At 40.4% G+C, this 57671-nt stretch carries 52 protein-coding genes (1 of these 52 running past the window's edge); 18 read left to right on the top strand and 34 right to left on the bottom strand.

The annotated features are described in order from the left end of the window. Positions 1-1153, bottom strand: partial view of an FAD-dependent oxidoreductase gene (locus tag QZT73_RS01680; RefSeq protein WP_291781932.1) — the 5' portion only. It extends 653 nt beyond the left edge of the window; the window shows 1153 of its 1806 coding nt (coding positions 1-1153); it begins with the start codon at positions 1151-1153; its stop codon lies beyond the left edge, outside the window. A gap of 171 nt (positions 1154-1324) precedes the next feature. On the opposite strand from QZT73_RS01680, the gene QZT73_RS01675 reads away from it, so the two are divergent. Continuing rightward, complete coding sequence (locus QZT73_RS01675; protein WP_291781931.1) at positions 1325-2098, top strand: SDR family oxidoreductase; 774 nt, start codon at positions 1325-1327, stop codon at positions 2096-2098. 296 nt (positions 2099-2394) lie between these two features. Here the strand turns inward: QZT73_RS01675 and QZT73_RS01670 are convergent, their stop codons facing one another. Continuing rightward, positions 2395-3423 carry a serine hydrolase domain-containing protein gene (locus QZT73_RS01670; protein WP_291781930.1) on the bottom strand — a complete coding sequence of 343 codons (1029 nt, stop codon included), beginning with the start codon at positions 3421-3423 and terminating at the stop codon, positions 2395-2397. 260 nt (positions 3424-3683) lie between these two features. Between QZT73_RS01670 and fucP the strand changes: the two genes are divergently transcribed. Further along, positions 3684-4949 carry an L-fucose:H+ symporter permease gene (fucP, locus tag QZT73_RS01665; protein ID WP_291786269.1) on the top strand — a complete coding sequence of 422 codons (1266 nt, stop codon included), beginning with the start codon at positions 3684-3686 and terminating at the stop codon, positions 4947-4949. 20 nt (positions 4950-4969) lie between these two features. Here fucP and QZT73_RS01660 read toward each other — a convergent pair whose 3' ends face one another. The 12 genes from QZT73_RS01660 to QZT73_RS01605 form a co-directional block, all read right to left on the bottom strand. After that, positions 4970-5644, bottom strand: coding sequence for a 3'-5' exonuclease (locus QZT73_RS01660; RefSeq protein ID WP_291786267.1), 675 nt, complete (start codon positions 5642-5644; stop codon positions 4970-4972). Between the two features lies 1 nt (position 5645). Continuing rightward, the gene (locus tag QZT73_RS01655; protein WP_291781922.1) at positions 5646-7592 is read right to left on the bottom strand and encodes a DUF294 nucleotidyltransferase-like domain-containing protein; all 1947 of its coding nucleotides are present in this window, start codon (positions 7590-7592) and stop codon (positions 5646-5648) included. A 62-nt stretch (positions 7593-7654) separates the two neighbouring features. After that, positions 7655-9547: an acetate--CoA ligase gene (gene acs / locus QZT73_RS01650; RefSeq protein WP_291786264.1), complete on the bottom strand. Its 1893-nt coding sequence runs from the start codon at positions 9545-9547 to the stop codon at positions 7655-7657. Between the two features lie 34 nt (positions 9548-9581). Continuing rightward, entirely contained in the window at positions 9582-9938 is a 357-nt protein-coding gene (locus tag QZT73_RS01645; protein ID WP_291781916.1) for a response regulator, read from the bottom strand. After that, the gene (locus QZT73_RS01640; RefSeq protein WP_291781913.1) at positions 9931-12675 is read right to left on the bottom strand and encodes an ATP-binding protein; all 2745 of its coding nucleotides are present in this window, start codon (positions 12673-12675) and stop codon (positions 9931-9933) included. The genes QZT73_RS01645 and QZT73_RS01640 overlap by 8 nt, the downstream gene beginning before the upstream one ends. After that, positions 12665-12877: a hypothetical protein gene (locus tag QZT73_RS01635; protein WP_291781910.1), complete on the bottom strand. Its 213-nt coding sequence runs from the start codon at positions 12875-12877 to the stop codon at positions 12665-12667. Before QZT73_RS01635 ends, QZT73_RS01640 begins: the two co-directional genes overlap by 11 nt. Before the next feature lie 107 nt (positions 12878-12984). Next, positions 12985-14688 carry a sodium:solute symporter family protein gene (locus QZT73_RS01630; protein WP_291781907.1) on the bottom strand — a complete coding sequence of 568 codons (1704 nt, stop codon included), beginning with the start codon at positions 14686-14688 and terminating at the stop codon, positions 12985-12987. 20 nt (positions 14689-14708) lie between these two features. Beyond that, complete coding sequence (locus QZT73_RS01625) at positions 14709-14972, bottom strand: DUF4212 domain-containing protein (RefSeq protein ID WP_291781904.1); 264 nt, start codon at positions 14970-14972, stop codon at positions 14709-14711. A gap of 21 nt (positions 14973-14993) precedes the next feature. Continuing rightward, entirely contained in the window at positions 14994-16439 is a 1446-nt protein-coding gene (locus QZT73_RS01620; protein WP_291781902.1) for a porin, read from the bottom strand. Between the two features lie 139 nt (positions 16440-16578). Continuing rightward, the gene (locus QZT73_RS01615; RefSeq protein WP_291786261.1) at positions 16579-17001 is read right to left on the bottom strand and encodes a helix-turn-helix domain-containing protein; all 423 of its coding nucleotides are present in this window, start codon (positions 16999-17001) and stop codon (positions 16579-16581) included. A gap of 132 nt (positions 17002-17133) precedes the next feature. After that, a complete protein-coding gene (locus QZT73_RS01610) occupies positions 17134-17913 on the bottom strand; it encodes a zinc permease (protein ID WP_291781896.1) in 780 nt (259 codons plus the stop codon). Between the two features lie 20 nt (positions 17914-17933). Next, a complete protein-coding gene (locus tag QZT73_RS01605; RefSeq protein WP_291786259.1) occupies positions 17934-18995 on the bottom strand; it encodes an FAD:protein FMN transferase in 1062 nt (353 codons plus the stop codon). A gap of 156 nt (positions 18996-19151) precedes the next feature. Between QZT73_RS01605 and ruvB the strand changes: the two genes are divergently transcribed. Both ruvB and queG read left to right on the top strand, forming a co-directional pair. Beyond that, complete coding sequence (ruvB, locus tag QZT73_RS01600) at positions 19152-20186, top strand: Holliday junction branch migration DNA helicase RuvB (RefSeq protein WP_291786257.1); 1035 nt, start codon at positions 19152-19154, stop codon at positions 20184-20186. Positions 20187-20189: 3 nt separating this feature from the next. Next, positions 20190-21137 (top strand): tRNA epoxyqueuosine(34) reductase QueG, encoded by a 948-nt coding sequence (gene queG / locus QZT73_RS01595; RefSeq protein WP_291786255.1) that lies wholly within the window; start codon positions 20190-20192, stop codon positions 21135-21137. 20 nt (positions 21138-21157) lie between these two features. On the opposite strand, the gene QZT73_RS01590 is transcribed toward queG, so the two are convergent. After that, a complete protein-coding gene (locus QZT73_RS01590; protein ID WP_291786253.1) occupies positions 21158-22948 on the bottom strand; it encodes a hypothetical protein in 1791 nt (596 codons plus the stop codon). A gap of 5 nt (positions 22949-22953) precedes the next feature. Then, complete coding sequence (locus tag QZT73_RS01585; protein ID WP_291781884.1) at positions 22954-23916, bottom strand: outer membrane beta-barrel protein; 963 nt, start codon at positions 23914-23916, stop codon at positions 22954-22956. 343 nt (positions 23917-24259) lie between these two features. Here QZT73_RS01585 and QZT73_RS01580 point away from each other — a divergent pair, with 343 nt between their 5' ends. Then, the gene (locus QZT73_RS01580) at positions 24260-25429 is read left to right on the top strand and encodes a hypothetical protein (RefSeq protein WP_291786252.1); all 1170 of its coding nucleotides are present in this window, start codon (positions 24260-24262) and stop codon (positions 25427-25429) included. 32 nt (positions 25430-25461) lie between these two features. Here QZT73_RS01580 and QZT73_RS01575 read toward each other — a convergent pair whose 3' ends face one another. Beyond that, on the bottom strand, positions 25462-25653 hold the full coding sequence (locus QZT73_RS01575; RefSeq protein ID WP_291786250.1) for a hypothetical protein: 192 nt from the start codon (positions 25651-25653) through the stop codon (positions 25462-25464). A gap of 124 nt (positions 25654-25777) precedes the next feature. Between QZT73_RS01575 and QZT73_RS01570 the strand changes: the two genes are divergently transcribed. The 4 genes from QZT73_RS01570 (at position 25778) to QZT73_RS01555 (ending at position 30449) form a co-directional block, all read left to right on the top strand. Continuing rightward, positions 25778-27226 carry a BatD family protein gene (locus QZT73_RS01570; protein WP_291786249.1) on the top strand — a complete coding sequence of 483 codons (1449 nt, stop codon included), beginning with the start codon at positions 25778-25780 and terminating at the stop codon, positions 27224-27226. Continuing rightward, the gene (gene aroC, locus QZT73_RS01565) at positions 27219-28301 is read left to right on the top strand and encodes a chorismate synthase (protein ID WP_291786247.1); all 1083 of its coding nucleotides are present in this window, start codon (positions 27219-27221) and stop codon (positions 28299-28301) included. Before QZT73_RS01570 ends, aroC begins: the two co-directional genes overlap by 8 nt. Before the next feature lie 11 nt (positions 28302-28312). Continuing rightward, entirely contained in the window at positions 28313-29683 is a 1371-nt protein-coding gene (locus tag QZT73_RS01560; RefSeq protein WP_291784278.1) for a dicarboxylate/amino acid:cation symporter, read from the top strand. Between the two features lie 100 nt (positions 29684-29783). Beyond that, a complete protein-coding gene (locus QZT73_RS01555; protein ID WP_291784276.1) occupies positions 29784-30449 on the top strand; it encodes an FAD-binding oxidoreductase in 666 nt (221 codons plus the stop codon). A 2-nt stretch (positions 30450-30451) separates the two neighbouring features. Here QZT73_RS01555 and QZT73_RS01550 read toward each other — a convergent pair whose 3' ends face one another. From QZT73_RS01550 to tpiA, 3 genes are read right to left on the bottom strand one after another with little or no spacing between them, the layout of a single operon-like run. Beyond that, complete coding sequence (locus tag QZT73_RS01550; RefSeq protein WP_291786246.1) at positions 30452-30640, bottom strand: hypothetical protein; 189 nt, start codon at positions 30638-30640, stop codon at positions 30452-30454. Further along, positions 30637-31467 (bottom strand): 50S ribosomal protein L11 methyltransferase, encoded by an 831-nt coding sequence (prmA, locus tag QZT73_RS01545; RefSeq protein ID WP_291784273.1) that lies wholly within the window; start codon positions 31465-31467, stop codon positions 30637-30639. Before prmA ends, QZT73_RS01550 begins: the two co-directional genes overlap by 4 nt. A gap of 8 nt (positions 31468-31475) precedes the next feature. Then, the gene (gene tpiA, locus QZT73_RS01540; RefSeq protein ID WP_291784271.1) at positions 31476-32237 is read right to left on the bottom strand and encodes a triose-phosphate isomerase; all 762 of its coding nucleotides are present in this window, start codon (positions 32235-32237) and stop codon (positions 31476-31478) included. 74 nt (positions 32238-32311) lie between these two features. Here tpiA and QZT73_RS01535 point away from each other — a divergent pair, with 74 nt between their 5' ends. Beyond that, entirely contained in the window at positions 32312-32818 is a 507-nt protein-coding gene (locus QZT73_RS01535) for a regulatory protein RecX (RefSeq protein WP_291786245.1), read from the top strand. Between the two features lie 51 nt (positions 32819-32869). Further along, positions 32870-33376: a hypothetical protein gene (locus QZT73_RS01530; RefSeq protein WP_291784267.1), complete on the top strand. Its 507-nt coding sequence runs from the start codon at positions 32870-32872 to the stop codon at positions 33374-33376. Positions 33377-33407: 31 nt separating this feature from the next. On the opposite strand, the gene QZT73_RS01525 is transcribed toward QZT73_RS01530, so the two are convergent. The 4 genes from QZT73_RS01525 to pdhA form a co-directional block, all read right to left on the bottom strand. Continuing rightward, a complete protein-coding gene (locus QZT73_RS01525; protein ID WP_291784265.1) occupies positions 33408-34727 on the bottom strand; it encodes an aspartate kinase in 1320 nt (439 codons plus the stop codon). 33 nt (positions 34728-34760) lie between these two features. Continuing rightward, complete coding sequence (ribH, locus tag QZT73_RS01520; protein ID WP_291784263.1) at positions 34761-35237, bottom strand: 6,7-dimethyl-8-ribityllumazine synthase; 477 nt, start codon at positions 35235-35237, stop codon at positions 34761-34763. 82 nt (positions 35238-35319) lie between these two features. Next, complete coding sequence (locus QZT73_RS01515; protein ID WP_291784261.1) at positions 35320-36030, bottom strand: tetratricopeptide repeat protein; 711 nt, start codon at positions 36028-36030, stop codon at positions 35320-35322. Between the two features lie 118 nt (positions 36031-36148). Next, entirely contained in the window at positions 36149-37168 is a 1020-nt protein-coding gene (gene pdhA / locus QZT73_RS01510) for a pyruvate dehydrogenase (acetyl-transferring) E1 component subunit alpha (RefSeq protein ID WP_291784259.1), read from the bottom strand. Positions 37169-37273: 105 nt separating this feature from the next. Between pdhA and QZT73_RS01505 the strand changes: the two genes are divergently transcribed. After that, positions 37274-38383, top strand: a complete 1110-nt coding sequence (locus tag QZT73_RS01505) for a DNA replication/repair protein RecF (RefSeq protein WP_291784258.1) — start codon at positions 37274-37276, stop codon at positions 38381-38383. Here the strand turns inward: QZT73_RS01505 and QZT73_RS01500 are convergent. Further along, complete coding sequence (locus QZT73_RS01500) at positions 38377-38796, bottom strand: DoxX family protein (RefSeq protein WP_291784256.1); 420 nt, start codon at positions 38794-38796, stop codon at positions 38377-38379. The genes QZT73_RS01505 and QZT73_RS01500 overlap by 7 nt on opposite strands. A gap of 115 nt (positions 38797-38911) precedes the next feature. On the opposite strand from QZT73_RS01500, the gene QZT73_RS01495 reads away from it, so the two are divergent. Continuing rightward, positions 38912-40030 (top strand): TlpA disulfide reductase family protein, encoded by a 1119-nt coding sequence (locus QZT73_RS01495; protein ID WP_291784254.1) that lies wholly within the window; start codon positions 38912-38914, stop codon positions 40028-40030. A gap of 57 nt (positions 40031-40087) precedes the next feature. Here the strand turns inward: QZT73_RS01495 and QZT73_RS01490 are convergent, their stop codons facing one another. Beyond that, complete coding sequence (locus QZT73_RS01490; protein ID WP_291784251.1) at positions 40088-40993, bottom strand: NTP transferase domain-containing protein; 906 nt, start codon at positions 40991-40993, stop codon at positions 40088-40090. Between the two features lie 293 nt (positions 40994-41286). On the opposite strand from QZT73_RS01490, the gene QZT73_RS01485 reads away from it, so the two are divergent. Further along, complete coding sequence (locus QZT73_RS01485; protein ID WP_291784249.1) at positions 41287-41625, top strand: P-II family nitrogen regulator; 339 nt, start codon at positions 41287-41289, stop codon at positions 41623-41625. 79 nt (positions 41626-41704) lie between these two features. Beyond that, positions 41705-42937 (top strand): ammonium transporter, encoded by a 1233-nt coding sequence (gene amt / locus QZT73_RS01480; protein ID WP_291784247.1) that lies wholly within the window; start codon positions 41705-41707, stop codon positions 42935-42937. A gap of 81 nt (positions 42938-43018) precedes the next feature. Here the strand turns inward: amt and nadC are convergent, their stop codons facing one another. Further along, positions 43019-43879, bottom strand: a complete 861-nt coding sequence (gene nadC / locus QZT73_RS01475) for a carboxylating nicotinate-nucleotide diphosphorylase (protein ID WP_291784245.1) — start codon at positions 43877-43879, stop codon at positions 43019-43021. A gap of 27 nt (positions 43880-43906) precedes the next feature. Beyond that, positions 43907-44314, bottom strand: a complete 408-nt coding sequence (locus QZT73_RS01470) for a DUF4783 domain-containing protein (RefSeq protein WP_291784243.1) — start codon at positions 44312-44314, stop codon at positions 43907-43909. 181 nt (positions 44315-44495) lie between these two features. On the opposite strand from QZT73_RS01470, the gene gpmI reads away from it, so the two are divergent. After that, entirely contained in the window at positions 44496-46019 is a 1524-nt protein-coding gene (gene gpmI, locus QZT73_RS01465) for a 2,3-bisphosphoglycerate-independent phosphoglycerate mutase (protein ID WP_291784241.1), read from the top strand. A 96-nt stretch (positions 46020-46115) separates the two neighbouring features. Then, the gene (locus QZT73_RS01460) at positions 46116-46652 is read left to right on the top strand and encodes a hypothetical protein (protein WP_291786243.1); all 537 of its coding nucleotides are present in this window, start codon (positions 46116-46118) and stop codon (positions 46650-46652) included. 63 nt (positions 46653-46715) lie between these two features. Here the strand turns inward: QZT73_RS01460 and serS are convergent, their stop codons facing one another. From serS to QZT73_RS01440, 4 genes are all read right to left on the bottom strand, one after another. Then, positions 46716-47987 carry a serine--tRNA ligase gene (gene serS, locus QZT73_RS01455; RefSeq protein WP_291784238.1) on the bottom strand — a complete coding sequence of 424 codons (1272 nt, stop codon included), beginning with the start codon at positions 47985-47987 and terminating at the stop codon, positions 46716-46718. Positions 47988-48065: 78 nt separating this feature from the next. Next, positions 48066-50534 (bottom strand): bifunctional UDP-N-acetylmuramoyl-tripeptide:D-alanyl-D-alanine ligase/alanine racemase, encoded by a 2469-nt coding sequence (locus QZT73_RS01450; RefSeq protein ID WP_291786242.1) that lies wholly within the window; start codon positions 50532-50534, stop codon positions 48066-48068. Between the two features lie 26 nt (positions 50535-50560). Further along, complete coding sequence (locus tag QZT73_RS01445) at positions 50561-51613, bottom strand: lysylphosphatidylglycerol synthase transmembrane domain-containing protein (RefSeq protein WP_291786240.1); 1053 nt, start codon at positions 51611-51613, stop codon at positions 50561-50563. 3 nt (positions 51614-51616) lie between these two features. Next, positions 51617-52366, bottom strand: coding sequence for a segregation/condensation protein A (locus QZT73_RS01440; RefSeq protein WP_291784232.1), 750 nt, complete (start codon positions 52364-52366; stop codon positions 51617-51619). A gap of 185 nt (positions 52367-52551) precedes the next feature. Between QZT73_RS01440 and dxs the strand changes: the two genes are divergently transcribed. After that, positions 52552-54468, top strand: a complete 1917-nt coding sequence (dxs, locus tag QZT73_RS01435; RefSeq protein WP_291784231.1) for a 1-deoxy-D-xylulose-5-phosphate synthase — start codon at positions 52552-52554, stop codon at positions 54466-54468. A 240-nt stretch (positions 54469-54708) separates the two neighbouring features. Here the strand turns inward: dxs and QZT73_RS01430 are convergent, their stop codons facing one another. Both QZT73_RS01430 and QZT73_RS17015 read right to left on the bottom strand, forming a co-directional pair. Continuing rightward, positions 54709-57069, bottom strand: a complete 2361-nt coding sequence (locus tag QZT73_RS01430) for a family 20 glycosylhydrolase (RefSeq protein ID WP_291786278.1) — start codon at positions 57067-57069, stop codon at positions 54709-54711. Positions 57070-57561: 492 nt separating this feature from the next. Next, positions 57562-57671, bottom strand: a 110-nt coding sequence (locus tag QZT73_RS17015; protein WP_363331080.1) for an HNH endonuclease, incomplete at its 5' end; no start/stop codon positions are given.

Below are 57671 nucleotides of genomic sequence, written 5' to 3'. Positions count from 1 at the left end.
TGGGATGGGTGGATTGAAAGGTTAGCTTGTCCACTACAGGCATATTCCATTGATCGAATTCCAATCCCAAGTCTCTTTCAATCCAAGGGAAGCTATTTTCTTGGCCTATGGCTATCAATACCTCATCTGCTTCTATTAAAACATCGGATTCTCCTGTAGGCAATAAAGACCTTTTTCCATTTTCATCATACAAGGCCTTGACTTTTTGGAATTTCATTCCGATAAGTTTGCCATTCAGGACTTCAAAACTTAAAGGAACGTGATTATCAATGATCTGAATGTCTTCATGGAGCGCATCTTCTTTTTCCCAAGGTGAAGCTTTCATGTCTTCAAATGGACTTCTGACTACCACTTTGACTTCCTTTCCACCCAGTCTTCGGGAAGTTCGACAGCAGTCCATCGCCGTATTTCCCCCACCGAGTACAATGACCCTTTTGCCAATGGATTTGTTATGTTCAAAGGCTACACCGGCCAACCATTCTATGCCTATATGGATAAATTTATCCCCCTCTTTTCTCCCCGGTAATTTGGGAAGATCTCGGCCTTTTGGAGCACCGGTTCCCACAAAAACAGCATCATAATTTTTGGAAAGGATAGATTTTAGGCTATCTACATAGGTTAAAAACTGGGTTTGGATACCCATATCCAAAATATAGTTGACTTCCTCATTCAAAACTTCTTCGGGAAGTCTAAAAGAAGGAATCTGACTTCTCATCATACCCCCTCCGGCAATCTGTTCATCATAGAGATGGATTTCATAGCCTAAAGGTGCTAAATCCCGGGCTACAGTTAAAGAAGCAGGCCCTCCACCGATAAGACAAACTTTTTTGCCATTTGGAGTAAATGGTCCCTGAGGCATATATTGCTTGACATCGCCTTTGTTATCAGCGGCCACCCGCTTGAGCCTGCATATGGCCACAGGTTCTTCTTCTACCCTTACACGGCGGCATGCAGGTTCGCAGGGACGGTCACAGGTTCTTCCCAGTATGCCTGGGAAGACATTGGACTCCCAATTGACCATGTAGGCTTCTGTATATTTCTCAGCAGCAATCAGGCGAATATATTCCGGAACAGGTGTATGGGCTGGGCAGGCATATTGGCAATCCACCACTTTATGGTAATATTCCGGATTTTGGGTATTGGTAGGTTTCATAGGTACACTGGGTTAATTGAAATTGACCAAAAATCCTTTCACCAATAAATCTAATGAATTTCAGAATTTAATGTGCTTTTTAATCGAATTAAATGAGTGCAAGTTTTGAGAATAAATAAAATTGACAAATATTACCCTTGAAATTTTAGATATAGCTTATTTTGGTGATTAATGGGAACAGAAAAAAAGTTACAAGGGAAAACCTTTATCATCACTGGTGCTAGCAGTGGAATGGGGAAAGCCACAGCACTTCTTTTTGCCAAAGAAGGGGCTGAATTGGTGCTCAGTGGTAGAAATTTGGATAGGGGCAATAAAATGGTTTCCGAAATTGAAGCGATAGGAGGCAAGGCCATTTTTATTCCAGGAGATGTGGCAGAATTCAAATACAATCAAGCTTTGGTAGAAGCTGCTTTGCAGTATTTTGGCAAACTAGATGGTGTTGTTTTCCACGCCGGAATGCTTGGATTAGGGGCCATTACAGAATTAGAGCCTTCCCTATGGCGAAAAACCTTCGCAGTGAACGTGGATGCGGTATTTTTCTTGTTGAAGTTTGCCATCCCAGAATTACTTAAAAGGCCCTCAGCCAGTGTGGTGATCAATACCTCTATTGCTGCATACAAATCATTTCCCAACCATCCGGCTTATTGTTCTTCAAAGGCTGCTTTACTCGCATTCTCCAAACAGTCAGCTGTGGAATATGGGCCAAGTATACGTGTCAACAGCATTTGTCCGGGCCCTGTGGATACACCTTTCATCCATGCTTCTGCTTCTGCTTTTCCAGATCCTGCTAAAGCTGTGGAAAATGCCGGTAAAAATACCCTCCTGCAGCGTTTGGGCCAGCCTGAAGATGTTGCCAATCTTTGTTTGTTTCTTGTATCAGCCGATTCTTCCTGGATCACAGGTTCTGCGTTTACCATTGATGGGGGTGTTTTGGCTAAAAGTTAAACTTTTTTACCAGGAAGACATGAATGGATAAAAATCAGTGCTTTAGTGGGTGATACCGCAAGCCAAAAGGTATTTGTGTTCTGATTGTTCGATGTAAATTTTTTAAACACCGTTAAAAATAATTTAATTTATTCTTGAATAATTATAAAAAATTCAAAAAAGTGTATCTAAAAGTAGAATTAGTATATAAATTCGAATAAAGTGGAAAAATTTTAAATTTCCGAATATCTCCCTTAATTTCTTTTACTATGCCGGAAAAACGTATGGAGGCAGGTAGAAATTTTCAATTTTTGGAATCACCAATTCCCCAAAGCCTCCATGCAGCTCTTGATCAATTCGTCCATGGCTTCATGGGCATTGTTATTCAATATAATCAGGGTTTTATTTTGGTCAATAAACCGCACGATGATGGTTTTGTAGCCAGGATTGTCCCCAGTATGAGACACAATACTGCCCCATTCTGACGCTAAGTCTAAATCCCAGCCAAATCCATATTGGCTTAGACTGCCATCCTGCAAGGTCATTGGACTAAATGCTTCTTCCAGACTTGCCTTGCTAATCAACTTTTCTGTGTAAAGTGCCTGGTCCCATTTTAGCAGATCGCTCACTGTACTGCTTACTCTTCCGGGCCCTTTTCTGTTGCCCAGCCATACCGTATAATCAAATGCATGGAATTTGTTAGCATTGATATAGTTTCCCTGATCATCTTTCAGATGGCCAGCAGCAAAATGGCTTACCTGAGACTTTTCCTCCAAGGTCCGGATATCTGTGGAACTCATTCCCAATGGCTTAAATATCCATTCCCTTGATATTTCGATAAAATCCCTACCAGTTACCTTTTCCACTATACTGGCTAGAAAAACATAGGCAGTATTACTGTATTCGTATTGCTCTCCAGGTTGGGCCAATATAGGAGGTTGATAAATACTTAAATATTCCAAAATGGCTGCATTATCAGCAACTTTACTTTTATCCCAATGCTTGTCCATTACTTCCTGATAATCCGGTAGGCCATTGGTATGGGTAAGCAGTTGACGGATAGTAATGCCTGAGTAGGGCGTTTCCAGGTACTCTTGTAACAAATCATCATAGCCCAACAATCCTTTTTCAGCACAGATCATTACCATCATGGCTGTAAATTGTTTGGAGATGGAAGCCATTTCGAAAATGTCAGTAGGTTTTAAAGGGATCTCTTTTTCAAAAGAGCGGTATCCAGTAGCTTTTTCAAAAATCACCTCTCCATCTTTTGCCAAAAGCAAAACTCCGGAAAAACCCTTGGAACTTGCATTTTCTATGGCTTTGGCTGCTTTTTCTTCTTGAGCCATTGTATTTGGAATAAACCAAATTCCAAGTAGAATGAACAGTGAGAAATACTTGCCGATACGTTTTGTTTTGAAGGGTTGTTGTGCGTGAAATTTTAATGCTGCTGTCATTGCTAAAAAGGTTTTCCCTTAAATATAAACAATATGGGAATAATCTTACCGATACATTTCTCTGTTTTAGCAAAATGCCTGATCTATAGAAAGTGTTTTGAGGGAATGATATTTTGGTATAACTTAAGCTGGTCTTAACACCTAAACACGCTGTGAAGAAAATAATCCCTTCCCAAAGATTGGCTTTTGTCCTGATTACTTCCCTCTTTTTCCTCTGGGGATTGGCCAATAACATGACGGATACGCTATTGGCGGCCTTTAAAAAAATCATGAGTATGTCTGATTTTCAGACATCTTGGATTCAAATAGCCTTTTATGGCTCATATTTTTGCCTTGCCATTCCTTCTGCCATTTTGATCAAGAAGTATTCGTATAAGTCTGGGATTCTCATTGGATTGGGTCTGGCGGTAATGGGTGCCTTATTGTTTTATCCGGCCAGTATCAGTATGGTATACGGGCATTTTCTTTTTGCCCTTTTCATTTTTGCAGGGGGCTTGGCAGTCCTTGAAACTACGGCTAACCCCTATATTTTTGAATTGGGTCCCCTGAACTCTGCGGTTAGGAGGCTTAATTTGGCCCAGTCTTTTAATCCTATCGGTTCCATTATGGGGGTATTGTTGAGTAAATATTTTATACTATCCCATTTGAACCAGGCATCTGCCGAAGAACGGGCTTCCATGGATAGTGCAGCACTATTTGAAATACAAAAGGCAGAATTATCGGCTGTTATGGGGCCTTACGTAGGTATTGCCTTGGTCATGCTACTTATTTGGCTGATTATTTATTATTTGAAAATGCCCGATGGGAAGGATACCGGAAAAGAACTTCAATTGAAAAGTGGGTTTCGTAGATTGATGGCCAATCAAAATTATCGTACAGGGGTAATTGCCCAATTTTTTTATGTTGGCGCCCAAATCGGTGTCTGGTCATTTACTATCCGCTATGTAATGCTGGAATTGGGTCTGAATGAAGCAGAGGCAGCTACCTACTACCTTTATGCAATTGTTCTTTTTATGGTTACCCGTTTTATCAATACCTATTTGATGGGGTTCTTTGTTCCAAAAAAGCTTTTGGTTTTCTTTGCGGTTTTGGCCATGCTGCTTTGCTTATCCGTAATTTACAGCGGGGGTATGCCTGGTGTGGTTAGCTTGGTCCTGATTTCTCTGTGCATGTCTTTGATGTTCCCGACCATTTATGGCTTATCAATTAGGGGCTTAGGGAAAGATACAAAGTTGGGAGGATCCGGACTGGTGATGGCCATTTTGGGGGGTGCTGTACTAACTTCTATTCAGGGATTGGTATCTGATTTTACCGGAAGCATAGCGTTGTCCTTTTGGGTACCATTTTCATGTTTTTTTGTAGTGCTGATTTTTGGTTGGAGATCCAAGGAGATGACAGAAGAAGCGGGATTAATATAAGATAAATCTGATAAACTTTTTTAGCGGAATAAGCTCCCAAAATCTTTGATTCCCTTTTTTTCGGCCAACTTCAGGAGTTTCATCAGCAATTGTGCAGTGAGGAAGGCATCGCCAGCCGCTGTATGTCTATCGTCCAAAGTAATGCCATACCGCTCACAAAGACTGTCTAATGTAAACTCACCTGGTTTTCCCATACTGGGATCGTATTGAATGCCTTTCTCTAAGCGCATTGCAAAGTACTGTGTATCCAGGACAGGGTTTTGTAACTTTTTCAATCCAAATGGTCTTAAAGCTTTTTCCAACATCGCCAAATCAAATCCGACATGATGTCCCACGAGGATGTGCGGTCCAATAAATTCTAAAAATTCCCTTGCAAAATCCCTCAGCGCTACCGGATCTTTGGTACGAATAAGTTCATGCACTTGAATGGCCTCCGCATTTTTTATGGGAACTTTGAGGTACATTTCTTTACAGTTACGGACTGGAATAGAAAAATGGCTCAATTTGATGCCTCCAAAGGAAATGATATAATCCATTTTGGGGTTGAGTCCCGTTGTTTCAGTATCCAATACCACAAAATTCAATTGGGATATGGGTCTAACAGCAGGAATCTTCTTTTCAAAAAGACCTTCATAAGCCGTTACAAAAGTGGCTTTGGGGATTGGCTTTGGTCTTAAGAAATCGAAAAAACCCATATCAACTTCCAAAATAATCTAACTGAAACCTTACCCGGATGATCTTTTGTAGTTCATCTATGGGTGCAAAAGCATTCTTTAGCAGTTGCCTTTGTAGTTTTCCTAACCTCTCAGGCTGTATGTACCTGCCGGAATTTCCGGCCTGTAAACCTTCACTGGCACGCATGCGCATCAGGATTTCATAGGCTTTTCCAGCTTCCAACATCAGTTCTCGGTAATTAGGCTCTATTTCAGCTAATTTTTCAAAGCGTTTAAAGGTATTGTTAATACCTACCAGACGATGACTAAGTACCATGAGCCTTGCAATATCTGCCAAAGGCATCATGGCCCTGAGTTTGATATCAAACTTATCTTTTTGCTCCCCTGATTTTTCTACGATAAAGTTTCTGAAAAAACCCAATGGGGCGGGATTTAGGAGTGCATTTTTTGCAAGGAAATTCAGGAAAATTGACTTTGCAGATATTTCATTGAAAATGTGTTCGGATAATTCTTCAGTTAAAGCTTTTTGGCCGATGATTGGTCGAAAGTCAAAAAAAATGGTGGCATTCATCAAAGCCTGCTGATTGGGACTGTGTATCCAATCAGCGAACAGGTTTTTCCAAGTTGAAAGGGGTTGGCACCATTTAGGATTATTGGCCATTACTTCTGCAGGACAGGCTTGGAAGCCACAGGTAAGAAGCGTTTCTATTACATCCTGGGCAATCAACAGCATGTATTCCTGCGTAGTTTTTAACTTTTCTGCCGGAACATCTTCAAATACAATGGCATTGTCCAGGTCAGTTCTCAGCAATTGTTCTTCCCTGCCTTCACTGCCTAATGAAAGGAAGCAAAATTTGACTTTAGCGGCTTCAGGGTGATTATTGCCGTGTTTTTTGCAAGCCATTTGTACGGCTTTCCGTATAATGGTATCATTAATTTCTGAAATAATACTGGCCACAAAGTCTATGGAAACTTCGTTTTCAAGGTAATACTCTAAAAGGCGCTCAGCACGGTCTCTGATTTTGGCCATTTCAGATACATCCCAGGTATTCAAAAGGGCATTGATCAATACCGCAGGACTATTGCCCTGGGAAAGTAGTATATCATGGTCAGAGAGAATGCCTGTAATGGGGCTGTCAGAAGTACCATCTTCTGTGAAAATGAGGTGGTGCAACCTGTTTTTGATCATGGTCAGGTACAAGTCTGAAAAAGGGCTGTCTTTATTTTTGGTGATCACTGGTGAAGTCATCAGTTCATCAATAGCGGTATCATAGCCTTTATTTTGGGCGATCAACCTGTTCCTTAAATCTTTGTCTGTAAGAATACCTACTGGATGTTTTTTTGCATTTGTGATGACAATGGATCCCACACCTTTTTCCGCCATAGAGGCCACGGCATCCCTGATGGCCGTTCCTTGGGAACAGGTAAGTACCTGAGAAGAATAATTCAGATCTGATTGACCTGTAAAAATTAATAAGCCAGTATCTCTTGAAACTTCCTTAAAGCTAGTTCTGGCTTTCTGGGATTGGGATAGGTCAGTCCTCACAACCACCTGTCCTGAAGCAAATCCTGCTGCAAAATATAAGGCAACCCTACTGTTTTCATGTAAGGTCTTTTCAAAAATCTCTATAGGAATAGCATAAATTAAACTGTCTTCTTTGGCCTGGGCATTTAAGATGTAGGGTCTTTTCCCCAATAAGGCCAATACGCCAAATACGTCCCCTTCATCACATACTTCTACTACTTTTTCTTTTTCTTCTTTTGTTTCTGTCAAATGGACTGATCCTTCCTTGAGAACAAAGAAAAATTGTTGGGCAACATCCCCCTGCTTGAAAAGAAATTCGTTCTGGGAAATGTAGCGCACTTCAACCTGCCCTGCCACTTCTTCCAATGAAGCCTCATGCAGAAAGCTAAATGGAGGATAGCGTTTGAGAAATTCTTTGACCCTGTTGACAATAACATTCGCCATGATGGAAGTATTTTTGGAGCCCGGATTCCATTTGGAAAGGAATCGGGCTCTGAATTTTCATTTTATTTTCTGCCATCAATAATCTGATTGACTACTTCCGGATCCAACAAAGTGGAGGTATCTCCCATATTGTCAATTGCTCCTTCAGCTACCTTTCTCAAAATCCTTCTCATGATTTTTCCTGACCTGGTTTTTGGAAGCCCAGGTACTATCTGGATTTTATCAGGTTTGGCAATTGGACCAATGATTTTAGAGACAGTGTCTTTGATCTCATTGACCAGATTTTCTTCTGTCCTGTTTGTCATGTCACAGATCACATAGGCATAAATACCTTGACCTTTGATGTCATGTGGATAGCCTACTACTGCGGATTCGATGACCAATGGATGTTCGTTGATGGCGTTTTCAACCTCAGCTGTACCCATACGGTGTCCGGAAACATTGATGACATCGTCTACACGTCCAAGGATTCTGTAGTAGCCATCATGATCCCTTTTGACTCCGTCCCCTGTAAAGTACATGCCTTTATAGGTAGAAAAATATGTTTGCTTACAGCGCTCGTGGTCTCCCCAAGTGGTTCTGATCATGGACGGCCAAGGGAATTTGATGCAGAGGTTACCTTCTACTGAGTTTCCGGTAAGTTCGTTCCCTTCCGGGTCTACAATACAGAGTTGTATACCTGGCAAGGGCAAGGTAGCATATGCAGGTTTGGTGGGGGTAATCCCGGCAATCGGTGAAACCAAAATACCTCCAGTTTCGGTTTGCCACCAGGTATCCACTATAGGACATCTGGATTTTCCCACATGGGTATAATACCATCTCCAAGCTTCCTCATTGATGGGTTCCCCTACTGAACCCAATACCTTTAATGAGTCTAGGTTGTAAGGTTCTATCGGATCAGTTCCGTAAGCCTGGAGGGCTCTGATTGCAGTTGGAGCAGTATAGAACTGGTTTACTTTGTGTTTTTCCACAACCTGCCAGAACCTACCGGCGTCAGGGTAAGTTGGCACTCCTTCAAACATCAAAGTGGTAGCCCCGGCCAGTAAAGGGCCATAGACTATGTAGGAATGTCCTGTAATCCAACCTATATCCGCAGTACACCAATAGATATCCCCAGGGGCATATTGGAAGACATTTTCAAAGGAATATTTGGTATAGACCATATAGCCTGCTGTTGAGTGAACCACTCCTTTGGGCTTTCCTGTTGATCCAGATGTGTACAAAATAAAAAGAGGGTCTTCACTGTCCATTTCTTCAGCGATATTGTGATCCTCCTGGCCTTCAATCATCTCATCCCACCAGAAATCCCTTCCTGCTTTCATATCCACATCCTGACCTGTTCTTTTACAAACAATCACGGTTTCTACAGAGGACTTTTCCAAGGCTTCATCCACCACCGCTTTAACTGGGATCTTTTTATTTCCCCTGAAATTGCCATCAGCTGTCAGGATGGCTTTGGCTTCACAGTCAATTACCCTATCAGCCAGCGCATTTGAACTGAAACCGGCAAAGACTACTGAATGGATGGCGCCAATTCTGGCACAGGCCAACATGGCTACTGCAGCTTCAGGGATCATGGGCATGTAGATGATCACACGGTCTCCTTTACCTATTCCTTTTGATTTGAGTGCATTGGAAAATTGACAAACCAGGTGATAAAGCTCCTTATATGTTATTTTTTTACTCTCCTCTTTGGGGTCATTTGGCTCCCAAATCAGTGCTACCCTATCTCCATAAGCAAAAAGGTTCTTCTCGAAAATATTTTCCGTGATATTGAGTTTACCATTGACAAACCACTGTACATTTGGGCCCTCAAAATCCCATTTGAGCACCTTATCCCATCTCTTTTTCCAATGGAAGGAATCTGCAATACGTGCCCAGAAATTTTCCGGTTCAGTCACTGATTTCTGATATTCGTAGAAGTAACCGCTGAGGGTGTGAATCCTATCACTCATAATGCTATTGTTTATTTGGTTATTGTAAATTGATTTAATTCATTAATAGTTTGACCTTATTTACCAAGTCTTTTGTTGAAAATGGCTTTGTCAGGTATAGATCTGCTCCTAAACTCAGCCCCTTTTGAATATCCTGTTGCTTACTTTTAGCAGTAAGGAATACCACCTTTGTGGTTTGGTGGTTCTTTTTGAGATGACGGCATACTTCATAGCCATCTACCCTGGGCATCATAACGTCCAATATCACCAATTCCAGATGATTTTCTTCAATAATGCCCAAAGCCTCTTCTCCATCTCTTGCAATAAATACCCGGTATCCCTCTTTTTTGAATAAAAATTCCAGGGATAACAAGATATTGGGTTCGTCGTCGACAATTAATATTTTATTCATGGTCAATCGGGTAGTTTATGCTTTTATTAACATCCTCATTTATTGGTAAAACAAATTCAAAGCAGGTCATTCCGTCCTTTCTTCCGACATGTATACTGCCACCATGGTATTCCACAATTTTTTTGGAAATAGCCAAACCCAGTCCACTGCCGATGGGCTTCTTGCTCGTTTGGTTTTTGGCCTGGAAGAATTTGTCGAAAATATAAGGAATCTCTTCTTCCGGAACTCCTTTGCCATCGTCCTTGACATAGATGAGGAAATGATCATTTCCTTCATATCTTGCTTCTAAGATCACCTTACTTTTGGCAAACTTAGAAGCGTTGGATAGCAGGTTTAAAATTACCTGCTTAATCCTGTCTTCATCAATGATAAGCTCCAATTCACCGAAGTCCAACTTGATCTCAAATTTTAATCCTTTTTCTTTGAATACTTGTAACATGCTGTCCGCAGCCTGTAATATCAATATTTTTAAATCTGTTTTTTCGAGGTTAAGCTTTTGTCTTCCCGAATCAAAGCGCTCCAGGTCCAGTACCTGGTCTATCAATCGGCTCATTCGGTTAGTTTCATCAATGATGATGTTGAGAAACCTCTTTTTATCCTTTTCAGGCAGATCTTCATCCAAAAGAATTTCAGAAAAAGCCCGAATGGAGGTGATTGGCGTTTTCATTTCATGCGTGACGGTGGATATGAATTCATCTTTGAGCATATCATTTAATCGGAGTGCTTCATTCATTTCAGATAGCTTCTCTGAAGCCTTTTTAAGTTCCTTGCTCTTTTGTTTCAATTGTAGGTTGAGTGATTTAAGCTCCTGGGTTTCCTTCAGGATTCCCAACACTTCCTCCATGCTGATCTCTTCCTCTTTGACCACAGAGCCTACCATGATCCTGGCAGAAGCCGATCCGATGATACCGGAGAGGACCCTTTCACAATAATTGACCAATTCTGGATCAGCATACTTGTTGGAGCTTAAAGGTTTGCCACTATGCTTGAGGTATTGGTGAAATACTTTTTCTGCCTTTTCTTCACCGATAAAATTATGGAGCAAAGCTTTGAGATCTGGCAGGTAAGCTTGTCCCTTCCAAATAATGGAGCTGTCCAATGTGGTACTGTATTTGAAGATATCTACAAAGACCAAGGCTTGATTATGTTCTTTGGAAGTCTGATCAGTGAAAAGGGAAATCGCGATATATAGGAGGAGATTTAAGGAAAGGCTGAAAAACAAGCCATGGGTAACGTAACTCATATTTTCCATTCCCAGCAGGCTATATGGCTTCAAAGCTGAAATTCCAAAAAGACCTTCTGTCATCAAGCTTTGGGGTAGGTAACCTGCAGATACAATGGTAGGTATCACCAAAGTGAAAAACCAGATTGTAAAACCTGCAATGATTCCCCAGAGTGCTCCTAATCTTGCACCATTTTTCCAAAATATTCCCCCCAAAATTGCAGGAGCAAACTGCGCGATAGCTACAAATGAAATCAAGCCTATGGAAACCAAAGAAAACTGCCCTGATACTTCTTTGTAGTAGATATAGGCCAAGAAGATGATCAAAAAAATAGTTGTTCTTCTGATCCAAATCACTTTATCACCCAATTCATTTTGGAGTTTGCTTTTGAACTTTTGATTGAGCAATAAAAGGGGGATGATCAGATTGTTGCTCACCATATTGGAAAGGGCAATTGTGGAGACAATGATCATGCTTGTGGCTGCAGAAAAACCGCCAAGGTAAACCAAAATGGCCAACCAATTCTGGTTGTAAGCAATGGGCAAGGCCAAAACAAAAGTGTCTGCATCCACATTGGCATCTGAAAAATGTACTAAGCCCCCTATTGCTACAGGAAATACAAACACATTGATGAGTAAAAGATAGAGGGGAAAAAGCCACATGGCTTTGTCCAGATGCTTTTCATCGCTGTTTTCTACCACCGCCATTTGAAATTGCCTTGGTAAAAACAAGATGGCCATCATTGAAAGACCACTCATCCAGAACCATTCAGAAGCGCTATTTTCTCCTTGCAGGGAAAATAGATACTCGAAATTCCTCAAACTGGCTTGATCGAAAATGTCTCTGAATCCATCATATACAAAATAGGTGACAAATATTCCAACTGTAAGGAACGCGATCAACTTGAACAAAGACTCAAAAGCCACTGCTACCACCATACCCTCATGCTGGGCTGTTGCTTCTGCATCGCGCGTCCCAAAGAGAACGGTGAAAAAAGCGAGTCCCAAAGCCAGATAGAAAGCTGTATCCTGATAGAAGGGAACTTGAAATGCCTGAAGTGGCGCATCTGAATACTGGAGAATATCAAAGGAAGTGGCCACAGCTTTGATCTGAATAGAGGTGTAGGGGATGATACCGATTAAACAGAAGACGGTTACTACACCGCCCAATGAAATGCTTTTCCCATACCTGCTGGAAATAAAGTCTGCTATAGAGGAAATTCTTTGGACTTTACTGATCCTAATGATTTTCCGCATGATGATCCACCAAAGTGGGGCAACCAAGCTAGGGCCAATATAGATGGTAAGGAATTCCAGCCCATTTGTGGCTGCTCTGCCCACAGATCCATAATAGGTCCAGGCAGTACAGTAAACAGCCAAGGAAAGGGAATAGATATAAGGATTGGTCGCATAGCTTTTCCCTCTTTTGGCCGATTGCTCCGAAAAAAAAGCAATGGCAAAAAGCAAGGCCAGATAGCCGAAAGTAAATGCTATGATCAAACCTTTACTCAGCATTTTTTGGAGCAGCTGTTTTTTTGATAATCCAGTAAGTCAAGGCAATGATCAATGCCCAGAAAATAAAGAGAAATAGAAAAAGCAGGGGGATTCCCCTCCATTTTTCCGGAATATTGTACAGGGACAGCAAGGGATAATTCAACAGAAATAATCCCAAAAAAAACAATACCCACAAATATTGGCCTTTCGCTTTTGCTTTCATTTTACAGATCTATGAAAGTATAAATTACGGTTTTTGCTTTATTGAAAAAAGGGAAGCTCTGACATTTGTTCTGCCAGAGTCCCTTTTACCTTATCATCAACCTTTATTTAATGATCGTGTGCTTTACCGGCACCTCTTGGAATTCTGATTTCCTGAATCATATCCTGGACTTCCTGTGGAGGTGCAGGTGTGGCCTTGGATACAAGATAACATACGATAAAGTTGATCAGCATACCAATAGAACCTATCCCTTCGGGAGAAATACCAAACCACCATTTGTCAGAAGATACCGCCTCAGGAGGAAGATTCAAGAGGTTTTGGCCAAACTTGAAGTAGGTGATGTAAAGAATAGTAAATACCAAGCCAGAAACCATTCCTGCAATTGCACCCTCTTTATTGATCCTGCTTGAGAAAATTCCCATTATAATGACAGGAAAGAAGGATGCTGCCGCAAGTCCAAAGGCAAATGCCACTACTTCTGCTACAAAACCGGGAGGGTTTACGCCGAAGTAACCTGCCAATCCCACCGCACCTGCTGCAGAAATACGTGCAATCAAAAGCTCTCTTTTCTCTGTCATGTTTGGTTTGAAAGTCCTGAATAGGTCACGGGATACAGAAGTGGAAATCACCAGTAGTAAACCTGCAGCCGTAGAAAGTGCGGCAGCCATCCCTCCTGCGGCAACCAAACCTACTACCCAGTTGGGCAATTGGGCAATTTCCGGACTTGCCAATACCATAATATCACGGTCAATATTCATCTCGTTAGTCGCTAAATCAGGCGTGTACTGTACTATTCCGTCTCCGTTTTTGTCATCAATTGTGATCAGGTTTGTTTTTTGCCAATTGCCTACCCATTCCGGAAGCTCATTCACAGGTTGTCCAGCTACCGTATCAATGGCATTGTAGATGCCAAATGCAGCTACTGCCGGAGCAGTAGTATATAGGATAGCAATAAAAACAAGTGCATATCCTGCTGAAAGTCTGGCATCTTTTACCCTAGGTACCGTAAAGAATCTTACAATCACGTGAGGTAAGCCTGCAGTGCCCACCATAAGCGCAAGTGTAATTGCAAATATATCTGCCATTCCCTTTCTTCCGGAGGTATACTCTGCAAAACCCAAGTCTGACAGCACTCCATCGAGTTTTTGTAAAAGTGGTGTGCCATCGGCTACGGAGTCACCAAAACCCAATTGTGGAACGGGATTACCTGTGAGCTGCATAGAAATGAAAATTGCAGGAACCATGTAAGCAAAAATCAGTACGCAGTATTGGGCAACTTGCGTGTAGGTGATTCCCTTCATACCACCCAATACGGCATAGAAAAAGACAATACACATACCGATTATTACGCCTGTGTTGATATCCACCTCAAGGTATCTTGAGAAAACTATCCCAACCCCACGCATCTGTCCTGCTACGTATGTGAAGGAAATAAAGAGGGCGCAGATTACTGCTACCACGCGTGCTTTGTTGGAATAATACCTGTCTCCCACGAAATCAGGCACTGTAAATTTCCCAAATTTTCTAAGATATGGGGCAAGGAGTAAGGCCAGCAGTACGTAGCCTCCTGTCCAGCCCATCAGGTACACCGATCCATCATAGCCTGAAAAGGCGATAATCCCTGCCATAGAGATAAAAGAAGCTGCCGACATCCAGTCTGCTGCTGTTGCCATTCCGTTGGCCAAAGGAGATACCCCACCACCTGCTGTGTAAAATTCTTTAGTAGAACCTGCCCTGGTGTAGATTGCGATTCCAATGTAGACTGCAAAAGATGCACCTACCAATATATATGTCCAAGTTAAGATTTCCATGTTTGTAGTTTGGTTAGTGGTTATTCTTCGTTGACGTCAAATTCTTTATCTAATTGGTTCATGCGGTACACGTAGACGAAGATCAATACTACGAATGTGTAAATTGAACCTTGTTGTGCAAACCAGAAACCCAGTTTAAATCCACCAAATTGGATGGTGTTCAAAGGTTCGACCAATAGGATTCCGAATCCAAAGGATACCAGAAACCATATTGCCAATAGGATGAGAAGCGTTTTAAGATTCTTTTTCCAGTAGGCTTTCATTTTTAGTTTTTGTTCAGACATTGTATTTTGGGTTATTAGTTTTTATAAGAAAATATGTGTTTGTAGAATGAGTTCTCCAGCAGATCCACTTTTTCGGTAATTTTCAAATAGGGGACGGTTGCTGTATTGTAAGGTTATTTTAGCCTGATGGCCATTCATATAATAATTGAAACCAAAGTCATATTGCCATGAGCTGCTTTCAAACAATTCAAAGTTTTTATGGGTGATTGCACCGAATGGCTGAACTCTGCCATGGTCCTCCAGAATACTTTTGGGTAAGAGAAAACCCGTTTGAGAATAGAAGATATTTCCTGTACCGATAGTTGGCTGTGCATTACCAGGACCGTTTTGGGTAGATCCTGCTCCAAAACCCACATTCATAATTCCTACATTCCGCATGTAGTTGGGACCAAAATCATAGCTGTAGAATACTGCATAAGAGGTAAGTGCCGTGCCTGTCAAAGGGTTTAGTGGAATATCAAGGAATGCATCTAAACCAATAAGCTTGATATCATGTAGGTTGGCAGTTCCATCAGCAGCTCTTGACATGGTGGCGTCTGCATGGTGGTGCCAACCTCCTCCAATATTGAATACCTTTTTGGATCCCAAATAAGAACCTACGAAAAAAGGCAACTTGTTATTTTCAGTTTCCAGAAATTGGTAAGCGATGTAACCTTGTGTTGCCCAGTTATCATTGACTATATTGGCGGCTATTGGAACCTGCCTGCCTTCATCAAATCGTCCTCCATTGCCTACTGAAAAAGGTTTGTTAAGTGCCAGTCTATAATCCCATTTTTTAACCTGTCCTTTTGCATAAATTCCAAACTGCCGGGCAAATTGATCAGTCAGTTCTATCAATGGCCAATTAAAAATAGGTGCATCAATGGCCATAAAATTCAAAGTGCTGTGGCTGGTCATTCTGGAAATTCCGTTCCAATAATGCAAACCTGTACCTAAATAAAGTTCATTCAGGATTTTGAATTCCGTCCAAATATCATGGAAGAAGAGTTGGGGTTTTTTGGCGGACATGCCATTGGCAGTCCCCACGCCTGTTTCAGGATTTACGCTTACCGGTAGGCCTCCAGGGTTTCCCGTCAGCCCTCCTCCAGGTACACCTCCATTGGTAAAAGTTTGGTTGTTGATTCCCCAGTGGGTAAGCACCAAAAAGCGGGGAGAAACTTGCGCATATGCTAGGAATCTTGCCCTTCGGATACCAATATCAAAGGAATTATCCTTAGGCTGACCATCTACACCAAGGGTTCCGGGATTATTTTCTGTAGAACGCAACCACAATTGGTTCCAAACCAGAAAACGTATGTATTTGCTGCCGTCCTCAGAAAGTTTTAGGGTGAGTGGTTTGTACTCATGGGCTACAAACATCTCATCTTTGGCTGCCATATAAGTAGACAGGGTGTCTTGACCAAAGGAGGGTATACAGTACAGAACAATGCCTATAAAGCTGTATAGCCATTTCAATTTAAACTTCATGGTTTTTGGGTTTGTTGTTATTGACTATAGAAGTCGGGCCCGAACAACAAGTGGAATCTAATTTGGGAACTAGATTGGTGAATGAAAAAACGGCTGTATATAAATGTTAAATAAGTATAGTTAAAAAATTATATTTGGTTTAACGGTTTCTGAACCTTTCCCATTTAATAATCATGAATTTGTCTCCTAGCTCTGTAATCAGCATGCCTGTATCTGTTAAATTCTCTTTTTGAGCCATATATTTGACCAATTCTGTGTGGTTGAGCACTTTATAAGTAGGCCGGTAATCGTAATTTTCAGGGGCTTTGATTTTGTATTGTTTGACCCAATTCATGACAGAGACATGACTTACACCCAATATTCTTTCGATTTCCCTATAAGATATACCTTCCACATAGAGTTGTAAAGCTTTTACGACATAATACTTATCGATGGACTTTCCCAGTTTATTGACTGTAAAATGGTAACCGCATTTTTTACACTTAAACCGCTGCCTTCCTCCTACAACACCACTTTTAACAATTTTGGTATGGTCACATTTGGGGCAGAATGGCTTCTCCATAAAAACGTATTTGTGTTTTATATATAAATTTAGCGAAAGTATATCATATTAGCAAAAAGAGCTACGATTTTGTTTATTGTCTGCTAAAACAAAATAAAATAATGAATTTTTCCAAAATCAGAATCAAAAAATCTAGAGAAGCATTTCAAGAGAAATGGCCAAGGCAAAAGCAATCATGCTTACAATCACTTTATTCAAATAGAATCGGTGATCTGGGCTGCTTTCAAAGAAAATGGTGGTAGAGATATGCAAGAAACTGCCCGCAACGATTCCGTAGAAAACATTCATGGTTCCACCACCTAGGATTTTACTTTCGTAAAGGTAATTGCTCAATAACATACCCAAAGGAGAAGCAAGCGCAAATATGGTAAGCAAAGCAAAAATCCACCTTTTTTTTAAGGAGCTCATCAAGACTGCAACCAGTGCAAATGCCTCTGGTCCTTTGTGCAACAAAATTCCAAAGAGCAAATTATTACTTCCATGGTGGTGGTGATGGTGGTGATCATGCCCACTATGATCATGCAGGTGGGCAGATAAAGAACCTTCATTCCCTAAGAGGGTCCCTTCAAGAAAAGCATGCATAAATAGGCCTATCATGATGGTCCATACGCCTGCATTGGCCGCATGCTGATGACTGGGATGATGGATATGTCCATGTTCAACTCCCGTAGAAAAAAGGGCAAGAATTTGCTGCAGAAAAAACCCAACAAGAATATAAAGTCCCATTTTTGGAGCATCAATTGCATCCATAAACAATTCGGGTAAGATGTGAAGCACTGTGATGGCAAACAAATAAGATCCTGCAAAAACAAGAACAAGTTTAAAATACCGCTCTTCCCAACTTGGAATAAAATACGCCAATCCTCCGGCAAGCATAGCTGTAGCAAATAAAAGGATAAAGTTTAATACCATCTTTTTTGGGTCTTTGCCTGTTAATTGTTGACAAAAGAAAGAAAGGGTTCAAGACCTTCACTGACATAGGAGCCAATATTTCCTTCCGCGTCATTATAAATCAAAAAAATTTCAAAATCACCGTATTTCTGCTGCAATGCGATTGCTTTTTCTGTACCCAGAACCATCAAGGCAGTGGCTATTGCATCTGCTGTGATGCAATCATCGGCTACAACTGTAGCGCTCAGCAATCCATGATTTACCGGACGACCTGTGGAAGGATCAATGGTATGGGAAAATTTCTTACCATCGATCTCATAATAATTCCGGTAATTGCCAGAAGTAGCCATGGCTCTATTATGAAGTGCAATCACACTGTATAGGTTTTCTTGTCTTTCTTCTTCCTCTGGTCTGCTTATCCCTACTTTCCATATCTCTCCGCTTTCATTTACTCCTCTTGCCACTAACTCTCCCCCAATCTCGACTAACATGTTATTTATCCCCTTGCTGGATAAAAATTCAGCCGAAATATCCACACCATAACCTTTTGCATTGGCACTAAAATCTAATTTAATACCTGATTTACCCTTTTTTACCCGCTTTTCATCAAATATGATATTGTCGAAATTTATCAAAGGTAAAAGCTGTTCGATCCTTATACTGTCATTGAGTTGGGGTCCTTCCGGCCCAAATCCCCATAAATTTACCAAGGGACCTACAGTGGGATCAAATGCTCCTTCGGTCACCTCAAAAATCTCCTTACTGGAAACGAGAACAGGATAGAAAAAAGGAGAATCATATATGAGAGAATCACCTTTGTTGAAGCGACTGATCTCAGACTCCGGAATATAGGTGGATAGCGACTGGTTGAAAACAAGTAAAAGAGAATCTATACTTTGCTGAAAATTTCTTGCTTCTTCGTCCAGGTAAACGATTCTGTAGCTCGTCCCCATAGTGTTCCCAGTCAGCGTAATTTTATTGGGATTTAAAACTGTGGACTCTGCCTTAGGAGCCGAATTACTTTGTCTGTATAAATAGACAATAGCCACCAACAAGAGCAATACTATGGAATAAATTATATTTTTATTGGCATTACTTCTCATCTAATCTTGTAATTTTCTCGAAAGTTAATGGATATTTTCCAAATAAAGTTCCAATCCATAAAAAATGCAACAATATTGCAATATTAGGGTATACGCATTTTACTCCTTTCTGCCTTGCGCTAAATTTATATCTTTGTAATTGCTGAAGCATAAGGTATGAGAGAAGATTATTTGAGCGGTGATAAGGAAAAATTGAATTCCTCAGACAGGGAAGTAGAAAAGGCCTTGAGGCCATTGAGTTTTGACGATTTTACCGGTCAGTTCAAGATCGTAGAGAACTTGAAAATATTTGTATTGGCGGCCAAAAGAAGAAATGAGCCTTTAGACCATGTGCTTTTACATGGCCCCCCAGGTTTGGGAAAGACTACATTGAGCCATATTATTGCCAATGAGTTGGAAGCAGGGATAAAGATTACTTCAGGTCCCGTTTTGGACAAGCCCTCCGACTTGGCGGGGCTCTTGACCAATTTGGAAGAAGGAGATGTACTTTTTATCGATGAAATTCACCGTTTGAACCCAATTGTAGAGGAGTACCTGTACTCTGCCATGGAAGATTTCCGAATCGATATAATGTTGGACTCAGGGCCAAATGCGAGGTCAGTACAAATTTCACTTAGTCCTTTTACCCTTATAGGAGCAACCACCCGCTCCGGCTTGCTGACTTCTCCACTTCGTGCGCGTTTTGGTATCAATTCCCGTCTGGAATATTATGATGCCAAATTGTTAACAGATATTGTGGGAAGGTCTGCCAGTATTTTACAGACTCCAATTGATGATGTGGCCGCATTTGAAATTGCAAGAAGAAGTCGTGGAACACCAAGGATTGCCAATATGCTTCTCAGGAGAACCCGGGATTTTGCAGAGATCAAAGGTGATGGCAAAATCAATCTGGAAATTGCCAAAATGGCTTTGGATGCCCTCGATGTAGATGAAAATGGTTTGGATGAAATGGACAACAGGATACTGATGACCATCATCGAAAAATTTAAAGGGGGGCCCGTAGGCCTGGGAACCATAGCTACAGCCTGTGGGGAGGAAGCGGAAACCATTGAGGAAGTTTATGAGCCTTTTTTAATTCAGGAAGGGTATCTTAAGCGGACCGCAAGAGGAAGAATGGCCACCGAATTGGCTTATAACCATCTTAAAATCAAACCCAATTTTGGAGGAAGTACAGGAAGTTTGTTCGAATAACTCATGCAGACCAATCAGTCGGATAAATATGCCAAAATCATAAAAGCCGAGGCTAAAAGCTTGGGATTTGACTTTTGTGGTATTGCCAAAGCAGACTTTTTGGAGGAAGAAGCCCCAAAGCTGGAAGCTTGGTTAAAACAAAATTACCATGGAGAAATGGCCTACATGGCCAATCATTTTGATAAAAGACTGGATCCAAGATTACTGGTTGATGGGGCAAAAACAGTTGTCAGTCTGATTTATAATTACTATCCTTCAAAAAAACTTCCTGAGAATGCAGGGGATTACAAAATTGCAAAATATGCTTATGGGGAGGATTACCATTTTGTAATAAGGGATAAACTCAAATTAATGCTTCAAAATCTCCAAACAGAAATAGGGGAAATAGGAGGTAGGGCATTTGTGGATTCAGCTCCCGTTATGGAAAGACAATGGGCAGAGAAAGCCGGTATAGGGTGGCAAGGAAAGAATAGCCTTTTGTTAAACAGACAAATGGGGAGTTTCTTTTTCCTAGCAGAATTGATCATAGACCTGGAAGTATGCCCAGACGCTCCAATGGTCAAAGATTACTGCGGAACATGCACACGCTGCATTGATGCCTGTCCTACCGATGCAATCGTTCAACCCGGAGTAGTAGACGGTTCCAAATGCATCTCTTATTTTACTATAGAGCTTAAAGACCAAATCCCTCAGGAGGTGAAAGGCATGTTTGAAAATTGGGTATTTGGCTGTGATATCTGTCAGGATGTCTGTCCTTGGAATAAGTTTTCCATAGCCCATAAAGAACCCAGATTTGATCCGCATCCTGACATTCTTGATTTCTCGAAGGCAGACTGGGAAGAAATCACCGAAGAAACTTTTGCAAGGGTTTTTAAAAAATCTCCGCTTAAAAGAACCAAATATTCTGGCTTGAAGCGTAATGTGGATTTTCTAAAAAAGAATAACAGCTAAAATATATCCCCTAAAGTCCATTATTCTTCGATTTGTAGCTTATAGATAATTCTTTTTTCAACATTTAATGCAGGGTGAACCGGAAAAGCCATAAGTAGTCCCTCTGAAGTTTTAAGAGGCATAATGTTGGAATTGATGCTATCGAAGATGGACTGGATTCTGATCAAATTGTTGGTCTGATTATCGAGCTTGTATATCAAACTGGTTCCAAGGATTGTATAAATATTATTGTTGGCTTCGATTATTTCTGCCTTTCTGTTAAGATCCGTGTTGGAATCCGTGGATAATGTTCCTATTAGAGTGGGTGATTGACCTAGAATGAATTTATAAATTTTGATGTCTGCTTCTTTTATCAAAAAGAAAATTTCATTTCCTCTTGAAGTAATGGAAATGGCATTCCTTAGTAGGGATGGAATTACTTGATCACTTTCTTTCCAATTTTTAGAATTTACATCAAATACCTGAAAATTGCTATAATTAAAAGGTATGACGACTATATTTCCTTGAAATTCAAAGGAATGGGAAATACTGGAATTTTCCAGTGTAAAATCCGGAAGTTTCTCCCAAATATTGTTTTGGATATCTAATCTCGAAAAATCTTTTAAACTTTCAGAGCTTAACAGGGGAGTTCCTAATCCAAAGTAGATGTAACGATCTTGTCCTGCTGTCAACAAATGATTTCTACGGGAATAGATACCCTCAAATTCGGTAAAGCTTTTCATTTGACCTAGGTCCAAACCCAAAGAAGAAATTTCAGTCCAGCCTCCAGTTCCCATAAATACCACATCCCTTCCCACCTGAATTTTTTGGAATTCAAAAGAAGGAAGAGAAAAATCTTGAAGAAATACAGGCCAGCTGTTTAATACCTCAAAGGGTTGATCATATTCATTGATGTATTCTTGGTTTTGTATGGATAACTGATAGGACCCTGCTGGTAGGTTGGGTACAACACCTGTATAGAATGAAGCCTGCTTTGTCAATGGCGAAATCTCTTCTGGATAAAAGGAATCGATTTTGTTGAAATTCAATTGATTATTAAAGAGGCCCATGATATCAGTTACAGCTAAATTAAATCTTGAACTCACATGACCTTTTAAAGGGCTCACTTCCTCAATCTTAGGAAATCCAATTGAAAATGCTTCAGTAAGAGTGGTATTTTTGCCTGCAACAGTGATTTTGAGATCATATTTAATGTTTTCTACAGGCAGTTGAACAAGAGGCTTTTGGGTCAGGCGAATTTTCAGCTTTTCTATAGAACTTTCTATAATACTTATTTCGAATATATTTTCCAGTCCTGGGATCTCTACGATATTTCTTTCGAGGATAGTGCTGAAATAGTTACCTGATATTTCAATCTCAGTATTTCCAAATATTATTTTATTGGAAATCTCCAGAATTTCTGGGGCTAGTCCCCCAAGACTTGAAAAGACCATTGGATAACCGAACACAGTAAAACTGCCTGACTTTACAAATGGACGTACCTGATACTGTTGGCCAGCCTCTATATCATGTGTAATCCTTACAGATTGGATCCCGTCTGAAATCGTTCCGGTTTTTTCAATACTTCTGTAACGACGGGTTTCCTCATCTACCGTACCAGTTTGGATTTCCGTGTATTCCACCCCAAATAGGGTATTGGCTGTTGTGCCATTCTGCCGTACATTAAATGTTACACTTGCCCCTGTATTATCCACCAGTTGAATATCGAGACTTTCAACAAATGGATAATTCCTGCGTGTAAAGGTTTCATCTTCGCTGCAGGCCTGGATGAAAACCCCAATAATTATCCATAACCAGAATTTCTTTGTCATAGCTTTTAAAATTTATAGCCTATAAAAAATTGAAACTGTGTCATCGTTGAAGTGGCACCATTTAAAAATAAAGCCTTGCTTCCCAGGTTTATAGCATTGTGGTTATTCAAGTATTTTTCAATTCCTGCACCAAATACAATCCCTTGGTGGATATCAGGTAATTGAAAAACTTCTCTCGAGGTAAATACCTCATTGCCCACAATACGTCCCTGAAATGAATTGGCATTATTTTTTATGGATTTCCCGAATACATATCCGCTCTCTAAAAAAGCGCGGCTTCTATTTGGACTTATTTCCAAATAGTATTTGATAGTCAAAGGAACCTGAAGCTGATCCAAAGAGATGGTGATGTCCGTTTCTATGCTTTCTTGCCCATTTTCAAAAACAGCAAAATCTGATGCTTGGACAAAAACTATTGAAGGATTTAAATTGACAGAAATGTTTCTGTTAAAATTTATAAATAACTCTGAATTGATTCCAAAGGAAGCAGAAGTACTACTCACTTGCAGATGATTATTTAATCCAGGAACCCCTACTTTAAGGTTGATCAAGTTAAAGCCAATGTGCGGTAAAACCCGTAAACTTTTGGTAAAAGTTCTCGGCTTTTGTATCGTTTTAGCAGTTTCAAAGAGATACTTCAAAGGGTATTCCTTCATTGGAGTAATGTTGATAAGTTGGCTGACTTCTGCATTACTTAAAATTTTTTCTAAGGACTTCTGGTATTGCTCATCCAACAGAATTATTGCGTTACTAGATTCGATTAAGTAAATTGGTGTTTCTCCATTCAGCTTCCATAATTTATTGCTTTCCGCATCTTCTGCGAGCAATTCCAAAAAAACAGGTTGATTCTCAAAGATGAATTCCACTTGTTTTCTAAAGAACTTCCGGTTTTTAAAGGAAAACTCATTTAAACTGTCTATTCCAAGGTTTTGAGGGGGGACTTTAGAAGTCAACCTGAAAGTAATCATTTGATTATTTGCATTTGGAAGACTCAGTATTTTCCCTTCTCGGTAGATAGAATCATTGAGGATGACATAATCTGATTTTTGGCCAAAAGATACTGTTACACAATTAGTGAGAATCAAAAATAGAACGGTACAGCATGAAACAAATATGTTTCTATTTTCTGCTAAATATTTATTTTTCAAATGTAAATTAGAAAAAGAATAGAGATGAATTACAAATAATTTAAATAAATATAGATGTTATAAAAATCATTTATTTAAACTTTAGGGAGAAATATTTTTCATCAATTGCCTAGGGTGAAAAAATCACTGGGATAACTTTGTAAATTTGGTAAAAATTGTGCTTATGAAGCTGATAGAAGTTGATTCCAAAAATTTGGAACAAGCATTTTTAAAGGTCCATGATCATATGAACCGTGGTAATCCCAACTGGATAAAACCTTTGGACAAAGATGTCCTGTCTGTTTTCGATAAAACCAAAAATAAATTTCTACAGCAGGGTGAAGTTATACGCTGGCTATTGCAGGATGAAAATGGCGTATTTGTGGGAAGGATAGCGGCATTTATCAACCGTAAATACAAGAACAAAGGAGATAAGGGTCCAATAGGAGGGATTGGATTTTTCGATTGTATTGACAATCAAAAAGCTGCTGATTTGCTTTTTGACAAGGCCAAGCAATGGTTGGCTGAAAGGGGTATGATGGCCATGGATGGCCCAATTAATTTTGGAGATAGGGACAAATGGTGGGGCTTGCTAGTGGAGGGCTTTCATGAACCCATCTACAATATGAATTACAACCCTCCTTACTATCAAAATCTGTTTGAAAAGTACGGTTTTGAGGTATTCTACAATCAGATTTGTTGGAGTCTTGATGTTGCCAATGCGGAAAATCAACTGTCTTCTAAATTTTATGAGAGCCATGCCAATTATTTTTCAGATCCGGATTTCAAAGTAAAGCATCTCAAAAAGAATAAACTTCCTGAATTTGCCAGGGACTTGAGTACAGTTTATAACAAGGCTTGGGCAAAACACGAAGGCAACAAAGAAATCAGTCCCCAACATGCTTTGAAGCTTTTTGAATCCATGAAACCGATTTTAGATGAGAAGCTGATATGGTTTACCTACTACAAAGAGGAGCCTATTCTCATGTGGATCAACCTTCCCGACATCAATCAGATTATCAAACACCTGGACGGCAAATTCGGGATTTGGGAAAAAATCAAGTTTTTCTTTTTGAAAACTTTTGGTAAAAACAGGAATTTTGTTGGAATTGTATTCGGAATCGTACCTGAGTTTCAAGGTAAGGGAGTGGATTATTATATGATTGTTGAAGCAGAAAAAGAAATCAAAAGGACCAGGCATTATAAAAATTTGGAGTTAAACTGGCAGGGAGACTTTAATCCAAAAATCCTGAATATTTCCAAAAATCTGGGTGCCAAGCAGAACAGAAGACTAGTGACTTACAGGTTCCTATTTGACAGGGCTAAAAATTTTGAAAGACATCCCATTCTATAAAAAAAAATAGTCCCACCTTGGGGACTAAGGTTTTAACCTGCCAAACTCACGAAGTATTTGTTAAGCACCGGTTCATAGTTGCTTGAAAACTTCCGGTAACACCATTCTTTGAATTCCTGAATTTCTGCAGGAAGCAATAAATTCAAAGCTTTTCTCAGCTCTTTTTCGAAAAGCCTTTTGTCAAAACTGACCTTCATGAGTACTGTTTTAACGTATTCTAACATATCTCAAAGAATTTTAGGGTTTATTATGTGACAAAACAACTACAACCATGAATACGATACTATTAAAGGTTTGTTGCGTTTAAAATATAAAGTTAATTTGCGACCAATAAGATCAGACATCAACATGATTAGAACGCGCGTCATCCTATTATTGGTATCTTTTTTATTTAATTTTTCTTTCAGGCTTATGGCACAGGAGGTTTCCATTGAATTGGGGCCAAGTGAAATAGGTCTCAATGAAACTTTCAGTGTCAAAGTGACTATTGCCAATGATAGAATTAAGTCTTATGATGAATTTCCGGATATTATAGGTTTCCAGAAGCAAGGGATATCACAATCATCTTCCATGAATATTATTAATGGGCAAGTCACAAGCACCAATAGTATTATTCAATATTATAAACCTACTAGAAAGGGGGAATTCATTCTTGAGAAATTTTCTGTTAAAATCAATGGAAATAGCTATGACTCACCCGGGAAAAAAATCACGGTGGGAGATACCCGCACAAGCCAGAGACAAGGGGTTTTTGATCCTTTTGATGACTTATTTGGCAGTAGAGACAGGGAGGAACCAGAATTTATTGAAATAGAAGATGATGCTTTTTTTGCCAGCTCAGTTGACAAGTCAGAAGTATTTGTAGGGGAGGGCTTTAATGTTAGTCTGGCATTTTACATGTCGGAGACCAACCAGGCTCCTTTTCAGTTTTATGAACCTGGTAGACAGTTGGATGAAATTTTGAAAAAAATGAAGCCAAGCAATGCTTGGGAAGAAAATTTCAACATAACAAATATTCAGCCGGAGCGGGTAACTCTAAGTGGTAAGAACTGGATTAAATATAAAGTATATGAAGCTACATTTTTTCCTTTTTCGGATGGAGAGATTATTATCCCCCAGATTTCTTGGGAGATGATCAAATACAGGGTAGCAAGAAATCCTACCTTTTTTGGGAGTAACAGACTAGAGGACTTCAAAACCTTTTATTCTTCAGCTAAGACCGTAAAAGTGAGGCCACTCCCTCAGCACCCCTTACGAAATGAAGTCAGCGTTGGAGTATTTCAGTTGCGTGAAAATATCAGCAGTTTGGAAGTGGAAACAGGAGAGGGATTTACTTACAATTTTGGCATCAGTGGAGAGGGCAATGTCAATTCGATTTCTGCTCCAAGAACCCGCCAAATCCAAAAGCTCAATACTTTTGATCCCAATGTGAGACAGCAAATCAATCGGGGAATGGGAAAAATAAGAGGAGTCAAGGAGTTCAACTACTACCTGACCATCAATGAGCCTGGAGAAGTGCGGCTTTCAGATCATTTCGAATGGATTTACTTCAATCCAGTATTGGCAAAATATGATACTTTAAGGCCAAGTGCAGTGATTCAGGTAAAAGGGGATTCAAAAGTCAATCAGGCCATTTCTAAGCAAAGGCTTGGAGGAATATATGATCTGATTGAAGTAGAAAGCAATAAACTTTCATACCAGAGATATAAGTATTATTTTTCGCTATTTATTAATTTGTTGTTGGTCGCGTCAGTAGTTTTATTGACCGTTATGATTATGAGAAAAGGAAATGGGTAACTCATTTGGAAAAATATTTAAGATTACCACCTTCGGGGAGTCCCATGGTTTGGGTTTAGGGGTTACGGTGGAAGGCTGTCCTGCAGGCCTCCCAATTGAAGAGGATTTTATTCGAAGGGAAATGCAGCGCAGAAAGCCTGGACAGTCCAAAATCACCACACAGCGGAAAGAAGAAGATGAGTTCCAGATGCTTTCGGGTGTTTTTGAAGGGAAAAGTACCGGTACACCAATTGGTATGGTCATCATGAATACTGACCAAAAAAGCAAAGATTACAGTCACATCTCGGATAAATTCAGGCCTTCACATGCTGATTATACCTACTTTGAAAAGTATGGAATCAGAGATTATAGAGGAGGAGGAAGGAGCAGTGCCAGAGAGACAGCCGCCAGAGTGGCAGGAGGAGCCATTGCCAAGATGCTTTTAAAACATTCCGGAATTACAGTTCAGGCCTATGTATCCCAAGTAGGAGGACTAAAACTGGAAAAAAACTACCATGATATGGATCTGTCTAAGGCAGAAGAAAACATTGTCAGGTGCCCGGATGAAGCAACTGCTGAGCAGATGATCAGCTACATTGATGAAGTAAGAAAGAGCAGGGATACTGTAGGAGGCATCATTACTTGTGTTGCCAAAGGCGTGCCTGCCGGATTGGGAGAACCCGTTTTTGACAGGTTACATGCAGCGCTTGGTAAAGCCATGCTCAGCATCAATGCGGTCAAGGGCTTCGAATATGGAAGCGGCTTTCAGGGAGTACAGATGAGAGGATCCCAGCATAATGACGCCTTTTACCAGGATGGCAAAAAAGTGAGGACCAAAACCAATTTCTCCGGGGGCATTCAAGGAGGGATTTCCAATGGTGAGGACATCTATTTCAATGTTGCTTTCAAACCGGTGGCTACCATAATGCAAGATCAGGATTCAGTCAACGAGGCCGGAGAAAAAGTTACCGTTTCCGGAAAAGGAAGACACGACCCCTGTGTGGTACCCAGGGCAGTTCCCATAGTAGAGGCTATGGCTGCTTTGGTTTTAGCTGATTACCTTTTGATAAGTCGTACGAATAAGTTATCTGTATAAATTTATATAACATGCTTAAAAAGATACCATTACATACCCAGATCATCATAGGTTTGGTACTCGGTTTGATATTTGGCTTGGTGGTCATTCAATTCGGGTTTTCACCTGAATTTACAGTCAAATACATCAAACCTACAGGTACGATTTTTATCAATGCATTGAAAATGATTGCAGTTCCATTGGTTCTTGCATCTTTGATTGTTGGTGTTGCGAATTTGGGAGATATATCCAAATTGTCCAGAATAGGGGGTAAAACCATTTTGGCCTATCTGCTGACTACGATCATTGCTATCAGTATTGGGCTTTTGTTGGTTAATTTTTTTGAACCTGGGGAACAACTTCCGCAGGAGACCAGAGATAGGCTAATGACCCAGTTTGATGACCAGGCTGGCTCAAAGGCAAGCAAGGCTGCAGATATCAGAGACCAAGGCCCTTTGCAACCTTTAATAGATGTAGTTCCTGAAAACTTATTTGCTGCGGCGGCAGATAATGGAAGCATGTTACAAGTGGTTTTTTTTGCTATTATTGCAGGGATTGCATTGTTACAAATTGACAAAGCCAAAGCAAAGACATTTACTGACTTCTTTGATGCCCTCAATGATGTGATCATCAAAATCGTCGAGTACATTATGCTACTCGCCCCTTATGGTGTTTTTGCCCTAATGGCTTCTTTGATTGTTGAGATAGCAGGGGAAAATCCTGAATCTGCAGTAGAATTGTTACTTGCATTACTGAAGTATACCCTGGTTGTACTTGGAGGTTTATTTTTAGTAATTGTCGGAGTATATGCTCTGATGTTGAAGTCCTTTACTAAGCTTTCATTCAGAGATTTTATTAAGTCCCTCAGACCCGCAATGCTGCTTGGGTTCTCAACATCTTCCAGTTCTGCCACACTTCCGGTGACAATGAAATTGGTAGAGGAAGAAATAGGCGTATCTGAAGAGGTTTCCAGCTTCGTTCTCCCTCTGGGAGCTACAATCAATATGAATGGTACCAGCCTCTATCAAGCTGTGGCTGCAGTTTTTATTGCCCAGGCATTAGGCATGGACTTAAGTATTTCCCAACAATTAACTATTGTACTTACTGCTACCTTGGCGGCGATTGGTTCTGCTGGTGTTCCCGGAGCAGGGTTGATCATGTTGATTATTGTGTTGGAGGCAATTGGAGTTCCAGGAGCCGGCGTTGCACTCATCATTGCCCCGGATAGGATCCTGGATATGTTCAGAACAGTAGTCAATGTAACGGGAGATGCTGCGGTCTGTGTTACAGTGGCATCTACAGAAGGCGAACTTCCTGCGGGGTTGATCAGAAAATCTAATCCATTTACCTCAAATGAGGGTTTGGAAGCTATCGAACCAACTGAAGAGAAAAAGTTGAATTGAGAAGTTTTTTCAATTTTACCCATTTAATGAATCAATTTGACTGGATTCTGAACAAAATTCCTGTGTCACGTTGGTATATATAGGACCAATTGATTTATGAATGATGTACACAATAAAAATTAGAGAAATACTTTCATTGACCCATGATGTAAAAAAGTTTGTAACCGATAAGCCAAAAAATTATAATTTTTCCCCTGGACAGGCCACTGAAATGGCCGTAAATCAAAGAGAATGGAAGGCTGAAAAACGGCCCTTTACATTTACCTCTTTGCCAGAGGAGGAGCATTTGGAATTTGTAATCAAGTCTTACAGGGACCATGATGGAGTTACCCAGAAAATGGACAGTTTGGTCATCGGAGATGAACTTTTGATTGGAGATGCATGGGGAGCGATACAGTATAAGGGAAAAGGCATTTTTATAGCAGGAGGTGCAGGGATTACCCCCTTTATATGCATTTTTAAAGACCTTCAAAAAAAAGGTGACCTAACAGGGAACAAATTGTTCTTTGCCAATAAAACAAGCAAGGATATAATCTTAGAATCTTTTTTCTATAAGACTTTAGGAGAGGACTTTGTATCCATATTGGCTGAGGAAAACTCAGAAGGTCATAAATATGGAATGATCAATATGGAGTTTCTAAAAAAACATGTTAAAGACTATTCCCAAGATTTCTATGTATGTGGACCTGACCAAATGGTCAAGGATATCAGCATATATCTTGAAAATTTGGGAGCCAAACCTGACGGTATAGTTTTCGAAAAATAGTGCTATTTTAGGCTTCTTTTGTACCTTCCCCAAAAATATCCGGGGAAAAGCAATGCCTTGAGCTTCCAGTCATTTTTTTCCTGAAAGCTCAAGGTCTTGTTTTCATGTACAGCCCTGTACATTTTTGAAGCCATTAAGGTATGGGCAATAAGTAAGAGAAATAAAAGGGCATAAATGATCAATTCTGTCATACTTTCTCAAAGACCATGGAGGCCCAGTTATCTTTTACTGTTGTTTTTTCTAATTTAAACTGAAAAGCATTGGCTTTCTTTTCAATATCTTCCCTGTCATGTGCATAGAAACCACTAAGAAGCAGGTGTCCTCCCTTTTTGGCCAAGCTACTGTATAATTCCATCTCATCCAGTAAGACATTTTTATTGATATTGGCGAGTAGGATGTCAAATGGACCCAGAGGTTTGATTTCCCTTATGGTTCCCTTTCCCATTTTGACATTTTTCATGCCATTCAGTTCAAAATTTTCATTTCCATTCTCTACGCACCAATCGTCAATATCAAATGCTTCAACAGTTTCTGCCCCCAATTTGTAAGCCATAATAGCAAGAATTCCTGTTCCGGCCCCAATATCCAATATACTTTTGTTCCGATGGACGATATCCAATTGATGGGATATCATCAAATAGGTGGTTGCATGATGGCCAGTTCCAAAGGACATTTTTGGATTGATTAGGATTTCATAAGGAAATTCCGGTTTTGGATCATGAAAAGAGGCCCGGATATAGACTTGGTCCCCTACCGTAATAGGATCATAGTGCTTTTCCCACTCCTCATTCCAATTGACTTTATCCATCTTCCCTTCCTTAAGGGTGATTTTGGCCTCAATCTGGTATTTTTGGATCACTTCTTCAAAACCAAGCCTATCAAAAATTCCCTCTTCTATGTAGGCATCAAAACCTTCGTCTGTTTCCAAAAAGGAATCGAAGCCTACCTCTGCCAACTCCGCGATCAGTATTTCTCTAAATGCTTCCAGGCATCCTACTTTAAACTCCAGATATTGCATTTAACAAGTTAAAAGGATTTCACTATCTCTACAAAATCCCTTGATTTGAGGGAAGCCCCACCTATCAAGCCACCATCCACATCTGCTTTGGAGAAAATCTCTTTGGCGTTGCCAGGGTTACAACTGCCCCCATAAAGTATGGAAAGGTTGTCAGCGACGTTTTGCCCATATTTGGAAGCAAAGTGGTTCCTAAGAGCAGCATGCATTTCTTGTGCCTGTTCGGAAGAAGCCGTTTTTCCAGTTCCAATTGCCCAGATTGGTTCGTAAGCAATGACCACTTTCGATATTTCTTCTTCAGTAAACCCAAATAGACTTTCCGTTAATTGCGCTTTTACATACGCTTCATGGGTACCAGCTTCTCTTATGTCCAACGGTTCACCACAGCAAAATATTGGGATAAGCCCATTTTCTAAAGCCTGCCTGGTTTTGGCAGTAAGGAGTTGATTGGATTCTTTAAAATACTCCCTTCTCTCACTATGCCCAATAATAACATACTCGGCACCAAAAGATACCAGCATAGCGGCAGAAACTTCCCCGGTATAAGCGCCAGAGGACTTATCTGAACAATTCTGTGAACCAAGAAAAAGATTAGGTGTATCACCGATCAACTTTTTTACGGGGTAAAGATGAACAAATGGTGGATTAAGAACGACTGTTACTTTTTTATCATTTTCGTCTTTTAAAATATTTACTATTTCGGAAGTAAGCTTTTGGCCATCTTCGAAATTTAAGTTCATTTTCCAGTTTCCGGCTACAATTTTTTTGCGCATGATGTTTAATGGTTTGATGATTGAATTTGAAAAAAATAACACGATGGGTTACTTTGCTGTCAAAAATACATAAAATGTCCTACCTACGAAAAGAATATGGAATGGATCGGCCTAAAAAGCTTTGGAGCCTTCAGGAAGCCAAAGTAAGGATAGCTGCATTTTGCGCTTATCAGGAGCGCTGTCAGGAAGAGGTGAGGAGTAAATTGGCGGAAAGAGGAGTCTACGGTGACGAGGCTGAAGACCTTATCGCAACCTTGATTGCAGATGGGTTTCTTAACGAAGAAAGGTTTGCTGCTTCATTCGTAAGAGGGAAATTCAAGCTCAAAAAATGGGGAAAAAATAAAATTTTACAGGAATTGAAGATGAGAAAAATAAGCCCAAATTGTATCAAATCCGGAATGAAGGAGATCGATCCTGAGGAATATTGGGAAATCCTTTTACAACAGGCAAATAAAAAGTGGAAACTGACCAATGAGGCAGAAAGCTTGAAAAAAAAATATAAAGTGCAGCAATACCTCATCGGGAGAGGTTTTGAGGCGGACTTGGTTCAAACGGCCATTGAGGATATCATTTCAGGATAAAATTTTAAAAAATTATCGGAAAAGATTAAATTGCGATGCAATTCATGGTTTATGATTCAAAAATTGTTTCCGTTAGATAAAAATTACATTCTTCGTCAAGCCCAATCGGTGATGGAGGAAGAAATGTTGGATCTGATGGTTTTTGAATTGAAACGTTCTTATACACAACTGTATAACCCATTGATGTTGATGGATTCCACTTTTGAAATCATCTTGGATAGCCATCATTTTCCTAAAGAAAGGCTGCGTATGATTTACAGGCAATTGTGTGGGGTATACCGTTACAAGCATGGAGATAACCAACTAGAGCTTCTTTTTGATGGAAGAAGTCATGTCCAAAAATTTAAAGAAGATTGGTATCATCAATTGAGTTTTTGGCTGAGAGAAATGGGTCAGTATGAACCTTTTGTTAAAAATATGCTGAGAATAACCCTGCTGTATGACACAGACACTAGGGCTGATTGGTCAGAAAATCAGTGCAAAGCGTTCATCAATCATTTTTTTGAACTAAAAATCGTCAAAAGAAAAGGGGAACTCAAATTGATGAAAATAGCCTAAAAAAGCCTCCAAGTTTGCTTGGAGGCTTTTTTTACCACTGGAATAGACCTATGTTCAGGTTTTGCAATGCTGTATTTTTGTACTTTGCATCTACCAGAAGAGATACATTGTGCCTGCTTCCCCCGTAGGATACCATTCTGATAGGAATATCGGTCAAACTGTCCATGATATTTGCCAGGGTACCTTTGGATTCTGCGATCAAATTTCCTACAACAGAAATAATTGTTTGGTTTTTATCAACTTCCACCAGGCCATAGGTTTCCAACTCCCTTACGATTTCATTTAAATGGCTTAAATCGTCGATTGTCACTGAAACTGCCACTTCTGAGGTGGTGATCATGTCTATAGATGTCTTGTATTTTTCAAATACTTCAAATACTTTCCTCAAAAAGCCATAAGCCAATAACATCCTGCTGGATTTAATTTTGATGGCTGTAATTCCATCTTTTGCCGCAAGCGCTTTGACTCCGGTTCCCAGTTCCTTGCTTGTAATGGTGGTTCCCAGCGCATTGGGCTCCATGGTATTGAGCAATTTAACAGGGATATTGTATTGTTGGGCGGGCCAAATGGAAGCAGGGTGCAAAATTTTAGCTCCAAAGTAAGCCAATTCAGCTGCTTCATCAAAAGAGAGTTGTGCTATCGGCCTTGTTTTATCCACTATCCTTGGATCATTATTGTGCATGCCATCAATATCAGTCCATATTTCCACTACATCCGCACTGATAGCTGCACCAATCAAAGATGCCGAATAATCCGAGCCTCCTCTCTTGAGATTGTCTACCTCGTTTCTGTGGTTTTTACAGATATATCCCTGTGTCACAAAAATGTTTTCTTCTTGGTAGTTGGCCAGGATAATTTTTAGCTTTTCCGAGATTTTTTTCAGTTCTGGTTCAGCATTCTCATCAATGCTCATGAAGTCCAGGGCAGGAAGGAATACTGCCGGGATATCCAATTCCTGCAAGAGGGTGTAGAATAGCTTCGTAGAAAGCAATTCTCCTTGGGCAAGGATATCCCTACTTATTGCCTCGTTAAATGAGATCTTTAGGATAATGTTCAGGAATTCAAAATGTTCCTTGATGATCTTTTCAGCTTTTGACCTTCCTGCTTCTGATTGCAAGAGATCCTTGTAAAAAACCTGATAATGTTGATGTAGGGTATCTATGCGTTCTTTGGCCAATTCTTTGTTGGCTGCCGCCAATGCATCACTTATCCCCACCAAAGCATTGGTAGTTCCTGATAAGGCAGAGAGTACCACTATCTTCTTTTCTTTACCGTGAATGATCAGGTCTTTTACCTGATGCATTCTTTCGGGTTTACCTACTGAGGTTCCCCCAAACTTCATTATTTTCATAATGGGTGTTTTTTAGGTTTGAGAAGTAAAAGCTTAAAATCCAAGCATTTTCACAGCAGTGATGGCGGCTTCATCGCCTTTGTTTCCATGTTTTCCCCCTGCTCTGTCCAAAGCTTGTTGCATGTCATTAGGCGTCAAAACACCAAAAATGACAGGTTTGTTATACTTTAGCCCTACTTGCGTGATTCCATTGGCAACAGCATCACAGATGAAATCAAAATGTCGGGTTTCTCCTTGTATGACGCACCCAAGGCAGATGACCGCATCAATTTCTTCCATTTGGGCCAAGTATTGGGCTCCTAAAGTAAGCTCAAAAGAACCAGGAACATTTTTTCTGAAAATATTATCTTTTTTGGCACCGTGTTTCAATAATGTATCCACTGTGCCTGAGAAAAGGGATTCTGTCACCTGGTCATTCCATTCTGATACCACAATACCAAATTTTTTAGTTGAGATGTCTGTTATGTTTTTGTCTGTATATTGACTCAGACTTTTTAAAGAAGTTGCCATGTTTTTTGGTTTGTATAGTAAATAAAAAAGAGTAAGACCATTAAGGCCTTACTCTTCTATCAATGCGTACTTACATGTAGCATCACTTAGAGGCAAGGCCTTCCAAGCGGGCTTTGTGCTTTCGTGCATTTGTATATTCGAAAGATTCAAAGTATTTATCTTCTATCGTTTGATAGGTTTTGATGGCATTTGTTATGTCACCAGCTTCCTCATAGGCAATAGCCAATTTGCTCAGGTATCTCGGAGCAAAGTGCTTATTCTCTTTATGGTCAATCGCCTTTTTGTAGGCAGCAATTGCCTCCTTGGTATTTCCCAATTCCATTTGGGCATCTCCCAAGAGGGCGAAGGCTCTGGCCTGAACAAAATAATCTTTTGCTGAAAACTTCTTGAGGTGGTCTGCTGCTTTCTGGAATTGACCTTCGGAAAGATAAATCGAACCAAGGTAGAAATTGGCAAGGTTAGCAGCTTCTGTACCCTTGTATTGGTCTACTATTTTAAGGAAACCAGGATTTGAACCATCGCCGTTCAAAGCAAAGTCAATGCTGTCCTGTTCAAAATAGTACACGGCCTGAAACATTTCAGCCTGTGCCTTTTTGTTTTTATTTTGCCTGTCGATCTGAAAGTAAAGCACGCCGGCAATAAGTAATATGCCAGCAATCAGAATGCCTCCGAATAATTTGGAGTTCTTCTTGACGAAAGCTTCGCCTCTTTCCAATCTACCTGCAATCTCTTCCGGTTTTTCCAAAAGCTCGTATTCAACTTCCTGAGCTTTTTTCGTTTGTTTTTTGGCCATTATGTCAAATTTTTCGCCCGCAAATATAAGGCTTTTAATTAATTCACAAATAGTAATAAAAAAACCAGCCGCAAATGTGTATTACACAATTTATAGCTGATTTTACGCCGATTGTTATTTATTCCATCACAAAGGGGTAGTCCTCCTGCATGTAGATTTCCTTAAATGCATCCTGACCATCTGGCCATGGGGAGTCCTCAGCAAACTGAACGGCATCAGCTACCTGTTTTTTAACCTTTGCATCAATTTCAGAAATTTCCTCTTCTGTAAGGATTTTATTATCAAGGATGGTTTTCTTGACTTGTTCGATGGGATCCCTCATTTTGTATTCTTCTACTTCCTCGCGTGTCCTGTATTTCTGCGGATCAGACATGGAGTGCCCCTTGTAACGGTAAGTTCTGAATTCCAATAGCGTTGGGCCATCACCTTTTCTTGCCCGATCTGCTGCCTCAGCAACGGCTTCATGTATGGCTTCTACATTCATTCCATCTACAGGGAATGAAGGCATATCATAAGCCTCACCAATAGTATACAATTCTGTTACATTAGAAGTCCTCGCCACAGAAGTACCCATGGCATAGCCGTTGTTTTCTATGACAAATATTACCGGAGTCTTGTACAACATGGCCAAATTCAAGGCTTCATGTACAGCCCCCTGACGGACTGCCCCATCACCCATATAACAGATACAAAGGTTTTTGGTGCCTTTGTACTTTTCAGCAAAGCCAATGCCCAAACCCATAGGAACCTGTGCACCAACGATGCCATGGCCACCCATAAAATTTCTTTCTTTGTCAAATATGTGCATGGAACCACCTTTGCCTTTGGTTGTGCCCGTAGCTTTTCCGTACAATTCGGCCATAATTGCTCCCGGGTCAGTCCCTAGACCAAGAGGGTGGGCATGATCACGGTAGGCAGTGATCCATTTATCGTCTTTTTCTAAGGCGGTAATAGCTCCGGAAGCACAAGCTTCCTGACCTATATACAAGTGACAAAATCCCCTGATTTTTTGCTGTCCATAAAGTTGACCTGCTTTTTCTTCAAATCTCCTCATTAACAGCATGCTTTCGTACCAATAAGCATAAGTTTCTTTGGAATATTTAACCTTTGCTTTGGTTGCAGTACTCTTTTTTGCCATATCGTTTAATATAAAATATGCTAAATTAGGCCTCAAATATAATGAAATGGGCTGAATTTTAAGTCCAAATGCGAAAATAGTCAAAAACCCCACAGTTTCTGCAAGATGCACCTCAAAAATATCCGCTTACAACAATTTAAGAATTATAACAAAGCAGAGGTGCAATTTTCGGAAGAGATCAACTGTTTCGTAGGAATTAATGGCAGTGGAAAAACCAATCTTTTAGATGCAATACATTACTTATGCCTGACTAAAAGTGCCATCAATGGGATGGATAACCTCAACGTACAGCACCAAAGAGAATTTTTTACCATCTTCGGAGATTTTGATCTGGAAGGAAAGGAACTAGAAATCCGCTGTATTTTTGAAAGTGGGAAAAAGAAACAGTTGCTGCAAAGTGGCAAGGCAGTGGAGAAGATGAGCGACCATGTTGGACTGCTTCCCGTAGTAATGATTGCTCCTGATGATACGATGCTGATCAAAGATGGCAGTGAAGAAAGAAGGAGATTTTTTGACAATATGTTGTGTCAGCTCAGTAAATCTTACCTGGATAGTCTGGTCAGGTACCAGCATTTTCTCAAACAAAGAAATGCACTGATTAAACAATTTGCGGAAAAAGGGAGATGGGATAAAAATTTCATTGCAGTCTATGACAGGGAAATTATACAGCTGTCTATTGAGATTGCTTGGCAAAGGGCAAACTTTATCACAGAATATGAGCCATTGCTCAAGGCTTATTATGCAGAAATATCCGATAATCAGGAAGAAATTGGGATTACTTATGATACCCATTGCCTCTTTGAAAATTTCGAGAAGAATTTTCAAAGTGCAGCCCAGAAGGATTTTTTGCTCAAAAGGACCAATATGGGGGTGCACAAAGATGATTTTGTTTTTGAATTAGAAGGTTATCCACTTAAGAAGTTCGGATCCCAAGGCCAACAAAAATCTTTTGTTATAGCCCTTAAATTGGCACAATTCCAGATTTTTCTCAGCCATAAAAAGACCAAACCTATTTTACTATTGGATGATATTTTTGACAAGCTGGATGACAATCGTATTCAAAAATTAATGCAATTGGTAGCAGATCATCGCTTTGGGCAATTATTTATTACCGATGCCAGACCAGAACGTTCCAAAGAGATTTTGAGCAAGATTAATTCCGAATCCCGTTTTTTTCTGGTTAAAGAAGGAGTTTTGAAGTATATGGATCAATAACCGCCTCTTCTCTTTCTTATTTGAGCATCCAAAGAGTATTTTCCTGGCCCCATAAGAAATTGTACAAAAAAGATTAAAAGAAATAACAGGGCCTTTTCCTTAATGGAGAAAGGATCATCTGCATGGACAAGGAAGGTCACAACCGACATTGTAAATATTAAAGGAATCAAGGAAAGCCTTGTCATAAAACCAAGAGCCAATAATATTGCACAGAAAAATTCTGCAAAAATGGTGGCCTGAAGGGAAAGCGCTGGCCCAAGTCCAATAGGATCTCTAAAGGTAGTCAGTCTGGCGCTGAAGTCTGATATTTTTGCCCATCCATGGGTAATCATCATCAACGCTGACCCCACTCTTAGCAGCAATAAAGCCAGATCAGTTCCAAATGAAGATGAGGAGAAAAACAGCTTTTTCATGATTCGGTCTTTTTGGTGAATGCTTATGTTTTCAAAATTAATAAGAATTATACATCTAGATATTATATTCGTCCGTTAATTCATGTAATTCCTAAAAACAAAATCTTCCATGTATATGAGAAAATATTATTTCACCTTGCTACTATTTGTTATTTATCTACCGCTTTTTGCGCAAGGTCCATCAGCTTCTTATACGCAATACATGAATGCACTTCAAAAACTTATACAGGAAGATCTATACAGCAGGGTTTCTGAAGTAATTTACGATGTGGAAGAACTGCCTACAAAGGAAGTGTTTATTGATTTCTGTAAAGGAGTGGAAAAGGATTTCGATGAAATCCAGGCCAATTACGGAAGCCAGTTGACAGATGAAGAGAAAGAAAAAGGCACTCAGTTTACCCAGACCATGATGATTCAATTGGGAGAGCTTTACCTGGATAGGGCAGCGGATTTGGATACTGATGCAAGGACAGGATTTTTCAGAACCTTTCTTCTTGAAATGGGCTACGATCAAACGTTAAACTCACTCAATGAAGATAATTCGAGGGCTATTATCATGGGTATTCATGCTGCTTTAGAAATTCCATTTGGCATGCCCAATACAGAAGTTATGACTTATATTTATTCTGAAGAGGCGCCAATTTTAGAACTTTACCGGGCTGCTTATATCATGAATGAAATGGCCATGCTCAATGAAAGTTATGACGCCATCAATGCGATGACAGAAAGCTTCAAAACTGCTTATCCAGATTCCCGTTTTTACGAAAGCATGAAGGTTACCCTTATTTCCCTGGAAAAACTGAGGGAAGGTGCAGCAGTAGAGGATTTTTCTTTTCTTGATATGGAAGGCAATCCCAGATCGTTGTCTGAATTCAAGGATAAAATTATTTACCTTGATCTTTGGGCAAGCTGGTGCGGCCCTTGTATCAATACTTTCAAGACCAAAACCCCTTCTTTTGAGAAAAAATTAAGAGAAAAAGAGGATGTGGTTTTAATGTATATATCCATTGATGAAAATCAAGAGCCTTGGAAAAAATATTTGGAAAAAAACCCCATGCGGGGAGTGCATCTTTTTGCAGGAAAAGGTTTTGAAGCGGAAATCATGCGGTATTTTAAAGTCTGGGGCATTCCCAGGTATTTAATTATTGGCAAAGACAACAAGCTGATCAGTCCCAATGCCCCTAGGCCTGGAGATGAGGCTTATAATGTTTTGATGGAGGCATTAGGTTCTTAAAACGGATTGGATGATCATAAAATTGGGGGAGGAATTCCTCCCCCCTTTCCCATTGGATCAGCCCCAAAGTTTGTTGGGGTATTCCCCAATTTCATGCATGTTTTTTAATGATTCAATGACCACAGGTTTATCTTCTGTATAAGTTACCCCAAACCAGGTTTTACCACCTTCCAATATTTCAAATGCTCCTTTTCCGGATTTTATCAGGTTATTGGCTACAGTGGGTATGAAAAACTCTGATTTGAGATTCTCCCTGTTGGCTGGCAAAAACTCCTTCCACATCAGTTCTAAATCAGAAAAAACTGCATGATGGAAGCCCCAGAAATTCATAGAAACAGGTGTTCCTTCCTCAATTTCCAGTGATTCTCCTTCTCCTCTTGAGATAATTTTATCACCTTCCTTTGCGATAGAGGTTCGCTCAACCATCCCGATCAATTGGTTGGCCGCATTCATCGTACATACCCCCCGGCTGACGGTACCGTGTTTGGATAAAACATTTTCAATCGCATATCCTACCATGGCATGCAATTGCGGCTGTACACCATCACTTAAAAACTTGCCCAAAATTTCAAATGCTTCTTTTCCATAAAAATCATCTGCATTGATAACCGCAAAAGGCTCAGCAATGGCATCTTTTGCACAGAGCACGGCATGTGCTGTGCCATAGGGTTTTACCCTTTCTGGATTTCTAAATTCATCAGGTACAAAGCTGTTTATGGATTGAAGTACAAAATCAAGCTCAATTTTGTCCTTCAGTTTCGGTACCAGCAAGTCTTTGGCGACCTCCAGTATTTCCTCCCTTACAATAAGCACTACTTTGCCGAAACCTGCCCGAATAGCATCATAAATTGAATATTCCAAAATGGTCTCGCCATTAGGGCCAAACCCATCTATCTGTTTATTCCCGCCATACCTGCTGCCCATTCCAGCCGCAAGTACCAAAAGTGTTGGTTTATTTTTCATGTCTCAATTTTTCAAATCAACCCCAAAATTAGTTTTTTCCTACTTTCTGAAAAGCCATTGTCCATTTTATTTAATAAACTACCATGGATAGAGGGCTTGCTTGTTATTTAAACCAAAATCAATTATAAAAACATGATTTAAGAAGTAATAGGGTGTTTTAGCGTCTCTATTTTGTTTATAAAATGAAAATCAATTAAAATTCAGTTAAAAAATAAATCAAAAATTACTTTTTTGTAATAAATGTTTTAGATTAGCGGGTATTTCCTATTAAACCCTATGTAAAATTGTCTAAAATGAAAAAAATTGAAGCAATTATTAGAACATCCAAATTTGAAGAGATACATCAATGTATCGCTGGGCTAGGGGTGAAATTCTTCACCTTTTATGAGGTAAAAGGTATGGGAATGGAACATCCTAAGCCACAGACCTACCGAGGGGTGGCCTATGAGCCGGCCTATATTCCAAGGACGAAGATTGAAATCGTCACTGCTGATGAGCACGTGGATGAAATTATTCAATGTATTCTCAGTCAGGGAAGGACTGGTGAAGTTGGAGACGGGAAGATATTTGTCTATGAAGCCCTCAGTGCTTACCGTATCAGGAACAATGATACTGGAGAGATAGCACTATAAACCAAAGTATGTGCAATATCCCACAGAAATTTTTATCTGAGCGGGTATTGTTCCTTAAAACCTCAAACCAATCAAACCTATGAATCAAGAATTATTTACTATCAATAACCTTTGGGTGATGGTAGCCACTTTGTTGGTTTTCGTCATGCACCTTGGGTTTGCAAGTCTGGAAGCAGGCCTAACAAGGGCCAAGAATACCGTCAACATCCTTTTCAAAAACACCCTGATACCGGCAATAGGACTGCTCACCTATGCCTTTATTGGTTTTAACCTGATGTACCCAGGGGAAGCATTTGAAGGAGGTTTTATAGGATTAGGAGGTCTGGGCATATCTTTGCCTGAGGCCTGGAATACCAGCAGTTATAATGAAGGTTATACTTTTTACACAGATTTTATATTTCAGGCGATGTTTGCTGCTACCGCAGCTACAATTGTATCCGGTGCTGTTGCAGAGCGGATAAAACTTGGGCCATTCCTCTTTTTCTCTGTTCTATATGTGGGAATCTGTTACCCTATTGTTGGGATGTGGAAATGGGGCGGAGGGTTTTTGGATACCTTGGACACTCCTTTTTATGATTTTGCAGGTTCTACCATAGTACACTCAGTAGGAGGCTGGGGAGCCCTTGTGGGTGCCTTCCTCCTAGGACCAAGGATCGGGAAGTATACGGCATCAGGTATGCGGGCAATTCCGGGGCATAGCATTCCCCTGGCCACGATCGGGGTCTTCCTTCTTTGGTTTGGATGGTTCGGATTTAATGGAGGTTCAGTGCTTAGTGCAGACCCAGGAGAAGTATCTTTGGTATTTGTTACCACAGCAATTGCAGGGGCAGCAGGAGCTTTTGGGGCTTTGTTTACTGCTTACCTCAAATTTAAAACTTATGATATCACCATGGTGCTCAATGGAATTCTGGCAGGGTTGGTTGGGATTACTGCCGGAGCTGACTTAATGGGAATAGGAGAAGCAGCCATTATTGGATTTATCGGAGGTATATTGGTGGTTTTGGGAGTAGTGTTTTTTGATAAGATAAAGATAGATGATCCCGTTGGAGCAATTTCAGTTCATTTGATCGGTGGGATCTGGGGGACTTTGGCAGTGGGTTTTTTCGGAGATCTCGCAAGTTTTCAGCAAGTTATCTCTCAATTGATAGGCATAGGAGTAGTGGGCGCATTCTGTTTCCTTACCAGTTGGATCATGTTCTTTTCCCTGAAAAGGAGTATTGGTATCCGGGTAGATGAAAGAGAAGAAGTGGAAGGTTTGGATATCAATGAGCACAGCATGCAAGCTTATCCTGATTTTGCTTCCAAAGACTGATAATTAGCCTTAATTTTCTAAAAAAAGAGCATGCTGTTGTACATAGACAACATCATGCTCTTTTTTGATCCTTTTGTAATTTTAAAAAGCCTTCAAGCTGATATCCAGGCTTTTAACCTGATGCGTCAATGCCCCCACAGAAATAAAGTCAACACCACATTCGGCCACTTCTTTAAGGTTTTCTTCTGTAATTCCCCCGGAAGCTTCCAAAGGATATCTACCTGCTACCATTGCCACTGCTTTTCTCATGGTAGCATAGTCCATATTGTCCAGCATGATATAATCAATACCCCCTATTTCAAGTACTTGTGCTACCTCGGAAAGGCTTCGTGTTTCAACCTCTATTTTTAAGTTTAATCCATTTGCACTGAGATAGGATTTTGTTTGTGCAATAGCGGCATCAATACCACCAGCAAAGTCAATATGGTTGTCTTTGAGCATCACCATATCGTAGAGTGCAAAACGATGGTTAAGGCCTCCACCTATCCAAACAGCCCACTTTTCCATCAGCCTAAAATTAGGTGTGGTTTTTCTGGTATCCATTAACCTGGCATCGGTATGTTGGATGAGTTGGTTCAATTGATGCGCTTTTGTCGCAATACCACTCATTCGTTGCATACAGTTCAAGATCAGTCTTTCTGTTGTCAATATAGATGCAGCTGCTCCGGAGACTGTGAGTCCAATATCCCCTGGCTGGACTTCCTGACCATCTTCCAACAGCAGTTCCACTTCAAGTTCTGGATCATATTGATGGAAAATCATTTTTGCAAGCTCAAGGCCTGCAATGACTCCTTTTTCTTTAATGATCAGTTGCGCCTTTCCTTTTTTATTTTTTGGGATCGCTCCAAGGGTAGAATGGTCACCGTCCCCTACATCTTCCTGTAAGGCCTGTTGGATAAAAATTTGGATTTTCTCCGGACTGAGATAGTTGGGTTTTTTCACAGCATAAAATTAAGAAAAAAGCCTGACTTAACTCTTAACAATATCGAGGCTGTAGAATTTCACAGCTTCATTATCCTTTTTGCCACGGATAAATACCTTGAAGGAGATGTCTTCCGATTTATAAACACCGATATAGTAAACTATTTGTTCGGCATTTTTTCCTTCATGGAGCAACTGGAAATCTACCGGTGGGTATTTTTTAAAAAAGTCACGCATCACCAACTCAGCTTGATTCCTTGAATAATCGCCCTGATTTCCGTTGATGTTGATGTCCACTCCGTTTTCAAAAAAACGGGCAAGCTCCTTACTCGACCCAGACTGAAAAACATGTAAAATATCTTCCTTCACATTTTCTGATCTTAGAAAAGTAGACTTTGCTTCTGTCAATGAGAAGAGTATAAATAAAATTAGTCCTATGTAAAGGAATTTTTTCATCGCAGACCTACATAATCAAATATTAAGCCAAAAATAGGGGAGCAGTCTCAATGAGAAATTTTTTTTATAGTTTTGTATTTTTACAAATTAAACGAAAGGATTTTTGTTGACTAAACAAAGAATCCTCATTTTTACAATCAGTTTTAACATTGGGTGGTAAAACATCCTGAAAAATAATTCCATGAAGAAAAAAGTCTTATTGATGATTTTGGACGGATGGGGCTTGGCTACCAACCCAGAAGTTTCTGCTATTGATAAAGCCAAAACCCCATTTGTTGACAGTTTGTATGAAAAATTTCCGCATTCTAAACTGGATGCCTCCGGCTTGGCGGTTGGCCTTCCGGAAGGACAAATGGGAAATTCAGAGGTGGGGCATATGAATATTGGGGCTGGTAGGGTTGTTTATCAGGATTTGGTAAAAATCAATAAAGCTATTGTGGAGGGAGAACTGAATACGCATCCCGTTTTAAAAAATGCATTTGATTATGCCAAATCAAACGGGAAAAAGGTCCACTTTATAGGATTGGTTTCAGATGGTGGAGTTCACGCCCATATCAATCACCTTAAAGGGCTTTGCGATGCAGCCAAGGCAAATGGATTGGAAGAAGCTTTTATCCATGCTTTTACAGATGGGAGGGATACGGATCCAAAGAGCGGCCTTCACTTTCTGAATGAACTGAGGGAACACCTGCAACATTCCGTTGGAAAAATTGCCTCTGTGGTAGGAAGGTATTATGCCATGGACAGAGACAAAAGGTGGGAGCGGGTTAAACTTGCTTATGATGCCCTGGTATTGGGAGAGGGTGAACAATCCAAAGACATCATTGCTTCGGTTTTAAAATCTTATTCCAATGGGGTGACAGATGAATTCATTCGTCCCATTATTCAGGCAAACAATCAAAATAAGCCCCTTGCCCTGATTACAGAAGGGGATGTCGTGATCAATTTTAACTTCAGAACAGATCGTGGGAGAGAAATTACCCAGGTGCTCACACAGCAGGATTTTGAAGATTTTAAAATGAAAAAACTTAAATTGCATTACATCACTTTTACAAATTATGACGAGACTTTTAAAGATGTAAAGGTCCTATTTGAAAAAGACAACCTCAGCAATACACTGGGACAGGTGCTTGCAGCAAATGGGAAAAAGCAGATAAGAATAGCAGAAACAGAGAAGTATCCCCATGTAACTTTCTTTTTTTCGGGAGGAAGAGAAAAAGAGTTTGAAGGAGAAACCAGGATTTTATGCTCCTCTCCAAAAGTGGCAACTTATGACCTGAAACCGGAAATGAGTGCTTTTGAAATTTCGAATAAGATCCGTGCTGAACTCAAAAAGAAGGAAGTTGACTTCGTTTGCCTTAACTTTGCCAATGCAGATATGGTAGGACATACAGGGGTGTTTGAGGCAGCTGTGAAAGCCTGCGAAGCTGTTGATACCTGTGCCAATGAAGTGGTCACACAAGCGCTTGCCAGTGGATATACTACAATAGTGATTGCTGACCATGGCAACAGTGATGTGATGATCAATGAAGACGGAAGTCCCAATACCGCGCATTCCACCAATTTGGTGCCATGTATTATGGTGGACGATCAGGATAGACTTGATGTCAAAGATGGAAAATTGGGAGACCTTGCGCCTACCATACTCAAACTGATGGGACTGGAAATACCAAAAGAAATGACTGGAGAGATTCTTTTGAAATGATAGCTTCAATGGCCGGGTTTCTTAATTCCGTCTATATTCTTCACTTAATTTAAGATTAATCTACAATTTCATATGAAAGTCAAATTTTCTATTAACATGCTATTAGTGCTCTTATTTAGCTGGAGTTGTACAGGCAATAATGGAGCAGGTGGCAATGCCGAGACAGACTTTTTTCCGCTAAAAGAATTCATGGAAGTTCAAGCTGAAAAAATAACCGGCATGACCTTGTTCAAAGAAGTCAAGGTCAATGGTGAAAAAGAGAGCAATACATTTGTTCCTGAATATGAAGGATGGCTGAAAGAGCTTGAATTTTTCATCCAAGCGGATATCAATAGACCAGCTTTGGCCCAAGCTTATGAAACGCAAAGAAGCGAGCGCTTCCTGATCCATGAACTCAAGGAGGGTGAAAAAGGGAAGATCAAAAAAATTATTGTAGAGTATTTGAAAGGAGAGGTTAAGCAAATCAGCTTTCAATCCAAAACTGAAAACCCCTTTTATACTTCTCAGACAAGGGGAGTTGTGGGAATTCATGGGGTTACGAAACTCATCGATAATTTTGCAATAGAAACCGTTCAGGAAGTTATATTTTCCAAACCCAATAAAATCGTTATTTCAGCTCATTTAAGGAATTGAATTCATAAAAAAGCCTTTTGAAATTTATTTCAAAAGGCTTTTTTATGTTTTTAATACGTCAGCTTAAATGATATCAAAACCCAGATAAGGGATTAAAACTTCAGGCATTCTGATGCCTTCTTCTGTTTGGTTGTTTTCCAAGAGGGCTGCAATAATCCGAGGCAAAGCCAGGGCACTACCATTAAGTGTGTGTGCCAATTGGGTTCGTTTATCATCTCCTTTGTATCTCAATTTCAGTCTGTTGGCCTGGTAAGATTCAAAATTGCTCACCGAACTGACCTCCAGCCACCTTTCCTGAGCGGCTGAATAAACTTCCATATCATAGGTCAAGGAGGAGGTAAATCCCATGTCACCGCCACAAAGCTTCAATACACGGTAAGGCAATTCCAGTTTTTGGAGAAGGCCTTGAACGTATTCACTCATTTCCTCCAAGGCCTCATAAGAATGGTCGGGATGCACAATCTGTACGATTTCTACCTTGTCAAATTGATGCAAACGGTTCAATCCACGAACATGGGCCCCCCAGCTTCCAGCCTCCCTTCGAAAACAAGGGGTATAGCCCACATTTTTGATGGGAAACTCTATTTCATTGAGGATCACATCCCTGTACATATTGGTGATGGGTACTTCGGCGGTGGGAATCAAATAGAGTTTATCCGCTGTAGCCTCATACATTTGACCTTCCTTGTCGGGAAGCTGTCCTGTACCATATCCAGAATCTTCATTGACCAAAATGGGAGGCTGAACTTCATTGTACCCAGCCTTGATGGCCTCATCCAAAAAGAAATTGATCAGCCCACGCTGTAATCTTGCTCCACGGCCTTTGTAAACAGGGAATCCGGCTCCTGTAATTTTGGTGCCCAATTCAAAATCTATGATATCGTAATTCTTGATCAGGTCCCAGTGTGGGAGTTTATCTTCTGGAAGCTCCGGGATTTCACCATACTCCAATACCACTTCATTGTCATCTGCTGATTTGCCTTTGACAACCGAATAATGGGGAACATTTGGAATGGTATAGAGCAGTTGGCGAAGGTCCTCTTCATATGTATTGTAAGATTCTTCTAAGCTCTTGATTCGATCTTTGATAGCTGCCGTTTTTGTTTTTATGTTTTCTGCTTCAGCTTTTTTGCCATCTCGCATCAACATTCCGATCTGTTTGGACAGGCTGTTTGATTCAGCTTGCAGATTGTCTCTTTCCAATTGGGTTTCCTTTCTGCTTTTTTCTATTTCCAAAACCTGATGAAGCACTGCTTCCGCATGGGTGAAATTACGCTTTTGAAGGCCTTCAAGCACAACTTCAAAATTATCTCTTATACTATTGACAAGTAACATATTCCTTTTCTAAATCAATTGATTCGAACAAAGATAAGCATGTTGCTGAAAACTGCACTTTTCCTGACAGCAAATTACTCAGTCCAGATAATACACTCTTTTTACCCTGCTACTGATATTGGTCAGCAGCTCATATGGGATGGTGCCGATTCTTTCGGCAAGTACTTTTAGGGATATCCCTGGTCCATAAATAATCACTTCATCTCCCTCCTTGACTCCCATACCCGTCACGTCAATCATGGTCATATCCATGCAAACATTTCCGATAACATTTGCTCTTTTACCATTTATAAGTACAAATCCATTTCCATTACTGAACCGTCTGTCATAGCCATCGGCATAACCCAAAGCAATCGTGGCAATTTCACCATCTTGACCCATCACTCCCTTTCTGCTGTAGCCAATGGTATCCCCTTTTTTTAAACGCTTTACTTGGGATATGGTGGTTTTTAGTGTACTAATGGAGCGCAATTGCTGGTCATAAAGTCCTGTCACTTCTACGCCGTATAGGCCAATGCCTAAGCGGACCATATCCATCTGGTATGCCGAATAAGCTGTAATGCCGGCGGAATTGAGGGCATGTCTGATCGGCTTGTAACTCAATTTGGAGATGATGGCATCACACATCCCTATGAAAGATTGTAGTTGTTGCCTGGTAAAGGCTTCATATTCGGGTTCGTCTGCTGCGGCTAAGTGGGTATAAAGACTGGCTATCTCCAATTGTGGATTTTCTAGGATAAGGGACATTAATTCATCCAAATCCTTTTCTTCGAAACCCAGCCGGTGCATCCCTGTATCCAAATCAAGGTGAATCTTCATTCCGCTGCCCTGCATTTTGCAAAACATAGCGAGTTCTCTAAAAAAAACAGGACTGTAGACCACAGGCTCTAATTCATGCTGTTGAAGAAGGGTAAAGGATTCTTGAACAGGATTCAATACCATGATAGGTAGTTTGATTCCTTCTTCTCTCAGGGCTACACCTTCATCTGTATAAGCTACTGCCAGGTAATCCGCTTTCAGCTGTTGTAAGTGGTTGGCAATTTCTTCTGCCCCTCCTCCATAAGCAAAGGCCTTTACCATTACCATTACTTTTGTTTTGGGATTTAACCTGCTTTTGTAAAAGTTATAATTATGGGTAAGGGCGTTGAGGTTGATCTCCAAGGTAGTTCCATGTATCCTCTGTTGAAGGCGGTTTATAATATACTCAAAACCAAATTTTCTCGCACCTGTCACTAAAATCAAATCATTGTCGAAAAATTCAGGATGAAGGGTTTCCAATAGCTGATCCGTATCGGAGAAAAACATCATTGGAATTTCCAATTGGCCCTGTAAGGTTTGGATGTCATGCCCTACCCCAATAAGCTGGTCAATGCCGTAAAACGAGAGTAATTGTTTCATTTCTGCATATACCTGCGTGGTATTGCCCACCTGAAGCAAATCGGAAATGATCAGTATTTTTCTTTTTTTTGGCCTTTGGGCACTCATGAAATCCAAGGCAAGACGTAATCCGGCCAAGTCATTATTATAGGTATCATCTATGATCAGGCTTTGATTTGCCCCTGGTTTTAAAGTGAGGCGCATATCCACTGCCCTCAGGTGATTCAAACCTTCCTGAATGTTTTTCACCTCCATATCCAAAGTCAGTGCGGCAACAATGACATGTCGGATGTTCTCAAGAGAGGCTTCGTCCGTAAATGGTACAAAAAAAGTAAAGAGGGATAAATCAGGACGCATCAGCAGGATTTTAGACTTTTCGCCTTCTTTTTTGATGGTAAGACTGTAATCTCCACCAAGTCCATCTGACCAAATAATTAATTTTTTCTTTGGGAATTTTTTTTCCAAGTATTGGCTGATCAGGCGATGCTCTTTTCTGAAAATAATATAATCACATCCTATGAAAAGCTTGGCCTTTTCTTCCAGTTTCTGCTGTTGGGACTCAAAACCCTCCTCATGTGCTGTTCCTATATTGGTAAAAATCCCCAAATTCGGATGGAGCATTTTCTCCAAGGCTTCCATTTCATGTGGTTTGGATATCCCCGCTTCCATCACTGCCACCTGATGAACATTGTCTATTCCAAAAATGGATAGTGGTACTCCCACCTGAGAATTATAGCTTTTTGGACTTTTGGCCACCGAAAATTTTTGGGATAATACCTGCCCTAGCCATTCTTTGACAATGGTTTTGCCATTGCTTCCTGTAATCCCTATCAATGGCCCCTTGAATAGCTTTCTTTGGTAGGCACCCAATTTTTGCAAAGCTTGCAGCGGCTCCTTTACTTTGAGAAAACAGGCAAAGCTGAGAAGGGAAGGATCAGGTTTGTATTCATTTATCACTAAATATACCCGAACACCCTTCTCGAAAACCTCTTCAACAAAATCATGTCCATCGAATTTGGCCCCATTCAGGGCAACAAATAGACTTTGATCAGGTTGGAGGATATTGCGGGAATCAATGGCTACCTGCGCAATCAGGAAACCCTCTGAAAATCCTTCTGCCTTTGCCTGAAGCAGGTTGACCAATTGCTCAATACTGAGGCTTTGCATCATGGTTTAAAAATAAGAAATAGCTGTCATTAATTTTTCTTTTTGAAAAATACCTGCTTAATCCACCTCGGCAGGAATATGGCGCCAAGCAACAAATACGGATAATATGACAATAACCTCCATAATATGCTGGTGACAAAAGTGTAGCCATGCAGGAACTGTGTGAAAAACTGCGTGAAGAAAAATTCAGCGGTCCCACTACTTCCCGGTGTCGGGGAAATCATCATAACGATCCACATGATTACCTGTCTGGCAAATATGATCACGTGTTCGTAAAGATCCAATGCTTGGTAAGATCCAATAAGTGCATTTAGCATGAGATACCTTGAACTCCAGATAAAGATGGTGGCCAGAATAATCGGCACCCAATATTTATAGTTTTTACCTACCAATTCGCGGGAAGCTTCAATGATCTGATTACCATATTCGTTGGCCGAATGTTTCCATTTCCTGAGCCATTTGATAGAATAAATTTTAAGCAGGACCCATTTGAATACCCTTGGACGGAAAAATAGGGCTGCCGCCATCACCATGGAATAAAAAGCATAAAGCCCATAACTGGTCCAGAAGAGCACTTCTAGGCTTCTACCTAATCTCATTTCCATCACCCGGCTTTCAGGGAAAATATTTCCTTGGGCCAGGAATAAAATAATCGGTGCCCCGATAACAAAGAAAAGGTTGTCCAAAATCGCAGTGACCATTACATAAGCGATGGCTTTGCCCAGCTTGATTCCCTCTTTGTTCAAAATGAAAACAGCTACTGCCGTACCACCTACAATCGAAGGAGTGACCGCCGAGGCAAATTCCCATAGAATGATGACATAAAGTGCCCTTGTCCATGTAAGATGCCTGTCCGTGATCTCTCTGATTCTGTAAATGTAGCCCACATCTCTGCAAAGAATGACAAAGATTGCCAAAACTATCCCCCAAGCCGAGGCATCAAAAATACCTCTCAAAGTTTTTGCGTCTACACTGGGGTCAAGGTAAAACATCAAGAAAACAATACCCAGCCCAATCAATATGGGAACCCATACCTTATTGGGGTTAAGGGTGGCAAAAATCTTCTTGTTATCTAATTTCATATACTAGCTTGTTGGCACTGGGGCTATCTTTTCTACCCAAAAATTGTTGAATCCATCACCAATTGTTATGGTAACCATGGATAATTGTAGAAGTTCCAAAATTGCCAAGAATGTATAGATTATAAAAATTTTATCTGGCTTGTAACGGATGAAGTCAGAAAAGGGCACCTTATCCTTAAAGGTTATTTTTTGCAGGATAAAATCCTTTTGTTGTTCGATGGTATAAGGGTACTGTACGACTGTATGCTTGGTTTCGTCTGTTCTTGCTGCATATTTGGCCATTACTTTTTGGTAAACCTTTAGCATTTTATAAAGGTCTAAATCCTGTATTTCTGCTTCTACCCCGTCTACCTTGGAAAGTTCTTTGAGTTCAGAAGTAATATTCCCCCGCTTTTCTTTAGAAAAATGGACCGCTTCCATATCCGCCAGTTCAGAAATTACCGATTTGTATTTTTTATATTCCAAAAGGTGCCTGATCAACTCCTCTCTAGGGTCGATTTCCTCTCCATTTTCATCAAATTCAGGCCTTGGCAACAGCATTTTGGATTTGATTTTCATCAATGTCGCAGCGAAAAGAATAAATTCACTGGCGATTTCAATCTCCATTTTTTCCAATTGATGGATATAATCCAAAAAATCCTGTGTAATTTTAGAGATAGGAATATCATAAATATCCAGCTCGTCTCTCTCTATAAAAAAGAGCATCAGGTCGAAAGGGCCCTCAAACAAAGGCAATTTGATCTCAAAACTCACTGGATAGTATTTATTTTATGTTAATTTTGTGTCAGAATTAAACCCAAAGATATTTAAATTAAGGTAATTAACGTATTGCATACTAAAAAGACTTTCCAAAAGCATCGTTTTTGCATAAGTTGGATTTTTAAAAAACATTAGGCATAATTGATAGTTAATTACTTTTATAAAGAAACTTATCGCAAATGGTAATCAAACCCGGTAAATTACTCGAACAGATCGATTCTCCATCCGATCTCAAAAAATTCTCCAAAGACCAACTGGTTCAGATATGTGATGAATTGCGCCAGTTTATTGTAGACAATGTTTCTGTTTACGGTGGCCATTTTGGGGCCAGTCTGGGAGTGGTCGAACTTACCGTTGCCCTACATTATATCCTCAATACACCGGAAGATCAACTGGTATGGGACGTAGGGCATCAGGCTTATGGGCATAAAATATTGACAGGGAGAAAAGATAAGTTTCATACCAATCGCATTTATGGAGGACTTTCAGGTTTTCCGAAAAGGAAAGAAAGCGAATACGATACATTTGGTGTCGGACATTCCAGTACTTCTATTTCCGCTGCTTTGGGCATGGCTATGGCATCCAAATATAAAGGCGATAAGCGCAAGCAGCATGTAGCAGTGATCGGTGACGGATCTATGACAGGAGGTTTGGCTTTTGAAGCCATGAATCATGCCGGCGTATCTGATACCAATCTGCTGATTATACTCAATGACAATTGCATGTCCATTGATCCCAATGTAGGGGCTTTGAAAGATTATTTAACAGATATTACCACTTCGCATACTTATAACAAGGTCAAAGATGAGGTTTGGAATCTTTTGGGTAAGTTCAGCAAATTTGGAACTTCGGCCCAGGATATAGTCTCAAAAGTGGAAGGAGCCATCAAATCTGCTGTTCTCAAACAAAGCAATCTTTTTGAATCCTTGAATTTAAGGTACTTTGGACCTGTAGATGGCCATGATGTCAATCATCTGGTGGAAATACTGGCAGATATGAGGGATATTCCAGGCCCAAAAATCCTTCACTGTGTTACGGTAAAAGGGAAGGGATATGCTCCAGCAGAAAATGGCAATAAAACTACTTGGCATGCACCGGGTTTGTTTGATAAGGTGACAGGTGAGATCTATAAAAAGGCACCAAGTGCACCGCAGGCCCCGAAATACCAGGATGTATTTGGTCATACCATCGTGGAACTGGCCAAAGATAACGATAAAATTATGGGCATTACTCCTGCTATGCCCTCGGGTTCATCACTCAATATCATGATGAAAGAAATGCCGGATAGGGCATTTGATGTGGGCATTGCAGAACAACATGCGGTGACTTTCTCAGCGGGATTGGCCACCCAAGGGATGGTTCCTTTCTGTAACATTTACAGCTCATTTATGCAAAGGGCCTATGATCAGGTGATCCATGATGTGGCTTTGCAAAATCTTCAGGTTATATTCTGTTTGGATAGGGCTGGTTTTGCAGGGGCTGATGGTCCTACGCACCATGGTGCCTATGACCTTGCTTATTTCCGATGCATTCCCAATATGGTGGTTTCTGCGCCCATGAATGAAGAGGAACTCAGAAACCTGATGTTTACTGCGACACAGTATCAAGGTCCTTTTTCCATTCGCTATCCAAGAGGACAGGGTGTTATGCCTGAGTGGAGAACACCCATGCGTAAAATACCTATTGGTCAGGGAAGAATTGTAAAGGAAGGGGAAGAAGTGGCTATTTTGACAATTGGGCATATAGGAAACTATGCAGTATCAGCCTGTGGACAATTGGCTAAAGAGGGTTTAAATCCTGCCCATTATGATATGCGTTTTGTAAAGCCTTTGGATGAGGAGTTGTTGCATGAAGTATTCGGTAAATTCAAAAAAGTGATTACAGTAGAAGATGGGTCTTTGATGGGAGGTTTCGGTTCCGCCATACTGGAATGGATGGTAGACCAGGGTTATACCGCCCAAGTGAAGAGACTGGGTATTCCGGATGAAATTTTTGAACATGGAGAGCAGATTGAACTTCACAGGGATGCTGGTTTTGATCCAGAAGGGATTGCTATCGCAGTAAGGGAAATGGCTGAAGTGAAAGTAATAAAGTAGCTTGCCGAAAGGCTCAAAATCAATAATAAAAAAAGCCCTGATGGATATGATCATCCATCAGGGCTTTTTTTTGCTTTTGTATATTCCGATTTCAGCACGCCCTAGTTACCACGCCGCGTTTCACTTACACGGAGTCGATCGGGATGTTAACCCATGGCTCACCTGCCACTAGCCGGCCTTGCAATCCCCTCTTTTGCTGCTTGGGCTACCCGGGGGGTTCGTTACTCAGGACAATATCCGCTAGTCAAGGATGCTTCGTAAACCTGGAACGACGGCAACCACAAGTCCATTTTCTCCGGCTTCCAAGTAGTCGAGCGTATCTGCAATTTCTCGATTCTGATACTCATTAGCCCCAGAATGCATCCTAGTCAATGCGAGTTCTGAGATCATGGATAGGTTTTCGGTCAATCCTTTTATATCTGCCATCCGTTCATTTGTTTCAAAGTAGGGTGCAAGCTTAACGTTCGAACCTGCCCATTTCTCCAGATAAGCAATAATTTCCTGTTTGTCTTCCTCATTGGGGTTATCCTTGTAGCGCTCTACCATTTTGTTAAACCGGCGTGCCACCACGCTTTCGGGCAACGCGGCATCAGCCAATGTATTAAGGGGTAAATCCGGAAGATACACCTCTTCCATTGTCATGATTGGTACCAGTCGATTGTAAAATTTTGCTTCTTCCATAACGTTCACAACTTCTTTAAGATCCTGATATGCTTTTCCACCAATTTCACGCAGTAATTCCTCACCATGGGATACATGGCTTAGCCCCATTTCCTCCAGCCTGGCTGAGAAGTGTGCCAATCTTCGGTACATATCGTCAACATCCGTGGTGAGCGACGCTGGCGACCACAACTTTTCAGCGATTGCAGCTGTGCGGGGCCATATCCGCGAATCAATGGTTTTCATTGAAACCACTTCCGACCACATGGCCGCTTCCGCACCTAAAATCCTGCTCTCCTCTTCCGATGTCAGGGGTTTAATGACCTCTATTTTTGGCATGACCGATCCTGGAATTCCGCTTCCCCCCGAAACCTTGCCTCGGGAGGGAAATTTCAGAAGACCAAATGATAAATTCCCGCTAATCGAATCTCCGATCATATCACCTTGGTAATTAAGTGTACCAATACCACCTGCATCAAAGGAAAAACGGATGCGTTCTTTTTCGATAGTGCCTGCCTTAAAGGCATTTCTTTGATCCGACATCGCGAAATACCCGAATACATTTGCCGGATCACGGTCAAAAATGACAAGTTGGCTTTGCATTGTATTCCCGGGTAGTTCCATCGTCAAGTCGTACATTGTCCACTTTCCTGAATCCGGTTCGATATCCACTGCTCCAGGCAGGATAAGCGGGTCCACTTCGTAGTGTTTGGCCGCATGTAACTTATGATCAAGATAGAGGCCTGCCGAAAGAATGGCATTGCTGCCTTGCTGGACACCCTGAAAAAGTGTTTTTTGATTTTTCCACGATTGAATGAGAATATCGTTGGAAAGCTCAGGCTGTAAAATCTCTTCCCAACCCATCATTTTCTTTCCTAATTCCCGAAGTATTTCTGCCATTCTGGCATTGAAATATGCCTGCAATCCATGCGCATCCACAATGTTCTTCTCAGCCTTAAAAGCATCAAATTCCTCTCCTTCCCATGCACTTGGGTTTACTTCATCACCGCCAATATGAAAATACGCATCCGGAAACAGCCCAGCCATTTCTGTAAATAGATTTTCTATAAACACATAGGTTTCCTCTCTGATAGGATTGAGAGGCGTAGTAAAAATAGCATCCCCTGCTTTTCGTCCAAAAGAAAACGAGCCCGCTATCGAGGCAAGCTCCGGGTAGGCAATCAACCAACTTTCGGTATGGCCCGGCACATCGAATTCGGGTACCACCCGGATACCACGATCAGAAGCGTACGAAATAATCTCACGAACATCATCTTGTGTGTAGTAATACCCATTACTGCCCTCTTCGTGTAATTTAGGATATACCTTCGATTCTACGCGGAATCCCTGGTCATCAGTAAGGTGCAGGTGAAGCACGTTCATTTTAGCAGCAGCCATGGCATCAAGATTTCGCAAAATCACCGGTTTTGGCATCCAGTGTCTGCTTACATCAATCATGATTCCCCGCCAAGGAAATCGCGGCGAGTCCACTAGTTCAAGGGATGGTATTGAGGTTCCCTCAATCAACTGGAGGATTGATTCCATTCCCATCAATACACCAAATTCAGAATTAGCCAGTAACTCAATACCCCTCGGACCTACATTCAATCTGTAAGATTCGTCCTCTCCCAACTTTGGGTAGGTACTCGATTGGCTTGCGCAGGCGATCGAAAGTCCGCTGGTTCCGGAAAAGTTTATTCCCGTGGATTTCGACAATCTGGTTTTAAAACGCTCGGCTGCCCGCTCCAAGCGATCTGTGGATTGATCTGTGAATTGAATGCCAAAGTCTTTCGTAACTTCAAATGCTCCACTTTTCAACCGTAGCTCAGCAGGCAAAGGCATTATTTTCAACATCGCCCTATCTCGGTCAGAAATCAGCGGAGGCACATAAAGAACAAATCGATAATACAGGTAACCACCTATTCCAAGAAGCAATATCACTCCGAACAACCCAATTAAGATTTTCTTTAGCATTTGTTTTGTTTTAAACCTCTAAAATTTCCATCAATTCTTGTCATTATTTTTGGATGACCACAAATTAAGTGGTAATTTTTAGTTATCTCTAATTTGCATTTTGACAGATTCCCGACATCGTCTATTCTAAGTTTCGTTTTTTCAATTCAATTTTAAGAGCTTCGTATTTCTTTGGTTTTTTCAAGAATGTATAAATTAAATATAATGGAATTAAGGAGAGAAAACCCCAAGAGTTAGCAACTACACTATAAATTATTATTCCAACCAATAACCCAATAAAAAATGCATCTATTATGGGCGAAGGTTTACTATTCTTTAATACTTCGAGCAGCTCCTTATCAGATAATTGAGATAGTTCATTCTGGTTCATTTGTTTTACTTTTCGTTTGTTTTAGTATTTAAGCCTGAATTACTTTTATAGAATGTATTCATTTGGCTTTTTCTTTAATTATTTTATTATCAATGTTTTTTGTCATGACAAGTTTTACAAATAGAGACGAGCCATTTGATAGGTTCTTTTCCAATGTTTCGCTTTGCATATCTTTTGTGATGAACCTGCGTCGCAGGGG

Source organism: Cecembia sp. (genome assembly GCF_007126775.1).
GTDB lineage: Bacteria > Bacteroidota > Bacteroidia > Cytophagales > Cyclobacteriaceae > Cecembia.
Note: the sequence above shows the minus strand (reverse complement) of the source record. Positions and strands in the feature narration are given on the sequence as shown.

What these genes read in the sequence shown, in the direction of transcription:
- QZT73_RS01675 (WP_291781931.1), top strand. Translation starts at nt 1,325, where the DNA reads ATGGGAACAGAAAAAAAGTTACAAGGGAAAACCTTTATCATCACTGGT.
- QZT73_RS01670 (WP_291781930.1), bottom strand. Translation starts at nt 3,423, where the DNA reads ATGGCTCAAGAAGAAAAAGCAGCCAAAGCCATAGAAAATGCAAGTTCC.
- QZT73_RS01660 (WP_291786267.1), bottom strand. Translation starts at nt 5,644, where the DNA reads ATGGGTTTTTTCGATTTCTTAAGACCAAAGCCAATCCCCAAAGCCACT.
- QZT73_RS01655 (WP_291781922.1), bottom strand. Translation starts at nt 7,592, where the DNA reads ATGGCGAATGTTATTGTCAACAGGGTCAAAGAATTTCTCAAACGCTAT.
- acs (WP_291786264.1), bottom strand. Translation starts at nt 9,547, where the DNA reads ATGAGTGATAGGATTCACACCCTCAGCGGTTACTTCTACGAATATCAG.
- QZT73_RS01645 (WP_291781916.1), bottom strand. Translation starts at nt 9,938, where the DNA reads ATGAATAAAATATTAATTGTCGACGACGAACCCAATATCTTGTTATCC.
- QZT73_RS01640 (WP_291781913.1), bottom strand. Translation starts at nt 12,675, where the DNA reads ATGCTGAGTAAAGGTTTGATCATAGCATTTACTTTCGGCTATCTGGCC.
- QZT73_RS01635 (WP_291781910.1), bottom strand. Translation starts at nt 12,877, where the DNA reads ATGAAAGCAAAAGCGAAAGGCCAATATTTGTGGGTATTGTTTTTTTTG.
- QZT73_RS01630 (WP_291781907.1), bottom strand. Translation starts at nt 14,688, where the DNA reads ATGGAAATCTTAACTTGGACATATATATTGGTAGGTGCATCTTTTGCA.
- QZT73_RS01625 (WP_291781904.1), bottom strand. Translation starts at nt 14,972, where the DNA reads ATGTCTGAACAAAAACTAAAAATGAAAGCCTACTGGAAAAAGAATCTT.
- QZT73_RS01620 (WP_291781902.1), bottom strand. Translation starts at nt 16,439, where the DNA reads ATGAAGTTTAAATTGAAATGGCTATACAGCTTTATAGGCATTGTTCTG.
- QZT73_RS01615 (WP_291786261.1), bottom strand. Translation starts at nt 17,001, where the DNA reads ATGGAGAAGCCATTCTGCCCCAAATGTGACCATACCAAAATTGTTAAA.
- QZT73_RS01610 (WP_291781896.1), bottom strand. Translation starts at nt 17,913, where the DNA reads ATGGTATTAAACTTTATCCTTTTATTTGCTACAGCTATGCTTGCCGGA.
- QZT73_RS01605 (WP_291786259.1), bottom strand. Translation starts at nt 18,995, where the DNA reads ATGAGAAGTAATGCCAATAAAAATATAATTTATTCCATAGTATTGCTC.
- ruvB (WP_291786257.1), top strand. Translation starts at nt 19,152, where the DNA reads ATGAGAGAAGATTATTTGAGCGGTGATAAGGAAAAATTGAATTCCTCA.
- queG (WP_291786255.1), top strand. Translation starts at nt 20,190, where the DNA reads ATGCAGACCAATCAGTCGGATAAATATGCCAAAATCATAAAAGCCGAG.
- QZT73_RS01590 (WP_291786253.1), bottom strand. Translation starts at nt 22,948, where the DNA reads ATGACAAAGAAATTCTGGTTATGGATAATTATTGGGGTTTTCATCCAG.
- QZT73_RS01585 (WP_291781884.1), bottom strand. Translation starts at nt 23,916, where the DNA reads ATGATTACTTTCAGGTTGACTTCTAAAGTCCCCCCTCAAAACCTTGGA.
- QZT73_RS01580 (WP_291786252.1), top strand. Translation starts at nt 24,260, where the DNA reads ATGAAGCTGATAGAAGTTGATTCCAAAAATTTGGAACAAGCATTTTTA.
- QZT73_RS01575 (WP_291786250.1), bottom strand. Translation starts at nt 25,653, where the DNA reads ATGTTAGAATACGTTAAAACAGTACTCATGAAGGTCAGTTTTGACAAA.
- QZT73_RS01570 (WP_291786249.1), top strand. Translation starts at nt 25,778, where the DNA reads ATGATTAGAACGCGCGTCATCCTATTATTGGTATCTTTTTTATTTAAT.
- aroC (WP_291786247.1), top strand. Translation starts at nt 27,219, where the DNA reads ATGGGTAACTCATTTGGAAAAATATTTAAGATTACCACCTTCGGGGAG.
- QZT73_RS01560 (WP_291784278.1), top strand. Translation starts at nt 28,313, where the DNA reads ATGCTTAAAAAGATACCATTACATACCCAGATCATCATAGGTTTGGTA.
- QZT73_RS01555 (WP_291784276.1), top strand. Translation starts at nt 29,784, where the DNA reads ATGATGTACACAATAAAAATTAGAGAAATACTTTCATTGACCCATGAT.
- QZT73_RS01550 (WP_291786246.1), bottom strand. Translation starts at nt 30,640, where the DNA reads ATGACAGAATTGATCATTTATGCCCTTTTATTTCTCTTACTTATTGCC.
- prmA (WP_291784273.1), bottom strand. Translation starts at nt 31,467, where the DNA reads ATGCAATATCTGGAGTTTAAAGTAGGATGCCTGGAAGCATTTAGAGAA.
- tpiA (WP_291784271.1), bottom strand. Translation starts at nt 32,237, where the DNA reads ATGCGCAAAAAAATTGTAGCCGGAAACTGGAAAATGAACTTAAATTTC.
- QZT73_RS01535 (WP_291786245.1), top strand. Translation starts at nt 32,312, where the DNA reads ATGTCCTACCTACGAAAAGAATATGGAATGGATCGGCCTAAAAAGCTT.
- QZT73_RS01530 (WP_291784267.1), top strand. Translation starts at nt 32,870, where the DNA reads ATGATTCAAAAATTGTTTCCGTTAGATAAAAATTACATTCTTCGTCAA.
- QZT73_RS01525 (WP_291784265.1), bottom strand. Translation starts at nt 34,727, where the DNA reads ATGAAAATAATGAAGTTTGGGGGAACCTCAGTAGGTAAACCCGAAAGA.
- ribH (WP_291784263.1), bottom strand. Translation starts at nt 35,237, where the DNA reads ATGGCAACTTCTTTAAAAAGTCTGAGTCAATATACAGACAAAAACATA.
- QZT73_RS01515 (WP_291784261.1), bottom strand. Translation starts at nt 36,030, where the DNA reads ATGGCCAAAAAACAAACGAAAAAAGCTCAGGAAGTTGAATACGAGCTT.
- pdhA (WP_291784259.1), bottom strand. Translation starts at nt 37,168, where the DNA reads ATGGCAAAAAAGAGTACTGCAACCAAAGCAAAGGTTAAATATTCCAAA.
- QZT73_RS01505 (WP_291784258.1), top strand. Translation starts at nt 37,274, where the DNA reads ATGCACCTCAAAAATATCCGCTTACAACAATTTAAGAATTATAACAAA.
- QZT73_RS01500 (WP_291784256.1), bottom strand. Translation starts at nt 38,796, where the DNA reads ATGAAAAAGCTGTTTTTCTCCTCATCTTCATTTGGAACTGATCTGGCT.
- QZT73_RS01495 (WP_291784254.1), top strand. Translation starts at nt 38,912, where the DNA reads ATGAGAAAATATTATTTCACCTTGCTACTATTTGTTATTTATCTACCG.
- QZT73_RS01490 (WP_291784251.1), bottom strand. Translation starts at nt 40,993, where the DNA reads ATGAAAAATAAACCAACACTTTTGGTACTTGCGGCTGGAATGGGCAGC.
- QZT73_RS01485 (WP_291784249.1), top strand. Translation starts at nt 41,287, where the DNA reads ATGAAAAAAATTGAAGCAATTATTAGAACATCCAAATTTGAAGAGATA.
- amt (WP_291784247.1), top strand. Translation starts at nt 41,705, where the DNA reads ATGAATCAAGAATTATTTACTATCAATAACCTTTGGGTGATGGTAGCC.
- QZT73_RS01470 (WP_291784243.1), bottom strand. Translation starts at nt 44,314, where the DNA reads ATGAAAAAATTCCTTTACATAGGACTAATTTTATTTATACTCTTCTCA.
- gpmI (WP_291784241.1), top strand. Translation starts at nt 44,496, where the DNA reads ATGAAGAAAAAAGTCTTATTGATGATTTTGGACGGATGGGGCTTGGCT.
- QZT73_RS01460 (WP_291786243.1), top strand. Translation starts at nt 46,116, where the DNA reads ATGCTATTAGTGCTCTTATTTAGCTGGAGTTGTACAGGCAATAATGGA.
- serS (WP_291784238.1), bottom strand. Translation starts at nt 47,987, where the DNA reads ATGTTACTTGTCAATAGTATAAGAGATAATTTTGAAGTTGTGCTTGAA.
- QZT73_RS01450 (WP_291786242.1), bottom strand. Translation starts at nt 50,534, where the DNA reads ATGATGCAAAGCCTCAGTATTGAGCAATTGGTCAACCTGCTTCAGGCA.
- QZT73_RS01445 (WP_291786240.1), bottom strand. Translation starts at nt 51,613, where the DNA reads ATGAAATTAGATAACAAGAAGATTTTTGCCACCCTTAACCCCAATAAG.
- dxs (WP_291784231.1), top strand. Translation starts at nt 52,552, where the DNA reads ATGGTAATCAAACCCGGTAAATTACTCGAACAGATCGATTCTCCATCC.